Annotated in this window: 53 protein-coding genes, 6 tRNA genes and 1 rRNA gene (1 of these 60 only partly in view); 15 read left to right on the top strand and 45 right to left on the bottom strand. The window is 55.4% G+C overall.

Annotated elements, in window-relative coordinates:
• Positions 1-134, top strand: the 3' end of a protein-coding gene (gene metR, locus EQV24_RS23440; protein WP_013099245.1) for an HTH-type transcriptional regulator MetR. 820 nt of this gene lie to the left of the window's left edge; the window shows 134 of its 954 coding nt (coding positions 821-954); the start codon falls outside the window, past its left edge; the stop codon is at positions 132-134.
• Here metR and EQV24_RS23435 read toward each other — a convergent pair.
• The 3 genes from EQV24_RS23435 to pldB form a co-directional block, all read right to left on the bottom strand.
• Entirely contained in the window at positions 22-921 is a 900-nt protein-coding gene (locus EQV24_RS23435) for a carboxylate/amino acid/amine transporter (protein ID WP_013099246.1), read from the bottom strand. The two genes, metR and EQV24_RS23435, sit on opposite strands and share 113 nt — an antisense overlap.
• 82 nt (positions 922-1,003) lie before the next feature.
• Positions 1,004-1,804, bottom strand: a complete 801-nt coding sequence (gene yigL / locus EQV24_RS23430; protein WP_013099247.1) for a sugar/pyridoxal phosphate phosphatase YigL — start codon at positions 1,802-1,804, stop codon at positions 1,004-1,006.
• 25 nt (positions 1,805-1,829) lie between these two features.
• A complete protein-coding gene (gene pldB / locus EQV24_RS23425) occupies positions 1,830-2,822 on the bottom strand; it encodes a lysophospholipase L2 (RefSeq protein ID WP_013099248.1) in 993 nt (330 codons plus the stop codon).
• 111 nt (positions 2,823-2,933) lie between these two features.
• Between pldB and rhtB the strand changes: the two genes are divergently transcribed.
• Complete coding sequence (rhtB, locus tag EQV24_RS23420) at positions 2,934-3,554, top strand: homoserine/homoserine lactone efflux protein (protein ID WP_013099249.1); 621 nt, start codon at positions 2,934-2,936, stop codon at positions 3,552-3,554.
• On the opposite strand, the gene rhtC is transcribed toward rhtB, so the two are convergent.
• The 3 genes from rhtC to pldA form a co-directional block, all read right to left on the bottom strand.
• A complete protein-coding gene (gene rhtC / locus EQV24_RS23415) occupies positions 3,551-4,171 on the bottom strand; it encodes a threonine export protein RhtC (protein WP_014833703.1) in 621 nt (206 codons plus the stop codon). The two genes, rhtB and rhtC, sit on opposite strands and share 4 nt — an antisense overlap.
• Before the next feature lie 61 nt (positions 4,172-4,232).
• Positions 4,233-6,062: an ATP-dependent DNA helicase RecQ gene (gene recQ, locus EQV24_RS23410; protein WP_029883130.1), complete on the bottom strand. Its 1,830-nt coding sequence runs from the start codon at positions 6,060-6,062 to the stop codon at positions 4,233-4,235.
• 90 nt (positions 6,063-6,152) lie between these two features.
• Positions 6,153-7,022: a phospholipase A gene (gene pldA, locus EQV24_RS23405; protein WP_013099252.1), complete on the bottom strand. Its 870-nt coding sequence runs from the start codon at positions 7,020-7,022 to the stop codon at positions 6,153-6,155.
• Between the two features lie 162 nt (positions 7,023-7,184).
• On the opposite strand from pldA, the gene yigI reads away from it, so the two are divergent.
• Complete coding sequence (gene yigI / locus EQV24_RS23400) at positions 7,185-7,652, top strand: acyl-CoA thioesterase YigI (RefSeq protein WP_013099253.1); 468 nt, start codon at positions 7,185-7,187, stop codon at positions 7,650-7,652.
• A gap of 51 nt (positions 7,653-7,703) precedes the next feature.
• Positions 7,704-8,600, top strand: coding sequence for an EamA family transporter RarD (gene rarD, locus EQV24_RS23395; RefSeq protein ID WP_029883129.1), 897 nt, complete (start codon positions 7,704-7,706; stop codon positions 8,598-8,600).
• Between the two features lie 71 nt (positions 8,601-8,671).
• On the opposite strand, the gene corA is transcribed toward rarD, so the two are convergent.
• The 8 genes from corA to EQV24_RS23355 form a co-directional block, all read right to left on the bottom strand.
• The gene (corA, locus tag EQV24_RS23390; RefSeq protein ID WP_008501540.1) at positions 8,672-9,622 is read right to left on the bottom strand and encodes a magnesium/cobalt transporter CorA; all 951 of its coding nucleotides are present in this window, start codon (positions 9,620-9,622) and stop codon (positions 8,672-8,674) included.
• Between the two features lie 151 nt (positions 9,623-9,773).
• A complete protein-coding gene (gene ysgD, locus EQV24_RS23875; protein WP_212743980.1) occupies positions 9,774-9,830 on the bottom strand; it encodes a YsgD/CorL family protein in 57 nt (18 codons plus the stop codon).
• Positions 9,831-9,979: 149 nt separating this feature from the next.
• Positions 9,980-12,142 carry a DNA helicase II gene (uvrD, locus tag EQV24_RS23380; RefSeq protein WP_013099255.1) on the bottom strand — a complete coding sequence of 721 codons (2,163 nt, stop codon included), beginning with the start codon at positions 12,140-12,142 and terminating at the stop codon, positions 9,980-9,982.
• A 108-nt stretch (positions 12,143-12,250) separates the two neighbouring features.
• Positions 12,251-12,967 (bottom strand): 5-amino-6-(5-phospho-D-ribitylamino)uracil phosphatase YigB, encoded by a 717-nt coding sequence (gene yigB, locus EQV24_RS23375; RefSeq protein WP_013099256.1) that lies wholly within the window; start codon positions 12,965-12,967, stop codon positions 12,251-12,253.
• Positions 12,967-13,869 (bottom strand): tyrosine recombinase XerC, encoded by a 903-nt coding sequence (gene xerC / locus EQV24_RS23370; protein ID WP_013099257.1) that lies wholly within the window; start codon positions 13,867-13,869, stop codon positions 12,967-12,969. Before xerC ends, yigB begins: the two co-directional genes overlap by 1 nt.
• Positions 13,866-14,573 (bottom strand): DUF484 domain-containing protein, encoded by a 708-nt coding sequence (locus EQV24_RS23365; protein ID WP_013099258.1) that lies wholly within the window; start codon positions 14,571-14,573, stop codon positions 13,866-13,868. The genes xerC and EQV24_RS23365 overlap by 4 nt, the downstream gene beginning before the upstream one ends.
• Positions 14,570-15,394: a diaminopimelate epimerase gene (gene dapF, locus EQV24_RS23360; RefSeq protein WP_013099259.1), complete on the bottom strand. Its 825-nt coding sequence runs from the start codon at positions 15,392-15,394 to the stop codon at positions 14,570-14,572. The genes EQV24_RS23365 and dapF overlap by 4 nt, the downstream gene beginning before the upstream one ends.
• 35 nt (positions 15,395-15,429) lie before the next feature.
• Positions 15,430-15,633, bottom strand: coding sequence for a lipoprotein (locus EQV24_RS23355; protein ID WP_013099260.1), 204 nt, complete (start codon positions 15,631-15,633; stop codon positions 15,430-15,432).
• 135 nt (positions 15,634-15,768) lie between these two features.
• Between EQV24_RS23355 and cyaY the strand changes: the two genes are divergently transcribed.
• Positions 15,769-16,089, top strand: a complete 321-nt coding sequence (gene cyaY, locus EQV24_RS23350; RefSeq protein WP_013099261.1) for an iron donor protein CyaY — start codon at positions 15,769-15,771, stop codon at positions 16,087-16,089.
• A gap of 73 nt (positions 16,090-16,162) precedes the next feature.
• Here the strand turns inward: cyaY and cyaA are convergent, their stop codons facing one another.
• Complete coding sequence (gene cyaA / locus EQV24_RS23345) at positions 16,163-18,706, bottom strand: class I adenylate cyclase (RefSeq protein ID WP_062729356.1); 2,544 nt, start codon at positions 18,704-18,706, stop codon at positions 16,163-16,165.
• Positions 18,707-19,056: 350 nt separating this feature from the next.
• Between cyaA and hemC the strand changes: the two genes are divergently transcribed.
• From hemC to hemY, 4 genes are read left to right on the top strand one after another with little or no spacing between them, the layout of a single operon-like run.
• A complete protein-coding gene (gene hemC, locus EQV24_RS23340; RefSeq protein ID WP_032618596.1) occupies positions 19,057-19,998 on the top strand; it encodes a hydroxymethylbilane synthase in 942 nt (313 codons plus the stop codon).
• Entirely contained in the window at positions 19,995-20,735 is a 741-nt protein-coding gene (gene hemD / locus EQV24_RS23335) for a uroporphyrinogen-III synthase (RefSeq protein ID WP_130627095.1), read from the top strand. The genes hemC and hemD overlap by 4 nt, the downstream gene beginning before the upstream one ends.
• A gap of 21 nt (positions 20,736-20,756) precedes the next feature.
• Complete coding sequence (gene hemX / locus EQV24_RS23330; protein WP_044159144.1) at positions 20,757-21,953, top strand: uroporphyrinogen-III C-methyltransferase; 1,197 nt, start codon at positions 20,757-20,759, stop codon at positions 21,951-21,953.
• Positions 21,954-21,955: 2 nt separating this feature from the next.
• Positions 21,956-23,155 carry a protoheme IX biogenesis protein HemY gene (gene hemY, locus EQV24_RS23325; RefSeq protein ID WP_013099267.1) on the top strand — a complete coding sequence of 400 codons (1,200 nt, stop codon included), beginning with the start codon at positions 21,956-21,958 and terminating at the stop codon, positions 23,153-23,155.
• 538 nt (positions 23,156-23,693) lie between these two features.
• On the opposite strand, the gene EQV24_RS23320 is transcribed toward hemY, so the two are convergent.
• The 17 genes from EQV24_RS23320 to trxA all read right to left on the bottom strand — a co-directional run bounded on the left by EQV24_RS23320 (position 23,694) and on the right by trxA (position 38,844).
• A tRNA-Pro gene (locus EQV24_RS23320) sits at positions 23,694-23,770 on the bottom strand.
• A gap of 42 nt (positions 23,771-23,812) precedes the next feature.
• Positions 23,813-23,899, bottom strand: a tRNA-Leu gene (locus EQV24_RS23315).
• A gap of 20 nt (positions 23,900-23,919) precedes the next feature.
• Positions 23,920-23,995 (bottom strand) — tRNA-His (locus EQV24_RS23310).
• Positions 23,996-24,062: 67 nt separating this feature from the next.
• Positions 24,063-24,139 (bottom strand) — tRNA-Arg (locus tag EQV24_RS23305).
• Positions 24,140-24,241: 102 nt separating this feature from the next.
• Entirely contained in the window at positions 24,242-25,627 is a 1,386-nt protein-coding gene (locus EQV24_RS23300) for an amino acid permease (protein WP_013099268.1), read from the bottom strand.
• A 197-nt stretch (positions 25,628-25,824) separates the two neighbouring features.
• Positions 25,825-26,565 (bottom strand): lipopolysaccharide N-acetylmannosaminouronosyltransferase, encoded by a 741-nt coding sequence (gene wecG, locus EQV24_RS23295; RefSeq protein WP_013099269.1) that lies wholly within the window; start codon positions 26,563-26,565, stop codon positions 25,825-25,827.
• Between the two features lie 12 nt (positions 26,566-26,577).
• Positions 26,578-27,930, bottom strand: a complete 1,353-nt coding sequence (gene wzyE / locus EQV24_RS23290; RefSeq protein WP_014833719.1) for an ECA oligosaccharide polymerase — start codon at positions 27,928-27,930, stop codon at positions 26,578-26,580.
• Positions 27,927-29,006, bottom strand: a complete 1,080-nt coding sequence (locus EQV24_RS23285) for a TDP-N-acetylfucosamine:lipid II N-acetylfucosaminyltransferase (RefSeq protein ID WP_130627094.1) — start codon at positions 29,004-29,006, stop codon at positions 27,927-27,929. The genes wzyE and EQV24_RS23285 overlap by 4 nt, the downstream gene beginning before the upstream one ends.
• Positions 29,003-30,253 (bottom strand): lipid III flippase WzxE, encoded by a 1,251-nt coding sequence (gene wzxE / locus EQV24_RS23280; protein ID WP_130627093.1) that lies wholly within the window; start codon positions 30,251-30,253, stop codon positions 29,003-29,005. The genes EQV24_RS23285 and wzxE overlap by 4 nt, the downstream gene beginning before the upstream one ends.
• Before the next feature lies 1 nt (position 30,254).
• Positions 30,255-31,385: a dTDP-4-amino-4,6-dideoxygalactose transaminase gene (gene rffA / locus EQV24_RS23275; RefSeq protein ID WP_013099273.1), complete on the bottom strand. Its 1,131-nt coding sequence runs from the start codon at positions 31,383-31,385 to the stop codon at positions 30,255-30,257.
• A gap of 4 nt (positions 31,386-31,389) precedes the next feature.
• On the bottom strand, positions 31,390-32,067 hold the full coding sequence (gene rffC, locus EQV24_RS23270) for a dTDP-4-amino-4,6-dideoxy-D-galactose acyltransferase (RefSeq protein ID WP_057071198.1): 678 nt from the start codon (positions 32,065-32,067) through the stop codon (positions 31,390-31,392).
• Positions 32,064-33,326: a UDP-N-acetyl-D-mannosamine dehydrogenase gene (wecC, locus tag EQV24_RS23265; protein ID WP_013099275.1), complete on the bottom strand. Its 1,263-nt coding sequence runs from the start codon at positions 33,324-33,326 to the stop codon at positions 32,064-32,066. Before wecC ends, rffC begins: the two co-directional genes overlap by 4 nt.
• Positions 33,323-34,453 carry a UDP-N-acetylglucosamine 2-epimerase (non-hydrolyzing) gene (gene wecB / locus EQV24_RS23260; protein ID WP_038985275.1) on the bottom strand — a complete coding sequence of 377 codons (1,131 nt, stop codon included), beginning with the start codon at positions 34,451-34,453 and terminating at the stop codon, positions 33,323-33,325. The genes wecC and wecB overlap by 4 nt, the downstream gene beginning before the upstream one ends.
• 56 nt (positions 34,454-34,509) lie before the next feature.
• Positions 34,510-35,556, bottom strand: a complete 1,047-nt coding sequence (wzzE, locus tag EQV24_RS23255; RefSeq protein ID WP_038985276.1) for an ECA polysaccharide chain length modulation protein — start codon at positions 35,554-35,556, stop codon at positions 34,510-34,512.
• A gap of 12 nt (positions 35,557-35,568) precedes the next feature.
• On the bottom strand, positions 35,569-36,672 hold the full coding sequence (wecA, locus tag EQV24_RS23250) for a UDP-N-acetylglucosamine--undecaprenyl-phosphate N-acetylglucosaminephosphotransferase (RefSeq protein ID WP_013099278.1): 1,104 nt from the start codon (positions 36,670-36,672) through the stop codon (positions 35,569-35,571).
• A gap of 242 nt (positions 36,673-36,914) precedes the next feature.
• Positions 36,915-38,174, bottom strand: coding sequence for a transcription termination factor Rho (gene rho / locus EQV24_RS23245; RefSeq protein WP_001054528.1), 1,260 nt, complete (start codon positions 38,172-38,174; stop codon positions 36,915-36,917).
• A 340-nt stretch (positions 38,175-38,514) separates the two neighbouring features.
• The gene (trxA, locus tag EQV24_RS23240; protein ID WP_004386384.1) at positions 38,515-38,844 is read right to left on the bottom strand and encodes a thioredoxin TrxA; all 330 of its coding nucleotides are present in this window, start codon (positions 38,842-38,844) and stop codon (positions 38,515-38,517) included.
• A gap of 144 nt (positions 38,845-38,988) precedes the next feature.
• On the opposite strand from trxA, the gene rhlB reads away from it, so the two are divergent.
• On the top strand, positions 38,989-40,254 hold the full coding sequence (gene rhlB, locus EQV24_RS23235; RefSeq protein ID WP_013099279.1) for an ATP-dependent RNA helicase RhlB: 1,266 nt from the start codon (positions 38,989-38,991) through the stop codon (positions 40,252-40,254).
• 6 nt (positions 40,255-40,260) lie between these two features.
• Positions 40,261-41,745, top strand: coding sequence for a guanosine-5'-triphosphate,3'-diphosphate diphosphatase (gppA, locus tag EQV24_RS23230; RefSeq protein ID WP_058683745.1), 1,485 nt, complete (start codon positions 40,261-40,263; stop codon positions 41,743-41,745).
• A 51-nt stretch (positions 41,746-41,796) separates the two neighbouring features.
• On the opposite strand, the gene rep is transcribed toward gppA, so the two are convergent.
• Positions 41,797-43,821 carry a DNA helicase Rep gene (gene rep, locus EQV24_RS23225; protein WP_013099281.1) on the bottom strand — a complete coding sequence of 675 codons (2,025 nt, stop codon included), beginning with the start codon at positions 43,819-43,821 and terminating at the stop codon, positions 41,797-41,799.
• An 85-nt stretch (positions 43,822-43,906) separates the two neighbouring features.
• Here rep and ppiC point away from each other — a divergent pair, with 85 nt between their 5' ends.
• Positions 43,907-44,188, top strand: coding sequence for a peptidylprolyl isomerase PpiC (gene ppiC, locus EQV24_RS23220; protein ID WP_013099282.1), 282 nt, complete (start codon positions 43,907-43,909; stop codon positions 44,186-44,188).
• Positions 44,189-44,273: 85 nt separating this feature from the next.
• Here ppiC and ilvC read toward each other — a convergent pair whose 3' ends face one another.
• The gene (gene ilvC / locus EQV24_RS23215) at positions 44,274-45,749 is read right to left on the bottom strand and encodes a ketol-acid reductoisomerase (protein ID WP_013099283.1); all 1,476 of its coding nucleotides are present in this window, start codon (positions 45,747-45,749) and stop codon (positions 44,274-44,276) included.
• 152 nt (positions 45,750-45,901) lie between these two features.
• Here ilvC and ilvY point away from each other — a divergent pair, with 152 nt between their 5' ends.
• Positions 45,902-46,792 (top strand): HTH-type transcriptional activator IlvY, encoded by an 891-nt coding sequence (gene ilvY, locus EQV24_RS23210; RefSeq protein ID WP_013099284.1) that lies wholly within the window; start codon positions 45,902-45,904, stop codon positions 46,790-46,792.
• Positions 46,793-46,837: 45 nt separating this feature from the next.
• Here ilvY and ilvA read toward each other — a convergent pair whose 3' ends face one another.
• The 7 genes from ilvA to ilvL form a co-directional block, all read right to left on the bottom strand.
• Positions 46,838-48,382: a threonine ammonia-lyase, biosynthetic gene (ilvA, locus tag EQV24_RS23205; protein ID WP_014833732.1), complete on the bottom strand. Its 1,545-nt coding sequence runs from the start codon at positions 48,380-48,382 to the stop codon at positions 46,838-46,840.
• A 2-nt stretch (positions 48,383-48,384) separates the two neighbouring features.
• On the bottom strand, positions 48,385-50,235 hold the full coding sequence (gene ilvD, locus EQV24_RS23200) for a dihydroxy-acid dehydratase (protein WP_013099286.1): 1,851 nt from the start codon (positions 50,233-50,235) through the stop codon (positions 48,385-48,387).
• A 60-nt stretch (positions 50,236-50,295) separates the two neighbouring features.
• On the bottom strand, positions 50,296-51,225 hold the full coding sequence (gene ilvE / locus EQV24_RS23195; protein WP_013099287.1) for a branched-chain-amino-acid transaminase: 930 nt from the start codon (positions 51,223-51,225) through the stop codon (positions 50,296-50,298).
• Positions 51,226-51,243: 18 nt separating this feature from the next.
• Entirely contained in the window at positions 51,244-51,507 is a 264-nt protein-coding gene (ilvM, locus tag EQV24_RS23190) for an acetolactate synthase 2 small subunit (protein ID WP_003860184.1), read from the bottom strand.
• On the bottom strand, positions 51,504-53,150 hold the full coding sequence (gene ilvG, locus EQV24_RS23185; protein ID WP_023620832.1) for an acetolactate synthase 2 catalytic subunit: 1,647 nt from the start codon (positions 53,148-53,150) through the stop codon (positions 51,504-51,506). Before ilvG ends, ilvM begins: the two co-directional genes overlap by 4 nt.
• Positions 53,151-53,152: 2 nt before the next feature.
• Positions 53,153-53,203 carry a peptide IlvX gene (ilvX, locus tag EQV24_RS23180; protein ID WP_102046757.1) on the bottom strand — a complete coding sequence of 17 codons (51 nt, stop codon included), beginning with the start codon at positions 53,201-53,203 and terminating at the stop codon, positions 53,153-53,155.
• Positions 53,204-53,289: 86 nt separating this feature from the next.
• Positions 53,290-53,388: an ilv operon leader peptide gene (ilvL, locus tag EQV24_RS23175; RefSeq protein WP_023620831.1), complete on the bottom strand. Its 99-nt coding sequence runs from the start codon at positions 53,386-53,388 to the stop codon at positions 53,290-53,292.
• Positions 53,389-53,730: 342 nt separating this feature from the next.
• On the opposite strand from ilvL, the gene EQV24_RS23170 reads away from it, so the two are divergent.
• Complete coding sequence (locus tag EQV24_RS23170) at positions 53,731-55,251, top strand: YifB family Mg chelatase-like AAA ATPase (RefSeq protein ID WP_130627092.1); 1,521 nt, start codon at positions 53,731-53,733, stop codon at positions 55,249-55,251.
• A 32-nt stretch (positions 55,252-55,283) separates the two neighbouring features.
• On the opposite strand, the gene EQV24_RS23165 is transcribed toward EQV24_RS23170, so the two are convergent.
• On the bottom strand, positions 55,284-55,622 hold the full coding sequence (locus EQV24_RS23165) for a DUF413 domain-containing protein (protein ID WP_013099290.1): 339 nt from the start codon (positions 55,620-55,622) through the stop codon (positions 55,284-55,286).
• Between the two features lie 118 nt (positions 55,623-55,740).
• Between EQV24_RS23165 and hdfR the strand changes: the two genes are divergently transcribed.
• Positions 55,741-56,562 (top strand): HTH-type transcriptional regulator HdfR, encoded by an 822-nt coding sequence (hdfR, locus tag EQV24_RS23160; protein WP_045902213.1) that lies wholly within the window; start codon positions 55,741-55,743, stop codon positions 56,560-56,562.
• 102 nt (positions 56,563-56,664) lie between these two features.
• On the opposite strand, the gene EQV24_RS23155 is transcribed toward hdfR, so the two are convergent.
• The 3 genes from EQV24_RS23155 to rrf all read right to left on the bottom strand — a co-directional run bounded on the left by EQV24_RS23155 (position 56,665) and on the right by rrf (position 57,041).
• Positions 56,665-56,740: transfer RNA gene (locus EQV24_RS23155), tRNA-Trp, on the bottom strand.
• A gap of 53 nt (positions 56,741-56,793) precedes the next feature.
• A tRNA-Asp gene (locus tag EQV24_RS23150) sits at positions 56,794-56,870 on the bottom strand.
• A 55-nt stretch (positions 56,871-56,925) separates the two neighbouring features.
• Positions 56,926-57,041, bottom strand: a 5S ribosomal RNA gene (gene rrf / locus EQV24_RS23145).
• Between the last annotated feature and the right edge of the window lie 4 nt (positions 57,042-57,045).

Below are 57,045 nucleotides of genomic sequence, written 5' to 3'. Positions count from 1 at the left end.
GTCAGCCGATCACGGAAGCGTTTATTCGCTCAACGCGGAACCACGCGTGCGACCATCTTCCGTTTGTGCGGAGCGCGGAGCGACCCAACGGCGATGTACCCACAGCGAAGCCAGGATCACCGCTCCCCCAATAAGGAAACTCGGCCAGTGGGGCTGTTGCTGCCAGATAGCAAGGTTTACCAGTAGCCCCGCGGGCACGTGCACGTTGTTCATGATGCCCAGCGTACCGGCGTCTACCTGAGTTGCGCCATAGTTCCACATGAAGTACCCCAGCCCCGAGGCCACCACGCCCAGCCAGACCAGAATGCCCCACTGCACGGTAGTGGTAGGTAATTTTTGCGGGTTACCCAGCATAAACCAGGCTGCGACCGCGACCACCGCCGCCCCCATATAGAACCAGGCAAACGCGTTGTGCTGCGGCATCGGGCGGGTTTCCATCAGGCGCTTGTAGCCCACCATACCAATAGCGAAGCTGATGTTTGCTAACTGCACGAACATCAGGCCGGTCCAGAAGTGATCGCTCACTTTTTCGTAGCGAATAATCGCCGCGCCAATCACCGCCAGCGCCGCGCTCAACAGATAGCCCCAACGCAGACGACGCCTGCTGAGCAGGTCGTAAATCAGCGTGATATAGAGCGGCGTCAGCACCGTAAAGAGCAGGAACTCCGAGACGGACAAGTAGATATACGCCCGAAAGCTAAACAGATACATGATGCCGAGCTGCATCGCCCCCACCAGCATATACAGCAAAACGGTTTGCAGGGATTGTCCGCGCGTACGCAAAAAGGGCAGGAACACCAGCGCCGCCAGCCCCACGCGCATCAGCACCGAGAAATAGCTGTCGACCGATCCGGCAAGGTATTCGCCAATCAGGCTAAAGGAGAAGGCCCACAGGATAGTGGTGATAATGAGTAGCGCCACAATGCTTGTCTCTCAGAAAGAAGGAGAGGCATTGTAGCGAACTCTTTAGTTGACAACTGAGCAATAAACAACCAAATGAAGATTATTCAAGGAATAGCTTGCGCAGATATTTTGGTACCGCATTGTCTGCGTTGGTGCCGATCACTTCCAGCTCCGGGTGCAGGTCTTTCAGGCGCTGGTGCGCGTTCTGCATGATGCAGCCTTTACCCGCCATCGAGAGCATCTCAGCATCGTTCATGCCATCACCAAAGGCGATACAGTCTTTCAGCTCAAAGCCCATGCGTTTGGCCACCGCTTCCAGAGCGTGCCCCTTGGAAACGCCACCCGCCATCACTTCCAGGCAGGTCAGCGTGGAGAAACTTACGTTGACGCGATCGCCCCAGCGGGCGTTGATCGCCTGCTCCAGCGGCAGCAGTTCTTCGTGACTTTCGCAGGTAAAGAAGACTTTGCTGATCCCTTCCGGCTCGAGCAGACCTGGCTCATACAGGGAGTAGTTAAACACCGCTTCTTTGAAGAAGCGCATCTCTTCCGGACGGTGGCGGTTCATGAACCAGTCATCGTCGCGGTAAACGTTCGTGACGATAGCCGGATTATTGTGCACCACACCGAACAGATCGGCGGCAATATCGCGATCCAGGTTGTGGGTAAAGATCAGATTGCCATCGGTGTCGTGAACGCGCGCACCGTTGGAGGTGATCATGTACGATTTAATCTCAAGATTATCGCGGATCTGCCCCACATCCACGTGGTGGCGCCCGGTGGCAAACACAAAGTGCACGCCACGGGCAGTCAGCAGCTTTAAGGTCTCTTTCGCGTACGGCGACAGGGTGTGGTCGGGGGAAAGCAGCGTGCCATCTAAATCAGATGCAACAACCTGGTACATAGGAAAATTTAACCTCAATAGAAAATCAGTTATGCCGGTCGAAAAACTCGACGATGGCGTTAAGCGCGACTGAGCGCATAGCGTCCTTTTCAAAAAGGATCTCATGGTACGCGCCGTTGATGACCAGCGGTTTACCCCCTTCACAAGGGTGACCGGCGGCAGCGCGCAGTTCACAAAAACGGTCATGCATGCGGTTATCCACCACACGCTCTTCTTCAGCCTGAATCAGGAGTGTCGGCGTGTCATCATCACCAACACCCGCCAGAACCTGCTCCCCTGCATGTATCCCCTCCCGCACCCAGTGCCAGGTGGGGCCGCCAACGCGCAAGCGAGGCTCATCGGCATAGAAGCGCAGGTTGCGGCGATAACGCTGACGGCTATGGGTTAAGACGTTGAGGGCAAACGGCAAAGCCCGCCAGCGCCCTGTTCCGATGGCGTAGCCTTCACGAATGCGCTGATGGCCCTCAGCCCAGTCGAGAAGATGGCGCACCATCCAGTCCGGAAAACGTATCACAATGCCATACATCGGCGCGGTCAGCGCAATGGCATCGCACTGGTGATCGTAGCGCTGCAAAAAGAGCGTAGAGATCGCGCCGCCCATGGAGTGCGCAAGAATATAGCGCTTACGCCACGGGCCGGGCTGCACTTCCTGCTGCCAGAAGGCGGCAAGATCGTCGACATAATCACTGAAGTTATCTACGTGGCCACGATGGGTATCCGGCAACATTCGACCGGAAAGCCCCTGCCCGCGATGATCGATAATTAACACGTCAAAACCCAGATGGAACAGGTCGTACGCCAGCTCGGCATATTTGATGTAGCTTTCGATACGCCCGGGACAGACCACAATCACCCGGTCATTTTTTTCATCACGGAAACGAACAAAGCGCACCGGGATATTCCCGACGCCCGTAAACTCATCTTCCTCACGCTGACGCCAGAAATCGGTCAGCGGCCCCATGGAGAAAGCAGCAAATGCGTTTTCTCGTGTTTCCCAGTCCTTTTTCTGCTGCAACATCGGGTTTCCACCCCCCGTCATTCAGGGAATATCGTTTTTTTCGTAACTGGTCACAAAATGACTCAACAATAGCGTATTGTGGCATAAAAACAGACGATTCGGGAGTTTCAAATGACCTTCGAGTGGTGGTTCGCTTACCTGCTGACATCCATCATCCTCAGCCTGTCACCGGGTTCGGGGGCAATTAATACCATGACAACCTCCATTAACCACGGTTATCGCGGGGCGGCAGCATCCATTGCCGGTTTGCAAACCGGACTGGGGATTCACATTGTGCTGGTGGGCGTGGGTTTAGGGACGCTCTTCTCCCGCTCGGTGCTGGCATTTGAAGTGCTGAAATGGGCCGGTGCGGCGTATCTGATTTGGCTCGGCATTCAGCAATGGCGCGCAGCAGGCTCAATTGACCTCAACACTCTTGCCCGGACGCAAACGCGCGGTCGCCTGTTTAAGCGGGCGGTGTTTGTGAATCTGACCAACCCAAAAAGCATCGTTTTTCTGGCTGCCCTGTTCCCGCAGTTTATCGTCCCGCATCAGCCGCAGGTCATGCAGTATGTAGTCCTGGGCGTGACCACCATTGTTGTCGATATTATTGTGATGATTGGCTACGCGACGCTGGCGCAGCGGATTGCAGCATGGATTAAAGGGCCTAAGCAAATGAAGGCCCTGAACAAAGTGTTTGGTTCGCTGTTTATGCTGGTTGGCGCGCTGCTTGCGTCAGCGCGTCATGCTTAGCGAGAGATAATAAGATGAATACCAAAGCCGGCGAACAGCGCGCCGGCGAAGCCGTCAATCCATTTCGCGATGCGCTGATAACCACGGCGCATCGCCGGTAAGGCAAACAGGCTGGCAACAACGGTGAACCACGCAAACGTCTCAACCACGATCAGCAGGAAGATACCCCAGCGTGCACCCGCGCCCACGCTGTCGCCCACGAACAGGGAGAAGACGGAACCGAAATAGATAATCGCTTTCGGGTTCGCCAGGTTGGTCAGCAGCCCTTTCACAAAGCTACGGCCGCCCGTTGCCAGCTCAACTTTTGGCTCTTGCGGTTTTTTCTCTTCTTTCTTCAACGCTCCGCGCAGCATCTGGTAGCCCATCCAGCACAGGTACAGACCGCCACCAACCATGATGATGTTATGCAGCCACGCCATCTTCGCCAGGATCAGGTTCAGTCCGAGCAGTGCCACGGCCGCCCAGACCATAACCCCCATAGTAATACCCAACACGCCCATCATGGCTTCTTTGCGGGAGCGGCTGACGGCGGTTTGTGACACGAAGAAAAAGTCAGGGCCCGGGCTCATCAGCGCAACAATGTGCACCAACGCCACGGTAAGAAATAGCATTAACATAATTCGCTCGCGGGGAAATAATTCAGTGAGTCATCATCCTGGCACTTTTTTGCGCGGCTGACTACTCCTCATCATCACCATCGACATGTGAACGGATGAGCGCCATGAATTCTTTACCAAAGCGCTCCAGCTTGCGCGTGCCCACGCCGTTGACGCTCAGCATTTCGCTGGCGCTGAGCGGCATCTGCTCGGCCATCTCAATCAGCGTCGCGTCGTTGAAGACCACATATGGCGGAATGTTCTCTTCATCGGCAATCGCTTTACGCAGTTTGCGCAGTTTGGCAAACAGCTTGCGGTCGTAGTTGCCGCCGTAGGATTTCTGCATCACCCGCGGTTTCAGGGCCACTACGCGCGGCACGGCAAGCTTGAGTTCAACATCCCCACGCAGCACCGGGCGCGCGGCTTCGGTGAGCTGAAGCGCGGAGTGCTGGGCGATGTTCTGTGTGGCAAAACCGAGGTGAATCAACTGACGAATAATGCTGACCCAATGCTCGTGGCTCTGGTCTTTGCCAATACCGTAGACAGGCAGCTTATCGTGGCCCATGTCGCGGATACGCTGGTTATTGGCGCCGCGCAGCACTTCCACCACGTAGCCCATCCCGAAGCGCTGATTAACACGGTATATGGTCGAAAGCGCCTTACGCGCGTCCATCAGGCCATCGTACTGCTTTGGCGGGTCGAGACAGATATCGCAGTTGCCGCACGGCTCCTGACGCCCTTCACCAAAGTAGTTGAGCAGCACCAGACGACGGCAGGTCTGCGCTTCCGCAAACGCGCCCATGGCGTTGAGTTTGTGACGCTCGATATCCTGCAGCTGTCCCTGAGGTTTCTCTTCAAGGCAGCGGCGCAGCCACGCCATATCGGCCGGATCGTAAAACAGCATCGCTTCCGCAGGCAGACCATCACGGCCGGCGCGGCCGGTTTCCTGGTAGTAGGATTCGATATTTCGCGGAATGTCGAAGTGCACCACAAAGCGGACGTTGGGCTTGTTAATGCCCATGCCGAACGCCACCGTCGCCACCACAATCTGCAGGTCATCACGCTGGAATTTTTCCTGCACGTCGGCGCGGATGTGGTTTTCTAACCCGGCATGATAGGCCGCCGCGCTAAAGCCGCGGTTTTGCAGACGCGCAGCGGTGTCTTCCACCTTCGCGCGGCTGTTGCAGTAGATGATGCCTGACTTGCCGCGCTGCTCCTGCACATAGCGCAGAAGCTGATCCAGCGGCTTGAATTTTTCCATCAGCATATAGCGGATGTTCGGGCGGTCGAAGCTGCTGACCTGGATCAGCGGGTCGTTCAGCCCCAGCAGGCGGACGATATCCAGCCGCGTGGTGTCATCTGCCGTGGCGGTCAGCGCCATAAACGGCAGTTCAGGGAAGCGCTGACGCAGCTGACCAAGTGCCGCATATTCCGGGCGGAAATCGTGACCCCACTGCGAGATACAGTGTGCTTCATCAACGGCCAGCAGAACGGGATTCCAGTGCGCCAGATGGTCGAGGAAGTTATCCAGCATCAGACGTTCTGGTGCGATATACAGCAAGCGAACCTGTCCGGTACGGCAACCGGCCATCACCTCTTGCTGCTGCTCGCGGGTTTGCGTGGAGTTAAGACAGGCCGCCGCCACGCCGTTGGCGAGCAGCTGGTCGACCTGGTCTTTCATCAGAGAAATCAGCGGCGATACCACGACCGTCAGGCCATTAAGTACCAGCGCGGGCACCTGATAGCAGAGCGATTTACCGCCACCGGTCGGCATTACCACCAGGCAATCACGACCTTCCAGCACGGTTTCAATGATGGTTTCCTGGCCAGGACGGAACTGCTGGTAACCAAAGGTTTCATGCAAAACCTGTTTAGCCAGCGACTCCTGATTCAATACTTCCGCCTGCGCCACGTTAACCCCATATGCCAGAAATGAAACAGGCGCTATTTTCAGCGCCTGAGAGAGAAACTTCAACGTTTAACGCAAAAACATTCGAGCGTCTCAGAAAATATCGTTCAGCATCACGCCGACACCCACGCGGGTCTGATTGAAGTTGTAATCGATGAGCGACTCGCCGTAACCGCTGTAGACCTGCGTATAGATACGCACGTGTTTGGTCATCGGGTAGCTTAATCCCACTTCTGCGCCGCCGTAACCGGTGTTCCAGTTGTACTGGCCCCTGGCGCTCAGCACCGCATCACCCAGCTGATAGCCAATCCTGAGCTGATAGTAGCCCATATATTTGGTGATATCCGGGTTGTCATCGGTGCTGCCCACCACGTACCACGGCTTCACTTCCACCATCATATTACCGTTTTGCGCCATCAGGCGCGTATAGGCGCGGTTCCAGCTACGTGAGGTTGGATCGGAACGGCCGTTGGAGTCATGGTTGAAGCCCACTTCAACGTCACGCAATGTCCAGCCTGCAAACTCATAATCCGTGGCGAACCCCAGGAACAGCTGGGGCTCATAGTTGGTTTCACGGAACGGTGAAGATTCACCGCTGTTGGAAAGCTGCCACCAGGATTTCTGGGTATAAGATGCACCGAGAACCGAATTCGGCCCCAGAATGCCGCGCCAGAACGGAAACGCGAGGCTGAGCTGATATTTCACCTCATCTTTGCGCGCATTCTCAGCCCAGTCATAGGAGCGAATCGCCTCTTTGTTGAGATCGCTGGTCCAGGTATAGAGCACATAGTTGGTGTCGTACGGGTAGAGCGTGAAGGGATTATCATGCTCCTGCAGCAGGTTAGCGATAATGCTACCGCGAACTGCTGGCGTATCATGCACCTCTTTGACTGTCGCTTCCTGCGCATAGGCTGTGAGGGGCAGCGCAACCGCTGCCAGTAACCCTGCCAGATACGTCCGCATCGGTGGTGTTCTCCTGCAAAATGTTAAATGATCTGAATCGTTATATGGCGCACATTCTACAGACTTCTGCAGCAACTGCTGCATCCTCGTTTCTGAAAGTGGCATTCTTGCCTGTCCGGGCATAAAATCAACATTTTATTAACATTAAGGATGTGATGTCTCATGTCAGCCATGCTAACCGCCGAAGAAGCGTTAAAACTCGTGGGCGAGATTTTTGTTTACCATATGCCGTTTAACCGCGCGCTGGGACTGGAGCTGGAGCGTTACGAAAAAGACTTTGCCCAGCTCAGTTTTAACAACCAGCCGATGATGGTAGGCAACTGGGCACAGAGCATTTTACATGGCGGAGTGATTGCCTCCGCGCTGGACGTGGCTGCAGGGCTGGTATGTGTTGGCAGCACCCTGACGCGCCATGACACCATCAACGAAGACGAGCTGCGTCAGCGCTTATCCCGCATGGGTACCATCGATTTACGCGTCGATTATCTGCGTCCCGGGCGCGGAAACCGCTTCACCTGCAGCAGCAGCCTGCTCCGTGCGGGTAATAAGGTCGCCGTGGCGCGTGTTGAATTGCATAACGAAGAACAACTTTATATCGCCAGCGCAACCGCCACTTATATGGTGGGTTGAAGCTGAAAAATCGGGTAAAGTTAATTCACTTTTTTGTCACGGATTTTCCCGATGGATGCTAAACAGACGCGGCAGGGCGTGTTACTCGCCCTTGCCGCTTATTTTATTTGGGGTGTCGCACCCGCCTACTTTAAATTTATCGCTTACGTACCGGCTGATGAGATCCTCACTCACCGCGTCATCTGGTCCTTCTTCTTCATGATCGCGCTGATGAGCGTTAGTCGTCAGTGGTCTGGCGTCAAAACGCTGCTACAAACCCCGAAGAAGATCTTCCTGCTGGCACTCTCGGCAGTACTGATTGGCGGAAACTGGCTGCTGTTTATCTGGGCGGTGAATAATCATCATATGCTCGAAGCGAGTCTGGGCTACTTTATTAACCCGCTGGTGAATATTGTGCTGGGGATGATTTTCCTCGGCGAGCGCTTCCGCCGGATGCAGTGGCTGGCGGTGATCCTCGCCTTCTGCGGCGTGCTGGTTCAGCTGTGGACCTTCGGTTCACTGCCTGTTATTGCGCTGGGGCTGGCGTTCAGCTTTGCGTTCTACGGGCTGGTGCGTAAGAAGATTGCCGTGGAAGCGCAAACCGGCATGCTGTTTGAAACCCTGTGGCTGTTGCCGGTGGCCGCTATCTATCTCTTCGGCATTGCCGACAGCCCGACCAGCCACATGGGCAGCAACCCGTGGTCCCTGAATGTAATGCTGATGGCCGCAGGCGTGGTGACGACCATCCCACTGCTCTGCTTTACCGGTGCGGCAACGCGCCTGCGTCTGTCCACGCTGGGCTTTTTCCAGTACATCGGCCCGACGCTGATGTTCCTGCTGGCGGTGGTGTTTTACGGCGAAGTGCCGGGTGCGGATAAGATGGTGACGTTCGCGTTTATCTGGGTGGCGCTGGCGATTTTTGTCGCTGACGCGATTTATACCCAGCGCCGGGTGCGTAAAGGGCTGTGATTTTCCCCTCTCCCGGTGGGAGAGGGAATTCGATCGTAGGGCGGGTAAGCGCAGCGCCAGCCGCCAGATTTTTACAGCCAGTTGCGACGCTTGAAATAGAGATACGGCGCCAGCCCGGCGAGGATCATAAAGATAATCGCCCCCGGATAGCCGAAACTCCACTTCAGCTCTGGCATAAACTCAAAGTTCATCCCATAGCTGGATGCCACCAGCGTCGGCGGCAGGAACACCACGGATACCACCGAGAAGATCTTGATAATGCGGTTCTGCTCGATGTTGATAAAGCCCATCGCCGCCTGCATCAGGAAGTTGACCTTCTGGAACAGTGATTCGTTGTGCGGCAGCAGGGATTCGATATCGCGCAGGATCTCACGCGCCTGTTCCAGCTGGCCGCCCGGCAGACGCGCCTTGCGCACCAGGAAGTTCAGCGCGCGCTGGGTATCCATCAGACACAGACGCACCTTCCAGCCGATATCTTCCAGCTCCGCCAGCGTGGAGAGCGCTTCGTCGTATTCATCGCCCTGATGGCCTTCCATGATGACGCGGCTCAGTTTTTCCAGATCGCTGTAGATGTTTTCAATCTCATCCGCCAGTTGCTCAATTTTGGTTTCGAACAGATCGAGCAGCAATTCGTAAGCATTGCCGTCCACCATCGCCTGGCTGCGGGCGCGCATGCGATAGAGACGAAACGCCGGCAGTTCGCGCTCGCGCAGGGTAAACAAGCGACCGTCGCGAATGGTAAATGCCACGGTGGAGTTCCCCGCGTGGTCTTCGGCATCTTCAAAGAAGAAGAAGGAGTGAATGTGCAGGCCGTCTTCGTCTTCAAAAAAACGTGCGGATGCTTCGATGTCTTCCAGTTCCGGGCGAGTGGCCAGACTCTGCCCCAGCTCAGATTGTACGCGCAGGCGTTCATCGTCGTCCGGCTCGACCAGATCCACCCATACGGCATCAATGAGGGGCTGTGACTCTTCGGCTTCAAGCCGAGTCAGTCGGTTATTTTCGAGTTGAAATGCGCTCAACATGACCGGGACTCCCAATGCAAAAAATATCGGACAGTTCGGTGGGCACACAGAAACAAATTGGGTTTCAGACCATTAAACAGCCTGACTCAGCGCGACGGGAATAATGCAGGTCGCTGACAACCACTAAGGCCATCAGCAAGAGGAGATAGCCTTAGGAGTTGTTCCTGGATGACAGGGAATTGAGCCAGTATCTACTGGGTGTGTCCAAGGCGAATGTCCTCTTAGCGTAATCGTGCGCGCATGTTACGCCAGCAGCAACTGTGGCGTCAACACGCAACGAAACGCTGAAGGGCATTAATTGACCTTCAACGTATAAGGCTAGCAGATTATTACAAAATAATGATATTTTTCTGAAAGTTACACTGCTTCCAGCTTGGCATACGCGGCCACCAGCCATTTGATCCCCTGCCCCTGGAACGCCACCTGCAGGCGGCTGTGCTCGCCGCTGCCTTCCAGATTGACGATGGTGCCTTCGCCAAACTTCGAATGGCGCACGCGCTGGCCCAGCTTGTAGCCAGTGTCGGTTTCCGCAATCGGCGAGCCCATCCGCTGATGGCTGACCGGGCGGCTGATACTGGCACGCAGACGAACCTCTTCGACACACTCTTCCGGCAATTCGCCGATAAAGCGCGACGGACGGTGATAGACCTCTTTACCGTACAAACGGCGGGTTTCAGCGTAGGTCAGCGTCAGCTTCTGCATCGCTCGCGTCACGCCTACGTAAGCCAGACGGCGCTCCTCTTCCAGACGCCCGCCTTCATCCAGCGACATCTGGCTCGGGAACATGCCCTCTTCCATGCCGACGATAAACACCTGCGGGAATTCGAGGCCTTTGGCAGAGTGCAGGGTCATCAGTTGAACCGCATCCTGCCAGGTATCTGCCTGCCCTTCGCCCGCTTCCAGCGCGGCGTGAGAAAGGAACGCCTGCAGCGGCATCAGGTCTTCGTCTTCTTCGTTGTAGCTGAACTGGCGCGTTGCCGTCACCAGTTCCTCTAAGTTCTCAATACGGGTCTGGCCCTTCTCGCCTTTCTCCTGCTCGTACATGGTGCGCAGGCCGGAGTCTTTGATCACCCGGTCAGTCTGCACGTGTAGCGGCATGTCGGCGGTTTCCTGCGCCAGCGCGTCAATTAATTCCAGGAAGCGCTGCAGCGCGCTGGCGGCGCGCCCGGCGAGGGCTTTTTCCTGCAACAGCTCGCGGCACGCCTGCCAGAGCGTAAGCTGACGATCGCGCGAGGCCTGACGCACCACGTCCAGCGTCCGGTCACCAATGCCGCGGGTTGGCGTATTCACCACACGTTCAAACGCCGCATCGTCGTTTCGGTTAGCGATCAGGCGCAGATACGAGAGCGCGTCTTTGATCTCCTGACGTTCGAAGAAGCGCATGCCGCCGTAGATACGGTACGGCATGCTCACCTGCAGCAGCGCCTCTTCCAGCACGCGCGACTGGGCGTTGCTGCGGTAGAGAATGGCACACTGTTCCAGCGCGCCACCGTTGTCCTGCCAGGTTTTGATGCGGTTCACCACGAAACGTGCTTCGTCGAGCTCGTTGAAGGCGCAGTAAATGGAAATCGGCTCACCGTCGACCCCGTCGGTCCATAACTTTTTACCCAGGCGCCCGTTGTTGTTTTCAATCAGGGCGTTGGCCGCGCTGAGGATATTGCTGGTCGAGCGGTAGTTCTGCTCCAGACGGATGGTTTCGGCGCCGGGGAAGTCGTTGAGGAAGCGCTGAATGTTTTCCACCTGCGCGCCACGCCAGCCGTAGATGGACTGGTCGTCATCGCCTACGATCATCACCTTGCCGGTATCCCCGGCCAGCAGGCGGATCCAGGCGTACTGGATGTTGTTGGTATCCTGGAATTCGTCCACCAGGATATTGGTGAAGCGTTCACGGTAATGCTGCAGGATATGCGGTTTGTTCAGCCACAGCTCGTGGGCGCGCAGCAACAGTTCGGCAAAGTCCACCAGCCCGGCGCGGTCACACGCTTCCTGGTAGGCCTTGTAAACGTTCTGCCAGGTCTGCTCCACCGGATTGCCAAAGCTCTGAATATGGTGCGGGCGCAACCCTTCGTCTTTCTGGCCGTTGATGTACCACATCGCCTGACGCGGCGGCCACTGTTTCTCGTCGAGGTTCATCGCCTTAATCAGGCGTTTCAGCAGACGGAGCTGGTCTTCGCTGTCGAGGATCTGGAAATCCTGCGGCAGATTGGCGTCCATATGGTGCGCACGCAGCAGACGGTGCGCCAGACCGTGGAAGGTGCCGACCCACATGCCGCCCTGGCTGGTGCCCATCAGCTGGGCAATACGGTGGCGCATCTCCGCCGCCGCCTTGTTGGTGAACGTGACCGCCATGATGGAGTACGGAGAGCAGTTTTCCACGCTCTGCAGCCAGGCGATACGGTGAACCAGCACGCGCGTCTTACCACTGCCCGCCCCAGCCAGCACCAGCAGGTTGGTACGCGAGGCGGCAACCGCGTCACGCTGTTTGTCATTAAGGCTGTCGAGCAGGTAAGAAACGTCCATTGGCACCGTCACATAGTATTCAGGAACACAGCAAAGCGCCCGGTGGCGCTTTGCTTACCGGGCCTACAACTGCAAAAACCCTGGTAATTTATACAATATTACTGGTGATTATATCAGCGTCGTGAGGGATGCCAACCGTGAAATTTCCAGGTGCGGCAGAAGACGGCTGTCCGGGGCGATCATCAGGTCCGTCTTTTCTGGCTTGATCCAGCAGGCCTGCATACCGCAGCGGATGGCACCCGCTACGTCTGTGGTCAGGTCATCACCCACATGCAACATTTCGCCGAGCGGCAGGTTCAGCTTCTCCGCCGCCAGATGATACATATCGTTAAACGGCTTCGAGCGCCCGTGCGGACCCGCCCGCAGCACAAATTCGAAGTAATCCCCCAGACCAAACAGCTCCGGCTGCGCATTGCCATTGGTGATGGCGACCAGCGGCCATTTTTCTGCCAGTTTTGCCAGCGTGTCGTGCGTTTCCTGCGGCACGTCGATACGGCTGCGCCATTTGGCGAAGTTTTCCATTGCGGCTTCAGCCCCGACGGCCGCATCCTGTGCGCTCAGCCCAGCGTTGAGCATCGCCTGCTCCACCGCACGGCGACGCCATTCGGTTACATCGTGATAAATATCCGGCTCGGTCTCACGCAGGGACTGACGCAGCAGCTGAAAGTCCTTGTTCTGCATCGTCTTTAGCGCCGGATGGTAGTTCTGAACAAAAGCCAGTGACTCCTGCTCAGTTCGCAGGATCACTTCACGGTTGTCATAAAGGGTGTCATCAAGATCAAAAGTCAGGGCTGAGATGTGACCCAGTGGGCGGTAAAAACGCATTATTTCCCCCGTTTGGCGCGTGGATGCGCCGCGTCATACACCGACGCAAGGTGTTGAAAGTCTAAGTGGGTATAGATTTGGGTGGTGGAGAGATTCGCGTGGCCGAGCAGTTCCTGCACGCCACGCAGATCGCCACTCGATTCCAGCATATGGGTAGCAAAGGAGTGGCGCAGCTTATGTGGATGGACGTGGCTGTTGAGCCCCTGCTTAATGCCCCACTCTGCAAAGCGTTTCTGCACGTTACGCGCCGAGATCCGCTTGCCGAGTTTCGACAGGAACAGCGCATCCTCCTCGGCGCCAAACAGCCCGCGCAGATCCAGCCAGTGCTCAATCCACGAGACGGCATTACGGCCAATCGGCAGGCGGCGCTCTTTGCTGCCCTTACCCATCACCCACACTTCGCCGGACTCCAGATCGAGATGTTTTAAATCGAGATTAACCAGTTCGGAAAGACGCAGACCCGCACCGTACATGACCTCCAGCATCGCGCGATCGCGCACGGCCAGCGGGTCGTTGAGGTCAATATCCAGCAGGCGGTTTACATCGTCGACGTCGATATTTTTCGGCAGGTGACGCGGGGCTTTCGGCGTGGCGATGCCTTTCGCCGGGTTGGCTTTTAAGCCGCCCTGGCTCACCAGCCAGTCGAAGAAACTGCGCAGCGCAGAAAGCCTGAGTGCCAGACTCGCCGGGCTTAGGTTTTTTTTACGGCTGCGCACAACAAACCCACGGACGGTCGCAGCGTCACATTGTTGCCAGCTTTTCAGGCCGATCTCATCGGCAATCTGCATGATGGCATCAAGCTGACGCTGATAGTTCAGCAGCGTAATGGGGCTTAGCTGACGTTCAACGCCCAGGTAGCGCAGAAAGCGCGAGACGTCAGTCGCGAGCAGGGCGTCCGTCATACACGTTCAATCCAGCGCTCCAGCAGCTCAGGCAGCATCAGGGCGATCTCCTGCAGCAGCTGCGTGCCTTGTCCCTGCTCGTAATGATGCGCGTCGCGGCTGGTAAATAACATCACCCCCAGATCGCCATCACGCCCCATCATCGACATCGCCACCGAGCCTATCGCTTTCGCCTCCGGCAGTACCACCAGCAGTTCCGGCCCGTTAAGCGGCCCAAGATAGTGATGTTCGTGGCCCAGACGCTGAATACGCAGGGGTTCAAACGCCTGGCGACTCAACGCCAGATGGGTAAAACCGGACGGCGCGCCAATGCGCCAGCGGTCAGGGAAAAGACGAATCGTTGCGCCAGCCAGCCCCAGTTCACGCGCCCAACGGTGGAAGCGGCTGAGAAATTCTTCGAGGCTGTGCGCCGAGGCCAGACGCGCCTGCAGATGCAGAAGACGATAGAACAGGCTTTCGTTCGTGTTGGCCTGCTCCATCAGCAACGTCATGTTCTCTTCAAGCTGATTGATGTGGTTGCGCGAGCGTGCCATGTGCCATTCGACCAGCGACACGGTCCCGCGAACCGGATGCGGCACACGCATCGCTTCGACGACGCGTGCATTGCGAATAAAAAACTCAGGATTGCGCAGCAGATAATCAACAACAGCCCTGTCGTCCAGTTCCGTCACCGTTTCCTGCAGTTCTTCCCCTGGTTGTTTCATAGATGGATAAACCCGTCATAGACATGTGCCGCCGGGCCAGTCATATACAGTGGATGACCCGGTCCTTTCCAGGCGATATCAAGACGACCGCCTGGTAACTCCACGCGAACCTCTTCGGCCAGTAACCCCTGAGAGATGCCGACGGCCACCGCAGCACAGGCACCGCTTCCGCAAGCCTGCGTTTCGCCCGCGCCGCGCTCGTACACGCGCAGACGGATATGCTCACGCTTCACCACCTGCATAAAACCGATATTCGCCCGTTCCGGGAAACGTTCATGGCTTTCCAGCACCGGACCCAGGGTTTCAACCGCGGCCGTTTCCACGTTATCGACCTGAATCACACAGTGTGGGTTGCCCATCGAGACGACGCCACACAATACTGTCTGCTCGGCCGCACGCATAATATAGGTCTTTTCCGCTTTGTTTGCGCGAAACGGCACCGCAGAAGGCTCGAAGTTTGGTTCGCCCATGTTCACGCGCACCAGCTCGTCATCGGTAACGCTGAGCACCATGCGGCCATTCGCCGTGCTGACTCGGATATCGCGTTTGTTGGTCAACCCTTTCAGGCGGACAAAGCGGGCAAAACAGCGCGCGCCGTTGCCGCATTGATTCACCTCGCTGCCATCCGCATTGAAAATACGGTAGTGGAAATCGAGGTCGGGATCGTACGGCGGTTCAACCACCAGCAGCTGATCGAACCCCACGCCCAGGTGTCGATCCGCCAGGCGGCGGATCAGTTCCGGGGAGAAAAAGACATTCTGCGTTACCGCGTCGACGACCATAAAATCGTTACCAAGGCCATGCATTTTAGAGAACTGCATCATTTGCTCCATTGCGCGGGTACAGAACGTGATCGTCAGAGATTAACCTGAGTCGGGCCACCGTTGTTGCCACGATCGTTAGTGTCTGGCGTAGATGACTCAATGCCGCTGTTCACAGGTTTCGTCGGCGGCGGCGCGGTTTTATCCGCTGGCGGGAAGTACAGCGGCCCCTTCAGCCCACAGCCAGTCAGACTAAACAGCGTGATGAGAACGGCAAGCGTTCGGAAAGCGTTTTTCATTATAAAGTTGCCCGTAAGTTCAAATCTGTTTCTATCATCGCAGGAGAAGACACAAAAGCAAGAGTTTGCCGCTTTCCTGCAACGGGAATTATTTAGGGTTATACTGCCGGCATCACGAAAAACAGGAACAAAACCATGAACGACAGTGAATTCCATCGCCTTGCCGACACCCTGTGGATGACCATTGAAGAGCGCCTGGACGACTGGGAAGGCGACAGCGATATCGATTGTGAAATCAACGGCGGTATCCTGACCCTCAGTTTCGAAAACGGCAGCAAAATTATTATTAACCGCCAGGAGCCGCTTCACCAGGTATGGCTGGCGGCCAGACAGGGTGGCTACCATTTCGATCTGAAAGGGGATGAATGGGTTTGTGACCGTAGCGGCGAAACCTTCTGGGATCTGCTGGAGCAGGCTGCAACCGCGCAGGCGGGTGAAGACGTGAGTTTCAGGTAGTGTTGTTGCCCGGTGGCGGCTACGCCTTACCGGGCCTACAACGGCTCGGAACGTAGCCACCCGGCGAAAAGCATCACGAGAAATACTGCTGCAACAGCGGTGCGGTATCCTGATTCGCAGGCACGGCAGGCGTGACGGCCTGAGTACGGAACGGAATCACCTGCGCACGGCCATCGACATTAACAATCTGGTAGAACTGCGGCAGATTGAAGTTGATGAAGCTGGAGCCGTAGGTGAAGCGGTCGTGTGATGAGGAGTAGAAGCGGCTAACGTCACGCACCAGCTCCTCTTTACTGCCTTCGCAGTGGTGATACACCTCTGCGCGGTTGGTCTCATCAAGAATATAGATGTTGAAACCAGCATCGTCTCCCGACTCTTCAAAGAAGAACTGGATAATCCCTTCACTGGCAAATCCATCCACCACCTGCGGCAACTTGACGTGGTTGGTCTCCACCTGAACCGACAGACCATGCAGTTTGTTGTGGGAAATCGCGCCGTAAAACTCAATGGCGTTCTCCAGCTTCTGCACCGACACGTTCAGGCGTTCGAAGAACAGACCCCAGGTTTGCCCTGAAACACGCAGCGCTTTAAAGCGACCCGTTTCCTGACGGGTACTGGAAAGACGCAGCTCAATACACTCTGAAACTAACTGCTGCACGCGGGTACGAATCAAACCACGCAGGTGCTGGCTGTAGCAGAACACTTCCACGCTGTCCGGCGGCGCGGCATCCTGGTGCATCTTACCGAGAATGGTTTTCAACGCTTCGATCATCGCCTGCTCGCCGTTGAAGTGCAGCGTACGCACTTCGTTCCACGAGTTGCGGTACAGCAGATCCACGCTGCCGACCAGGCAGTTTTGCTGCTCGCCAAAGCTGAAGACGTCCAGCTTGCGGAAATCAAAATGCACGACCTGATTGCGGAAGGCCGCCGTCGGGTCATATTCCAGGTTGACGATAATCGCCAGATGGCGAATTTCACACGGGCTGTATAGCGCTTTTGGCGTGGGTGCCGGCAGACGCAGCGGGAAGTGATGGGAGACATCCGCCACCATCTCCTGCAGTTTGGCTAAATCGACCACCTCGTTGCCTTTGATAAACAGGCGGGTGCGAGAGGTCAGCAGGCCGTTAAACCAGGCCCAGGCCACCAGCTTATTCAGGTAACGGTTATACTCCAGCGGCTGATGGCTAACGATCGAATCCATGCTTGGGGCACGGTTATACAGATACCACCCGGTGCGGTTCGCGCGGCCCGGCGGCACATAGATAAAGGTCAGGTTTGGCTCTGACAGATCGGGCGAAATTTGCGGGTTAACCAGGGTAACTTTGCCCGGCAGCGCTTCAAATGCGGCATACAGTTTGCGGGTCAGTACCCCGATGTCCTGCGGGCTGGCGGACACGCTGAGGTTGTTACGGCGCGCAAAGCGGATCAGGTTACGGTAGCTTTGCATCATCGCATCAAGCAGTTCGTTGTGCGCTTCACGCACCTGATCGATTTTCCAGTTGGCGCGATTGTCGAGCATGGAGAGACGCTCTTCGCCCCATCCCCACTCTTTGACGAGCTGAGAGACCACTTCACGACGCCAGCCCACGCAGGCGCGTTCGCGGCTCAATTTCTCACAAACTTTGAGATAGAAACATCGACGCACCAGGTCGAGACGCGTGGTGTCATCAATGGCTTTCAGGTACTCGGTAACGCGTTCCAGCATCATGCAGTAGGCGTCAAGCCCAAAGGAGACAATCTCCCCGTCGTGCAGACGCTGCTTGATATCTTTCGCCAGCAGGCGTGGGGTTGGGTATTCCCAGGAATAGGCTTCGAGCAACAACGTTTTCAGCACCGCTTTGTATGGTGAGTCGATGCTCTTATAAAGCTGCCAGAGGCTCGCGCCAAAGTACTCTTCGGCTGACAGGGAGCTCAGGCCGCCCAAATCCAGCCATTCGTTTGGCGTCAGTACGCCCTGCGCGTAGAGCGACATCACGTAATCATCGTAATGCTCTTCTTCTTCGCACGGGACCATATTCCACAGAATACGCTTCCCGGCCAGACGCACTGCCGTACGGTAAAATTCGTCCAGCAATAAAATGTGCTGCGTGGAGCCACAGTCCTCACCACCCAGACTGCCGCTTTCGTTATGGCGGAAACGGTTTTCATCAATCAGGAAGAAGCTCACTTCCACGCCAAGCGATGCCGCCCAGCTTTCCAGCAGGCTACATTTACGCTGCAGCAACTGACGCTCTTCGTTATCGAGCCAGGATTGATGACAGACCCAGATGTCCAGGTCAGACGAACAGCTTTGCCCTACCGAAGAGGTGCTCCCCATGGAGTAAACGCCGGTGATAGGCAGTTCACCTTTCGGGGATTCCTGCGGCGGCATGCCACGGTAGAGTTCAAGTTCGTTGAGATAATGCTGTTGGGTTTCATCAGGCGTGAAAAGGCAAATGCCCTTGGGAACGTTACCGTCAAGGTAACCCGGCATCAGCGGATGGTGATAGTGCAATAATGTCGGCAGCAGACTGTATACCTGCTGGAAAGCAGGGCCCATGGCAGCAAGCGCGCGATCCACACGCAGTTGATTGATGGCATCCAGTCTCTGTTTCAGAGTCTCAATATAGAGGTACAAGACGTATCGCCTGATGTTTCCGGGTGTCGCAAGCTATTCAAAAACCAAAATAACAGCGAGCCCGCAGTATTTCAAAAAGATAACCGTTACCCTTTTTCGCCCTTATCATTATGCTGGTACCGACGAAAAAATGGTCTAAAACGTGATCAATTTAACACCTTGCCGATTGACCGTAAAGAAAGTTGCGCTACATACAAAGTGTAGCACCGTTCTGTACGTGTAAATTCCTTAATACGGCTGTGGCTGACGAGAACTCCCGCCCTGTCCCTCTCTTCTTCATCACCGTAAAACTGCCATCCCAGAGTCAACAATGTTAGGATGGTTAGCGATTGATAATGACGGTAACAAGCATGTTAGACAATGTTTTGAGAATTGCCACACGCCAAAGCCCTCTTGCGCTCTGGCAGGCACATTATGTTAAGCAGCGCCTGGAAGCCTGCCACAGCGGCTTGCGCGTCGAGCTGGTGCCCATGGTCACGCGCGGCGATGTGATCCTTGATACGCCGCTGGCGAAAGTGGGCGGCAAAGGCTTGTTTGTCAAAGAACTGGAACTGGCATTGCTTGAGAACCGCGCCGATATCGCCGTGCATTCGATGAAAGACGTGCCCGTCGAGTTCCCGGAAGGGCTGGGACTGGTGACCATTTGCGAGCGCGAGGATCCGCGCGATGCGTTTGTCTCTAACCAGTTTGACTCGCTTGATGCGTTGCCCAAAGGCAGCGTGGTTGGCACGTCCAGTTTACGCCGCCAGTGTCAGTTGGCTGAACGCCGTCCGGATCTGATCATACGCTCGCTGCGCGGTAACGTCGGCACGCGTCTGGGCAAGCTGGATAACGGCGATTACGATGCCATTATCCTCGCGGTAGCAGGACTTAAGCGTCTGGGGCTGGAGTCACGCATTCGCGTCGCGTTGCCACCGGAGCTCTCTTTGCCGGCCGTGGGACAGGGCGCTGTAGGTATTGAGTGCCGTCTGGATGACAGGCGTACCCGTGAACTGCTTGCGCCGCTGAATCATGACGAGACGGCCATTCGCGTCAAAGCCGAGCGTGCGATGAATACCCGCCTTGAAGGGGGGTGCCAGGTGCCGATTGGCAGCTATGCTGAATTAATTAACGGTGAACTGTGGCTGCGTGCGCTGGTTGGCGCGCCGGACGGTTCGCAGATGGTACGCGGTGAGCGCCGCGGTAAACCGCAAGATGCTGAGCAGCTTGGCGTTTCGCTGGCGGAAGAGTTACTGGATAACGGTGCCCGCGAGATTCTGGCTGACGTTTACGATGGAGAGCCCCCTGCATGAGTATTCTCGTCACCCGCCCTTCTCCCGCAGGAGAGCAGTTAGTGAGCCGTCTGCGCGCACTGGGGCAGGTGGCCTGGAGTTTTCCGCTTATTGAATTCTCCCCGGGTCGGGAGCTGTCCGCGCTCGCCGACCATATGGATATCCATCAGGAAGGCGACCTGCTGTTTGCCTTGTCGCAACATGCCGTGGAATTTGCCCATGCGCAGCTACAGCAGCAGGGACTGAACTGGCCTACCGCGCCACGCTATTTTGCGATTGGCCGTTCTACCGCCCTGGCGCTGCATACCGTAAGTGGAGCAGATGTGCGTTACCCGTTAGATCGGGAAACCAGCGAAGTCTTGCTACAATTACCTGAATTACAAACCCTAATCGGAAAACGTGCGCTGATTTTACGCGGTAACGGCGGACGCGAACTGTTAGGCGAAACGCTGCGTGAACGCGGAGCTGACGTCACGTTTTGCGAATGTTATCAACGCTGTGCAAAACATTACGATGGTGCACAAGAGGCGATGCGCTGGCATACGCGCGGCATTACAACGCTGGTGGTGACCAGCGGCGAAATGCTGCAGCAACTCTGGTCGCTGGTGCCGCTTTGGTATCGTGAAAACTGGTTACTCCACTGTCGGCTTTTGGTCGTCAGTGAGCGTCTGGCGAACCTCGCCCGGGAACTGGGCTGGCAAGATATTCGGATCGCTGATAACGCCGACAACGATGCGCTGCTGCGCGCATTACAATAACTCTCATAATGGGATGCCATAATGACGGAACACGACAAATCCTCCGCCGTGGTTGAAGAGACCAGGGAGACTGTGGACATGACGCCACAGTCAGAAACGACTGAGAAAACCGTTGAGAAGAAAAACGGCAGCAACAAGACCAGCCTTGCGCTGAGCGCGATTGCCATCGCCATTGCGCTGGCAGCAGGCGTCAGCCTCTACGGTCTGGTGAAACAGCAAAGCACCAATCAGACGGCAACCAGCGACGCGCTGGTTAATCAGCTCGCTGCGCTGCAAAAAGCGCAGGAGACACAAAAAACCGAGCTGGAAGGCGTCATCAAACAGCAGGCCGCCGCGCTTGCCGATGCGAACAGCAAACAGGAAGAGCTAACCAAACAGCTGGACGAAGTGCAGCAAAAAGTGGCCTCCATTTCCGGTACCGATGCCAAAACATGGCTGCTTTCTCAGGCCGATTTTCTGGTGAAACTGGCCGGGCGTAAGCTCTGGAGCGATCAGGATGTCACCACCGCCGCCGCTCTGCTGAAAAGCGCAGATGCGAGCCTGGCGGACATGAACGATCCAAGCCTCATCACTGCACGTCGCGCCATTACCGAAGACATCGCCAGCCTCTCCGCCGTTTCTCAGGTGGATTATGACGGCATCATCCTCAAGGTAAATCAGCTCTCGAACCAGATTGATAACCTGCAGCTGGCAGATAACAACGACGACGATTCTCCCATGGATTCCGACGGCACCGAACTGTCCAGCTCCCTGAGCGAGTGGCGTGTAAACCTGCAAAAAAGCTGGCAGAACTTTATGGACAGCTTCATCACCATTCGTCGCCGTGATGAAACCGCCGTGCCGCTGTTAGCGCCGAACCAGGATATCTACCTGCGTGAGAACATTCGTTCCCGTCTGCTGGTCGCGGCCCAGGCCGTGCCACGTCATCAGGAAGAGACCTACAAACAGGCGCTGGATAACGTCTCCACATGGGTACGTGCTTACTACGATACCGATGATGCCACCACCACGGCGTTCCTCGATGACATCGACAAACTGAGTCAGCAGAACATCACCATGAACGTGCCGGATAAACTGGCCAGCCAGCCGATTCTGGAAAAGCTGATGCAAACGCGCGTACGTAACCTGCTGGCACAGCCGGGCGTTCCGGCTGAGCAGACGGGTGAACCTGCACCAGCCGCCGCGCCCGCGCCTGAAAGCGCCCCACAAGGAGAGTAACGATGCTTAAAGTACTCTTACTCTTTATCCTGCTGATCGCCGGGATCGTCCTTGGGCCGATGCTTGCCGGTCACCAGGGATACGTGTTGATCCAGACCGACAATTACAACATCGAAACCAGCGTAACGGGTCTGGTGATCATTCTGATCCTGGGCGTTGTGGTGCTGCTGGCGCTGGAGTGGATCCTGCGCCGTATTTTCCGCACCGGTGCCCATACCCGTGGCTGGTTCGTTGGCCGCAAGCGCCGTCGCGCCCGTAAGCAGACCGAGCAGGCGCTGATTAAGCTCGCCGAGGGCGACTATCAGCAGGTGGAAAAGCTGATGTCCAAAAACGCCGATCACGCCGAACAACCCGTCGTGAACTATCTGTTGGCTGCTGAAGCAGCTCAACAGCGTGGTGACGAGGCCCGTGCAAATCAGCATCTGGAGCGCGCATCGGAGATGGCGTCCGACAACCAGATCCCGGTTGAGATCACTCGCGTTCGCCTGCAGCTGGCACGTAATGAAAACCATGCGGCTCGCCACGGCGTTGACCGTCTGCTGGAAATCACTCCTCGCCACCCTGAAGTGCTGCGCCTTGCCGAGCAGGCCTATATCCGTACCGGTGCCTGGGGTTCACTGCTGGACATTATTCCTTCGATGGCGAAAGCCGACGTGGGTGATGATGAACATCGTGACGAACTCCAGCGCATGGCGTGGATTGGTTTGATGGATCAGGCGCGTGCCGATCTGGGCAGCGATGGTCTGAAAACCTGGTGGAAGAATCAGAGCCGCAAAACACGTCAGCAGGTTCCTCTGCAGGTGGCAATGGCGGAACACCTGATTGAATGTGACGATCATGACACGGCTCAGGAGATCCTCCTCGACGGTCTGAAGCGCCAGTACGACGATCGTCTGGTCATGGTGATCCCGCGTCTGAAAACCAACAACCCTGAGCAAATCGAAAAAGTGCTGCGTCAACAGATCAAAACCGTTGGCGATCGTCCGCTGCTCTGGAGCACGCTGGGCCAGTCGCTGATGAAACACGGTGAATGGCAGGAGGCGAGCCTCGCCTTCCGTGCGGCGTTAAAACAGCGCCCGGACGCGTTTGACTATGCGTGGCTTGCCGATACGCTCGACAAGCAGCATAAACCGGAAGAAGCTGCCGCCATGCGGCGCGACGGGCTTCTGCTAACGCTACAGAACAACGGAACGCAGCAGTAATTATCAAGGAGGCCAGACGGCCTCCTTTTTTAGGCATAAAAAAACGCCTGCTATAAGAGCAGGCGTTAAAACAGGTCTGTAAGACAACATATTTGGTGCTTCACTCAACGTTATGCCCATGGTGTCTGATGAGGCCGAAGCGACATCTGTCAGTGGACGATAAGCACCGTAAATGGCTCTGCATCATTCCTGAGTTTATGAGGCACGAAGGCGAACATAAGAGATGGAATGAGCATCTACACGTATATTATTGCACGTTACATGCCAACGTTACACGAAGAAATTTTACATCGCGCAACATTTTAAGATAAAAGGAATTTCTGCTGCTAAGACCCGTCTGACGCACCATAAGATATCGGTAAAAGCGCAGAAGTGTCGTCAGAAAGAGACGGTTAAGACGCTGATGAAATATTATTTTAGTTTTCAATTAATTAAGTGTCGCTGGTTCGCGACAACAGGAAACGCGTATGTCGGGGAATGGATACAGAGGTGAAAAGCCGCAGAAAACAAAAAACCCCGCCGAAGCGGGGTTCAAAATTGGTCGGCGAGAGAGGATTCGAACCTCCGACCCACTGGTCCCAAACCAGTTGCGCTACCAAGCTGCGCTACTCGCCGATGTACTGCTTTTTGAATTTTTAGTTCAATTCATTAAAGTCGTGGTGCGAGGGGGGGGACTTGAACCCCCACGTCCGTAAGAACACTAACACCTGAAGCTAGCGCGTCTACCAATTCCGCCACCTTCGCAATTCACAACTCTTCAATAATGGGGTGGCTAATGGGATTCGAACCCACGACAACTGGAATCACAATCCAGGGCTCTACCAACTGAGCTATAGCCACCACTGTATTCTTTCACGCGGTACTGACTACTTCTCAGACCACCGCAGCTCTAGCGCCGGGACTAAAATGGCGCGCCCGACAGGATTCGAACCTGAGACCTCTGCCTCCGGAGGGCAGCGCTCTATCCAGCTGAGCTACGGGCGCTTAGCGCCGTTGCGGGGCTGGATATTACGTACCTCCGACCCCGCTGTCTAGTGCTTTTTTGAAAAAAATGCGCGTTTGGTTATGGTTTGCACATTTTGCCGCTTATTCCTCCACTTTCTGCGTGGTGACGCGGCGCCCCAGCCCAAATAGCTTATAGGCTGCAGTGACTGCCGCCAGGAAGATCATCCCGACAAACAGCGACATGCGGGTATCATCATTAAAGTACATCCCGATTAATACGCAAATCAGGAACGCCATCGTCAAATAGTTCGCATACGGGAACAGAATCGAGCGGAACGGATGGCTGGCAATCGCCTGTTTATGCGCATGGCGGAAACGCAGCTGGCTGATCAGAATAACGAACCACGGCACCATCCCCGGCAGCACGCTGGCGCTGTAGACATAAACAAATACGCGCTGCGGATTTGGAATAATGTAGTTCAGGCATGAGCCAATCAGCAGGATGGCAATCGACACCGCCACACCCGCAACAGGCACACCCGCGCGGGACACTTTACTCATTGCCGCAGGCAATTGGTTATTCTTCGAAAGCGCATAGAGCATACGACCGCAGCTGTACATTCCGCTGTTACAGCCAGACAACGCCGCCGTCAGGACGACAAAGTTGATGATACCTGCCGCCGCCGTAATACCAATCTTCGCGAATGTTAAGACAAACGGGCTGCCTGTCGTGCCGATCTCATTCCACGGGAAGATGGTCACGATAACGAAGATCGCCCCCACATAGAAAATCAGGATACGCCACAGCACCTTACCCACTGCACTACGCAGCGTGACCTGCGGGTTCTTCGCTTCACCGGCTGTAATACCGATAAGCTCAACGCCCTGATAGGACGCGACAACGATACACAGCGCCGTCAGGAAGCCTTTCCAGCCACCAGCGAAGAAGCCGCCGTGTTCGGTCAGGTTACCGAAGCCAATCGCGTGACCACCGTTGCCAAAGCCGAAGAAGATGACGCCGAGTCCAACCACAATCATCACGATGATGGTGGTGACTTTAATCATCGCAAACCAGAACTCGATTTCACCATAAAGGCGAACGGCTGCCAGGTTTGCCATTGCCACCAGCCCCACAGCAATCAGCGCCGGTATCCACTGGACCATATCCGGGAACCAGAACTGCACATACACCCCGATTGCGGTAATCTCCGAGATACCCACCGCCATCCACATAAACCAGTATGACCAGGCCGTCAGATAGCCGAAGAACGGGCTCATGTAGCGGTGCGCATAGACGGCGAAAGAGCCGGTCACTGGCTCCAGGAAGAGCATTTCGCCCATTGAACGCATGATGAAGAAAACGAACAGGCCAGCAATAATATATGCCAGCAGAACGGATGGCCCAGCCCATTTGAGCGTGCTTGCAGAGCCCATAAACAGGCCCACACCAATAGTGCCGCCCAGCGCTATCAGTTCAATATGACGAGCTTCCAGCCCACGCTGTAGCTCCGGTTTTTTCTCTGCCATAGATCCTCGGTTGTGTTTGCTGTTTCCCGGCTTAATACCAGGTATTGTTTTTTAGGGGTACTAAAATACGGAGCGAATGGTTTCTTAAATTCTGCAAAATGGCAAACAATGCATTAAAAAAATAAATGCATTGCACAGTTTCGCAGCAGTTTTGCAGGGGAGTTGCAGCGCGAACAGCATATCGCGCTACATTTTGATTACATTTTTCCGGTGTAGTGCCAGGCGAGATAACGCAGCAGACGGAGCTGGCGTTTAATACGTGTTGGTTGCGACAGCAGGCGGTACAGCCACTCCAGTCCCAGGTTTTGCCATACCTTCGGCGCACGTTTTACATGGCCAGTGAAGACGTCATAGGTCCCGCCGACGCCCATATAGAGGGCATCCGGGCAAACCAGACGGCAATCACGCATCAAAATTTCCTGGCGCGGTGAGCCCATCGCCACGGTGACAATTTTCGCCCCGCTGTCGCGCACGCGGTCAAACAGCGCCTGCCGGTCCTCGGGTTTAAAATAGCCGTCCTGGCTACCCACAATATTAACATTCCACTGACGCCGCAGCTTCTGCTCGGTCTGTGCCAGGACCTCAGGCTTACCGCCAATAAGAAATACGGGCGTGCCTTCTGCCCCTGCACGTGCCATCAGCTGTTCCCAGAGATCGGCCCCCGCGACGCGTGAAACATTAGCACCAGGAAACTTTTTGCGGATCGAGCGTACCACGCTGATACCGTCCGCGTATTTAAACTCGGCGGCCTCGATCAGACTTCTGACTTCAGCGTTATCTTCTACCGCCAGCATCTTCTCCGCATTGATGGCGACCAGCGTACCGGATTTCATCTGGCCACCCGCAAAGAGAAAATCCAGCGCGTGTTGCATATCGCGCCAGCCAATAAGCTGCAGGCCACGCAGCGCGTAGCGCGGTGCAGAGGTTGTGTCGGTCATGACTATCCTTACTCAGACTTGCGACAGCGTTCTGCTGCCCTGTGGCTCGCGCTTATGCACAAGCCCTGCACTGTCAAACAGCCAGTACAGCAGTTTGGCCAGCAGCAGGCAGACGCCGAAAACGACCATGAAGAAAACCACGCGCGAGACGAAGGAATCCAGCCCCTCGCGCGCCAGAACGATCATATTGAAAATGGCACCAAAGCAGAAACTGTGCAAAATGGCGGCCTTGTAGCGGTTAGTCTCTTCGTTGCCGAGCACATAGAGCCAGTCAAACCATTTGATAATCAGCCCTACCACAACCGCGCCCGGCAGAATAAACCAGCTTCCGCCCATTACCACCAGCGAACCAATCAGCGTAGGGGAAATGGCCAGACCTGAATGGTTGTTCAGCACTTCCCAGGTGAAGTAGTTCGCTGTGTTGAGCACGGCACCCGGGCGGTCAGGCCACAGCCACGACGGGATAAACACATAGAAGTCACGCACAATGGGCGCCAGCCCCTGGAAATCGATCTTGTCGTAGTTTTGCAGCAGTAAAGCGAGGTTTTCCCACGGCGAGAAGGTGTCGCGCGTGAGATACAGGAAGGTGTAAAACGCTTCGTCACCGGCCACGTTCAGTCCATAGCGCTTAAGGGCCAGCCAGAACATCCCCACAATGCCAAACACGCCCGCTGCCGCCAGCATCCACAGGGAGATCCACCCGCGAATGATGCCGATAAACAGGAAAATCGCAAAGGCGATAATAATGTTGGCGCGCGTCCCACCCACAATCATGTAGGTCAGGAAACCAAAGGCGACCGTGCTCACCAGGAAGAAGAGCCAGGCCTTACTGTCCTGGCGCAGGAAAAAGATCACCAGCATTGCCGGGATGAAGAAATAGAAGAAGCGCTTAAGCGCCACGCCCGAAACTTCGGCAGAAAAAATCTGACTGTAGGAGTGCAGCTTAAACAGCAAAAAGCCGTTATGCATGAAGAAGATCCCCACGCTGACCAGCGCGATGGTCATCAGCATTACCCACGTCAGATGGGTCTCTACCCTGTTCATGGTGAACAGCGGACGACGCGGCGCACTCGCTTTCACCGCACGCAGACGCGTTTTATAGGTGACGTAGTACACCGCATAGAAGCAGGTCGCCGACAAGAGTGCCTGGAGCAGGATTTCCGGCGGCGCGACACTCACGTCAAAACGGAAAACCAGAATACTGGTCAGCGGAAAACCGAAGAAGAAGGTCAGAAGAAACAGTAACGAGAAGAAGACGTTAAAGTTAAAACGCACGCGGCGGAACTCAAACCAGGTCAGAGTGGCGATAAATAGCGTGCTCAGAAGCCATACCACTAACAAGCCGCTGAATTGCAACTGGCTCATGCGTTGTCTCCTGAAGCGATACGCAGCGCACGGTGCCACGGCGTAAGGTAGTTCGGACTAAAGAAATCGATGGTACTTTTATCCACCAGCGCCAGTTGACGCTGAGCTTCGCGTACCACCTCCACGTTCAGGGTATCCGTGGTGAACAGCACCGGAATGTGTTGTTCAGCCATATCCTGCCAGAACGGATTATCGCGATTAAGCACACAGGGAACGCCTGCCTGAATCAGCAGGCACAGCGTGCCAATTCCCTGCTGGCGGGCAAAGATGAAATAGCCGAGATCGCACTGGCGAAGCAGCGCAAGATATTCATCAAATTCCAGCTTATCGCGCAGGATGTTCACATTCTCCGGGCTAAACAATCCCAGAGCCTGCTGACGAACGTCGTTGATGTAAGCATCATTGTTGGCCGGATAGCCCATCGGCACAACGACATTCACCGTGTCACCAAACTGCTGATGTACCACCTTCAGCGCAGCAATATGCTCGTTGCTGCGATCGCCAGAGTTACCCACCAGGATCGTCAGCTTACCCTCACGCGGCGTATCGTTTGCCATGTTATTCAGCGCCGGGTTCATGCGTGTCGGGAAATAGAGCAACTCACCGCGAACGTTGGGGTGCTGTTTCGCGAAGTAATTGAGATCGCCACGGGTGGCGAAAACACAGCCAACCCGCCCCTGCGCCATACGCCGTAGCGGGTAGAAGAGCCGGAACTTCCAGCCGCGGGAGACTTCATAGAGATCGGCTCCCCAGATATGCCAGCTGCACTGGGAAGGTTTAATCCCGCCGCTCAGGAGAGCCAGCCACAGACCGGTATTAAATTGTCCATGGAAGAAGAAGCGCTGCTCACGATCCGCTTTCGCTTTCGCGACAACTGCCTTCGCCAGGGCGGCTTTATCCGGCCAGAAGGTAAGCGTCAGCGCCGGACACATCTCGCTCAGCCCCCTGTCCTGGCCTGCAACCATAAACTCGCGTGCATCGGGATTGCCCGGGGCCAGCTCATCGTTGAAGAACCGCAAAACGGTCTGGTTATGGTGTGGGATATCCGATCCCAGTATGTGAATCAGTGCAGTCATGCGCGTTTACGCCAAAGTAAAAATACGCCGCAACAGGCAGCGAAATAAACGATATAGGTTGCCATATAGGCCTGAGCCGCCCCCAGTGCACCGTGTGCCGGGATCAGCCAGTGTGAGAACGCCGTCAGGAGCGTAAACTGGCTTATCTCTGCCAGGATATACAAACGCAGCGAGGCTTTCGCAATCACCAGATACCCGAATACGTAAGCGCCTACTTTCAGTACATCCCCCACCAGCTGCCAGGCAAACAGATCGCGCATGGCGATGAATTTCGCCGAAAAGAGCAGCCAGATGGCGACATCGCGCAATAACCACACGGTAAAACTGGCCGCCGCCACGGCGGGAAGTACAAAACGCAGCGAGCGGGTAATCTCGCGGGTAATATCCTGTCGGGAGCTCAGACGCGATAAGGTTGGCAGCAACCAGACGCTAAAGGAAGCCGTTATAAATTGGAGGTAGGCGTCAGAAATGCTACTTACGCCCTGCCAAATTCCCACCTCATCCCAGCTGTAATGCGCCGCCAGCAGGTTTCGCATCATCACGTAAGCCACCGGCAGCGTAACAGAGGTAATGAGCGCCATCAGGGTAAATTTACCCAGTTGACCCGCAAGCACCTTGTCCCACTGCGGTTTCAGGTAGCTTAAGGGGATAACGCCACGACGCATGAGCATAAACGCCGCCGGAACGACCACTAACGCAGGTACCAGCGCCAGACCCAGTAGCGCGCCTTCATACCCGCCCAGGCGATAGCAGAAGTAATAGGCGATAACACCTATAACGCTGCCCAGGATCAGCGCAAGCGCGTTCCCGGCAGCATCACGAAACCCTTTCATCAGCGCCAGTAGCAGGTTAGCCCACGCGATCCCCATCTGAACCAGAGCGACCAGACGCACCAGCCCTTCATAATGCGTGTGTCCAAACAGCCCCTGACTAATGGGGGCCGCCGCCAGCAGAAACACCGCGGCCAGCAGAGTAGAGAAACCTAACACCATCGCCGACGATGTGCCGACGACTTTGCACAGCTGCGCTGCGTCATCCTGATGCTGTGCAACGTATTTCGTAACGCCGTTGAAGATCCCGGCGCCAGCCAATACCCCAAGGACGGTGACAAGCTGGCGGAAATTACCCGCCAGACCCACCCCAGAAGGGCCGAATGAGACGGCCAGCAGCTTGACGACCAGCAGCCCGGCGCCAATTTTGACAAGCGTGGACGCGGCGGTCCACACCGATGCTTTTGCCAGAGACATATCAGCCGAAATAGCTCAGAAGGGTATTAATCACCGTACGCTGGTTAACCGGCGCAAGGTTGTAGAACAGTGGCAAGCGAAGCAAACGCTCACTTTCTTTCGTGGTATAGCGGTCTTCACCCGCGAATGTCCCGAACGCTTCACCGGCCGGGCTGGAGTGCAGCGGAATGTAGTGGAACACCGCCATAATCTCAGCCTCTTTCAGCCAGGCAATCAGCTTGCTGCGATCGTCGTTATCGCGCAGTTTGATATAGAACATATGGGCATTGTGGACGCAGTCTGCCGGAATGGTCGGCAGCGCAATACGCCCGACTTTTGCCAGCGGTGCCAGCGCGTCGTAATAGGTCTGCCACAGGGACAAACGCTGCAGGTTAATGCGCTCTGCCGCCTCCAGCTGTGCCCACAGATACGCCGCCTGCAGATCCGCCATCAGATAGCTTGAGCCAATATCGCGCCAGGTATACTTATCAACCTGGCCACGGAAGAACTGGCTGCGGTTGGTGCCTTTTTCGCGGATCACTTCCGCACGCTCAACCAGCGCGCGGTCGTTAATCAGCGTCGCGCCACCTTCACCACCTGCGGTGTAGTTTTTGGTTTCGTGGAAGCTAAAGCAGCCGATGTGGCCGATGGTGCCGAGCGCGCGTCCTTTGTAGGTGGACATCACGCCCTGAGCGGCATCTTCCACCACAAACAGGTTATGCTTTTTCGCGATCGCCATAATGGTGTCCATTTCACAGGCCACGCCCGCGTAATGGACCGGAACAATCGCCCGCGTTTTATCAGTGATCGCCGCTTCAATCAGCGTTTCATCGATATTCATGGTGTCCGGACGAATATCCACAAAGACGATTTTCGCCCCGCGTAACACAAACGCGTTTGCCGTGGAGACGAAGGTGTAGCTCGGCATAATGACTTCATCACCGGGCTGAATATCCAGCAACAGCGCAGCCATTTCCAGCGACGCCGTACAGGAAGGGGTCAGCAGCACTTTAGCGCTGTGAAAACGCTGTTCCATCCACTGCTGGCAGCGACGGGTAAACCCACCATCACCGCAGAGTTTGCCGCTGCCCATAGCAGACTGCATATAGTCGAGTTCGGTTCCCACGACGGGTGGTGCGTTAAATGGAATCATCTTGTCACCTGTATAACCAGTAGGCGGTGGCGTCGATGTTGGCACCACTCGCAATATAACGTTTAAGCGCAGCGGTGTTGCCCATCTGGGTTGCCACCCGCAGCGTCGAGACCTGTTGCTGCTGCGCCCAGTGTAGCGCCGCCTGCATGAGTTTCTCGCCCATACCCCGGCCGGCTAATAAGCCGATACGCGCCTCGCGCTCGTTGAGCTTGCGAAGCGAAACAAAACCCTGGATCTGGCCGTCCGCCGCGCGGAACACCAGACAAACATGATCGAACGTCCCTTTTACCGCATTCTCAATCCACTGGGCATAGAAACGTCCGCTGTCCTCAGGTGCATACCAGGGGGCACGAAAGCGGCTGCGGGCAAACGCCTGCGCCGCCATTTCGCGCAGCACCGGGATATCCTGCTTAGCGGCAACCTCCGCACCTGGCGCCTCATGCCGGGTTAGCGTAATGGCAAGATCGACTTCGCCTTCCACCAGCTGAAAACCGTGTTGCTGAAGCGCATCAAGCAGGTCGGCGCGGTCCGCCGGGATCTTCGCCTGTACCCGCTGCCAGACGCGAAAGTCGGCGTCGGTCAGTGCCGGTGCAGTTTCGCGCAGACGCAGAATGGCTGAAGGCAGGCCAAAAAAATGGCTCTCCCACTCAAGGGACTCAAGCGTCCCGTTCAGGTTGCTCAACGCCAGACACCTTTGGTATCAACAATGTAACGCTGCTGTACGGCATCAGCGGGGGTCGCTTTAAACTCTTTATGATCCACCAGCAGCACCAGTACGTCCGCCGTGGCCAGCGCGTCATCCAGCGCGGTAAGCGTGCAGTTCCCCGCCAGTTTTGCCGGCAGTTCATGAATATTCGGCTCGACTACCAGCGTTTCGCCCGTGTGCCATTGGGCAATCATCTCAGCAATTTCCATCGCCGGGCTTTCGCGCAGATCGTCGATGTTAGGTTTGAATGCCAGGCCAAAACAGGCAATTTTCAGTTCGCTGGCCCGTTTGCCACTCTCAGCCAGACAATCTGCCACCGTGGTTTTAACCTGGTTGAGAACCCAGTGTGGCTTGCTGTCGTTAACTTCGCGCGCGGTGCGGATCAGGCGTGCCTGATCGGGGTTTTGCGCCACGATAAACCATGGATCGACGGCGATACAGTGACCGCCCACGCCCGGGCCTGGCTGCAGAATGTTAACGCGCGGATGACGATTCGCCAGGCTGATTAATTCCCAGACGTTAATCCCCTGATCGGCACAAATGAGCGACAGTTCGTTGGCAAAAGCGATGTTCACGTCGCGGAAGCTGTTTTCCGTCAGTTTGCACATTTCTGCGGTACGGGAGTTCGTCACCACGCATTCGCCTTCGAGGAAAATCTTGTACAGCGCGCTGGCACGAGCGGAACAAACAGGCGTCATCCCGCCAATCACGCGGTCGTTTTTAATCAGTTCGACCATCACCTGCCCCGGCAGCACGCGCTCCGGACAGTAGGCAATATTGATATCGGCCTGCTCTCCCGCCTGCTGCGGGAAGCTTAAATCCGGCCGGGCTTCTGCCAGCCACTGTGCCATCTGCTCGGTTGCGCCAACCGGAGAAGTGGACTCCAGGATCACCAGCGCCCCTTTCTTGAGCACAGGTGCAATAGATTTCGCAGCGGCCTCGACGTAGACCATGTCGGGTTCATGGTCGCCTTTGAATGGCGTCGGCACAGCAATGAGATAAGCATCGGCTTCAACCGGCGTGGTACTGGCGCGCAGGTATCCCCCATCAACGGCCTCTTTGACCACGCGGTCGAGATCGGGCTCCACAATATGGATTTCGCCACGGTTAATGGTTTCCACCGCGCGCGCATTGATGTCCACGCCTACAACCTGTTTTTGACGAGAGGCAAATGCTGCCGCAGTAGGCAAGCCAATATAGCCAAGACCAATGACAGAGATGGTAGTAAAACTCATAGCGATACCCGATTGTGTTTAAGTGCATGCAAAATACGGCCACAAGCCAGCCCATCACCGTACGGGTTATGGGCCCGGCTCATCGCCTGATACGCTTCTTCGTCGTGCAGCAGGTGTGTCACTTCATCGACGATACGCTGCTTATCCGTGCCGACCAGACGCACCGTGCCCGCTTTTACCGCCTCCGGGCGCTCGGTGGTTTCACGCATTACCAGCACCGGCTTGCCGAGTGAAGGTGCTTCTTCCTGAATACCGCCTGAATCAGTGAGGATCAGCCAGGCATGATTCATAAGCCAGACAAACGGCATGTAGTCCTGCGGCTCAATCAGAAGGACATTTTCAACATGTCCCAGAATGCGGTTGACCGGCTCGCTGACGTTAGGGTTGAGATGCACCGGATAGACAATCTGCACATCTTCGTTTTGCGCGGCGATTTCAGCCAACGCATGACAGATTTGCTCGAAACCCCGGCCAAAGCTTTCACGACGGTGGCCGGTCACCAGAATGGTTTTTTTGCCGTTGTTCAGGAACGGGTAACGCGCAGCGAGTTCTGCCTGAAGTTCATTGTTAGCCAGCACACGGTCACGCACCCAAATCAGGGCATCAATAACCGTATTGCCGGTCACAAAGATTTTATTGTCGGCGATATTTTCACACAGCAAGTTCTGGCGCGAATTTTCGGTGGGTGCAAAGTGGTACATCGCCAGATGCCCGGTAAGCGTGCGGTTGGCTTCTTCCGGCCACGGCGAGTAAAGATTGCCGGTGCGTAGGCCCGCTTCAACGTGGCCGACAGGAATACGTTGATAAAACGCAGCCATGCTGGCCGCCACAGTAGTGGTGGTGTCGCCATGCACCAACACAACATCCGGCTTAAAGGATTCCAGAATGGGCTTAAGCTCTTGCAAGATACGGCAGGTAATCTCCGTTAATCCCTGCCCCGGCTTCATAATATTCAGATCGTAGTCCGGGACGATGGAAAAGAGCGTTAAAACCTGATCGAGCATCTCCCGGTGTTGCGCCGTAACGCACACTTTCGCTTCAATATCAGGATCGCTGGCCAGCGCATGCACCAGAGGCGCCATCTTGATGGCCTCCGGCCTGGTACCAAATACGGTAAGTACTTTCACATCGATTCTCTTCGATTAGGCGATGAAGGCCGTGGCCTTCATCGTCAATGGCGTTCTTAATTTGTGCGACGACGTGTTAACGCCACGCCAGCGCCCGTCAGTGCGCCTACAATCCCCCACATGATCATCAGGAATGCACGACGTGGGCTATCGCGTTTTACAGGTTCTTCAGGCGTTCGCAAATAACGATAGGTCTGAAAACGCGGGTCCAGCGTTGGACCTACATTCAGGGTGTTGAGCATGGCGCGGTTTTGATCGTAGTCGAGGTCAAAATCAGGGCCAACGGCCTGCAGGTTTTCCAGACGAGCCTGCAGCATCGGACGACCAAGCAGGAACATTTCAGAATCAGGCAGTTCATCCGCCGGAACGTCCGTTTCGCTGCGAGAAATATTGTGCTGTTCCGCAATTTTGAGTGCCTGTTCAATGTTATGAACACGGCGGGAGAATATGGCTTTAGCCACCTCTTCCTGACGTTTTACCTGCGCTTTCATCTGGATGGTACGGGCCGCCCAGGCGCCTTTTAGTTCTTCATTAAGATGACTTGCGGCGCGCTGGCTGGCAAAAGCGACATACTGGCGCAACAGGTTATTGGCATCCGGCGCCGTCTCTGCAATCAGTTTGACGCTGTCATTAACATTACGCAGCGCATCGCCCGGCATAAACTGAATGTTGTTAATCAGGTCATCCAGCAGCGCGGCATCGGCTTTGCTGTTGCCCACCATGCGTTGCTTGTAATAATCCGTCTGGCTCCAGAAATCACGACGCGTGTCCCAGGAGGCCAGTTGCATGACAAACTCTTTATACGCCTCATCCATGACGGAAGCCTGATCGGGCGTCGCCAGATTTGCCTTGATATCCAGGTTGCGCAGGAACTGCTGCTGGGAATAGTATCCCCCCAACATGTTAACAGTGGGTTTGTCAGTTATCGCCGTTGCACTCCATTCCTGTTTTGCAAAAAAGGTATACGCGAGTGCAACTAATGCGAAGCCCAGTGCAATGCCTGCAATCCACAGTTTTCCGGCCCATAAAGTGCGAAACAAGCCACGTATATCCAGCTCATTCTCGGTCATCTCTGATTTTGCTCCCACCAACGGTTGAGTCATCACAATCCCAGTTTATTTAGTTAAAGTTGGATTATTACCACTATTTCGGCGCATCCTGCGTTTTACACGCTTAATGAAACGAGCGACTTTCCATGCGCGTTTAATGCAATAGCCATACAGAGAAAACGCTAGCAAGAACAGTACCAACATAACCCACTCAGGTACAAACTGTGCGTATTCAGCTGCCACACCAATTCCCGCCAGAATAGCAGCAGCCAGTGTAATAAGCACAAATGCCTGACGGGAAGTGAACCCGGCTCGCATGATTAAATGATGAATATGCTGGCGGTCAGCGGAGAACGGACTCATCCCTTTACGCAATCGGCGATACATAATCGCAACCATATCCATCAATGGGATGGCAATGATCCATAACGCGGTTACCGGGCTAATGGGATGGACTTTACCTTGTGTGGTTTCCAGCAAGATCCAGATGATTGTAAAGCCGATCAGAGTGCTACCGGCATCACCCATAAACACTTTATATCGGCGGCCTAACGCTCCCAGATTTAATAAGATATAAGGAAGGATGGCCGCGATCATGGCAAAACACCACATGGCCAGGCTGTATTGACCGTCAAACCATAAAATGAAACCGATAGCAGCAAATGAGACGCAGGACAATCCACCGAGCAAGCCATCTATGCCGTCCACCATGTTGAATGCGTTTATTGCAACCCATACAGCAAATAGTGTCAGGAAATAGCCAAACGGGCCCAGTAACATCTCCCACGACCCAAAAATATAGCCGAGGCTGCTTAGATGAAGCTTTGCGAACACCATCATAGCAATACCGACCGCGGCCTGAACGATAGCGCGAATTTTGACACTGATGTCGTAACGATCGTCGAGCGCCCCAACCAAAACCAACACCGTCGCACACATCAGGTACAACTTAACATGCGGAACATAGTAGTCAGCAATGGTGAAGGTGAAGCAAAGGCCAGCAAAAACAGAGATTCCCCCTACAAGAGGGATCATCCCCTGATGGCGCTTCCGGAAGTTGGGTTTATCCACTAACCCCAGATATTTCGCCACCTTACGTGCAAAAAACAGAAAGCAGGTGGTGAATAAAAAAATACTGGTAAGTTCAGTAAACGTATCAAGTAGGTCCACAATGGATGTTCTCAACAAATGTTAGTCGCGGAAGTATAACCATGAAGGCGCAAAGCCTGAAGGCATAAAGCAAACCTCTAACAACCCTATTTGTTTATTATTCAGACAATTAATGTTTTTACTGTGCCAATAGTCTTAATTGTCGCACCGACCGGTCAAAATTGGGAGTGTGTGGTAATAGCGTATAGTCCATGAAAGAAAAACGCCACGTAAAAACGTGGCGTTCACTGGCTTTATTTGCGTTACGAGCGCTTCATCATGTCGAAGAAATCGTCGTTGGTTTTGGTCATCGCCAGTTTGTTAATGAGGAATTCCATTGCGTCGATTTCACCCATTGGGTGGATAATTTTGCGCAGGATCCACATTTTCTGCAGCTCTTCCTGAGTGGTGAGCAGCTCTTCCTTACGGGTACCGGAACGGTTGTAGTCGATAGCCGGGAAGACACGTTTTTCTGCAATCTTACGAGAGAGGTGCAGTTCCATGTTACCTGTCCCTTTAAACTCTTCGTAGATCACTTCGTCCATTTTGGAGCCAGTATCGATCAGCGCCGTCGCGATGATGGTCAGGCTACCGCCCTCTTCCACATTACGTGCAGCACCGAAGAAGCGCTTCGGACGATGCAGGGCGTTGGCATCCACACCACCGGTCAGTACTTTACCGGAAGCCGGAACCACGGTGTTGTAGGCACGCGCCAGACGGGTGATGGAGTCGAGCAGAATGATAACGTCTTTCTTGTGCTCAACCAGGCGTTTCGCCTTCTCAATAACCATTTCCGCAACCTGAACGTGACGGGATGCCGGTTCGTCAAAGGTCGACGCCACAACTTCACCTTTCACCAGACGCTGCATCTCGGTCACTTCTTCCGGACGTTCGTCAATCAGCAGTACCATCAGCACACAGTCAGGGTGGTTATAGGCAATGCTCTGCGCGATGTTCTGCAGCAGCATGGTTTTACCCGCTTTTGGCGGTGCCACAATCAGACCACGTTGACCACGACCAATTGGCGAAGCCAGATCCAGCACGCGCGCGGTTAAGTCTTCGGTAGAACCGTTACCACGCTCCATACGCAGACGAGAGTTCGCATGCAGCGGCGTTAAGTTCTCGAAGAGGATCTTATTACGCGAGTTTTCCGGTTTGTCGTAGTTAACTTCGTTAACTTTCAACAGCGCAAAGTAGCGTTCACCCTCTTTTGGAGGACGAATCTTACCTGAAATGGTGTCACCAGTGCGGAGGTTGAAACGGCGGATTTGGCTGGGGGATACGTAGATGTCGTCAGGGCCGGCGAGGTAGGAGCTGTCTGCAGAGCGGAGGAAACCAAATCCGTCTTGCAATATCTCCAGCACACCGTCGCCAAAGATATCTTCGCCACTCTTAGCGTGCTGCTTCAGGATGGCGAAAATGATGTCCTGCTTGCGCATACGAGCCTGGTTTTCCAGTCCCATATTTTCGCCGAGAGTGATCAGCTCAGAAACCGGCGTATTCTTTAATTCGGTAAGATTCATAATGGTGTGGGTTCTTAAACTCGGGGTGATTCTCGAACTTAATGTTGTGAATGGTATGGCAGGGTCATCCATGCCTGTTTAGCGGCCATCAACTCATGTCTGTTCGCTGTCTGGTCACAGGGAAAGAACGCAGATCTGAAACGACAAGACGGATTGAGTGACAAGCCCGGAATTTAGCCACTTCACGCACTGTTTATGTTAACAACGGGAAGTTTCGGGTAAAACAAGATTCAAACAACAAGATATGTTTAAAACGAAGTCATAGCTAACTTAGCACGACTTAAGCCGGGCGTCCAGAGTTGCACATCATTTTGGCCTCTGGACGCGCAGCGGAGAAACCTTACGCCAGGTTAGCGTCGAGGAACTCTTTCAGTTGACCTTTGGACAGTGCGCCCACTTTGGTCGCCGCCACTTCGCCGTTTTTAAACAGCAGCAGGGTCGGGATGCCACGGATGCCGTATTTTGGCGCGGTACCCGGGTTCTGGTCGATGTTCAGCTTGGCAACGGTCAGTTTGCCCTGATATTCGTCAGCGATCTCATCCAGAATCGGGGCGATCATTTTGCAAGGACCACACCATTCAGCCCAGAAATCGACGAGGGTCAGCCCGTCAGCCTTAAGTACGTCCGTGTCAAAACTGTCGTCAGTCAGGTGAATAATTTTATCGCTCATATATAACTCCACAGGAATAAGCCTGGTGCGTTGGTTTCGCCTTCATCAACGACGTGTTGATGTCGCATTAACCAACTAAAGGTTGACTTTATTTCACCGGATACGCTTTCGTAAAGCAATAGTAAGCTGATATTCTACCACACTATGAGCAAAACACATTTAACAGAACAGAAGTTTTCCGACTTCGCCCTGCACCCAAAAGTGATTGAAGCCCTTGAAAATAAAGGGTTTCATAACTGCACGCCCATTCAGGCTCTCGCCCTGCCGCTGACGCTGGCCGGTCGTGACGTAGCAGGGCAGGCGCAAACCGGTACTGGCAAAACGATGGCGTTTTTAACGTCAACGTTTCACTATTTACTTTCTCATCCAGCGATTGCAGACCGCAAAGTTAACCAGCCGCGCGCGCTTATCATGGCTCCGACGCGAGAACTGGCGGTACAGATCCACGCAGACGCTGAACCTCTGACGCAGGCGACCGGCCTGAAGATTGGCCTGGCTTACGGCGGCGATGGCTACGATAAGCAGCTGAAAGTGCTGGAAAGCGGCGTGGATATCCTGATCGGTACCACTGGCCGTCTTATCGATTATGCAAAACAGAATCACATTAACCTCGGCGCAATCCAGGTTGTGGTGCTGGATGAAGCCGACCGCATGTACGATCTGGGCTTTATCAAAGACATCCGCTGGCTGTTCCGTCGCATGCCCCCAGCGAACCAGCGTCTGAACATGCTGTTCTCCGCTACCCTTTCTTATCGCGTACGCGAGCTGGCGTTCGAGCAGATGAACAACGCCGAATATGTGGAAGTGGAGCCGGAGCAGAAAACAGGTCACCGCATTAAAGAAGAGCTCTTCTATCCTTCCAATGAAGAGAAAATGCGCCTGCTGCAAACGCTGATCGAAGAAGAGTGGCCAGATCGCGCCATTATCTTCGCGAACACCAAACACCGCTGTGAAGATATCTGGGGCCATCTGGCTGCGGATGGTCACCGTGTGGGTCTGCTGACCGGCGATGTGGCACAGAAAAAACGCCTGCGTATTCTCGACGAATTTACCCGTGGCGATCTCGATATTCTGGTCGCAACCGACGTGGCCGCGCGTGGTCTGCACATTCCCGCCGTCACGCACGTCTTCAACTATGACCTGCCGGATGACTGCGAAGACTACGTACACCGCATTGGTCGTACCGGTCGCGCAGGTGCAAGCGGTCACTCCATTAGCCTTGCGTGTGAAGAATATGCGCTGAATCTCCCGGCGATTGAGGCCTACATTGGTCACTCTATTCCACAGAGTAAATACAATCCGGATGCGCTGTTAAGCGAACTGCCGCCGCCTAAGCGCCTTACCCGCGCCCGCTCCGGCAATGGCCCGCGTCGTTCTGGCGCACCGCGTAATCGTCGTCGTTCAGGTTAAGAAAATATGCTCAGCTCCACCTCGCTTTATGCGGCAATTGATCTCGGTTCGAATAGTTTTCATATGCTGGTTGTGCGCGAGGTGGCGGGAAGCATACAAACGCTGACGCGCATTAAGCGCAAGGTCCGCCTCGCGGCGGGCCTGAGCAGCGATAATTATCTCTCTCCCGAAGCCATGGAACGTGGCTGGCAGTGTCTGCGTCTCTTTGCCGAACGCCTGCAGGATATCCCCCATTCGCAAATTACCGTTGTCGCCACCGCGACGCTGCGCCTGGCAGTAAACGCCGTGGATTTTATTGCCAAAGCGCAGGAAATTCTCGGGTGCCCGGTTCAGGTTATCAGCGGTGAAGAAGAAGCACGTCTGATCTATCAGGGTGTTGCGCACACGACGGGCGGCGACGATCGCCGTCTGGTCGTCGATATCGGGGGTGCCAGCACCGAGCTCGTCACCGGCACGGGCGCGCAGGCGACTTCGCTGTTCAGCCTGTCGATGGGCTGTGTGACCTGGCTTGAGCGCTACTTTGCCGATCGAAATCTAGGTAAAGAGAACTTCGACGAAGCGGAAAATGCCGCCCGCGAGGTGTTACGTCCGGTAATGGACGAACTGCGCTATCACGGCTGGAAAGTCTGCGTGGGTGCGTCAGGTACCGTGCAGGCGTTGCAGGAAATCATGATGGCCCAGGGGATGGACGAGCGGATCACGCTTACCAAGCTCCAGCAGTTAAAACAGCGCGCGATTCAATGTGGTCGCCTGGAAGAGCTGGAAATAGAAGGCCTGACGCTGGAACGCGCGCTGGTCTTCCCGAGCGGCCTGGCCATTTTGATCGCCATTTTTACCGAGCTGAACATCCAGTGTATGACGCTGGCCGGTGGTGCGCTGCGTGAAGGTCTGGTCTACGGAATGCTGCATCTTTCGGTTGATCAGGACATCCGCACCCGAACCCTGCGTAACGTACAGCGTCGCTTTATTGTCGATACCGATCAAGCGCAACGGGTAGGTCAGCTGGCATCACTGTTTGCCGATCAGGTAAAAAAAAGCTGGGATATTGACCCGTTGAGCCGCGATCTGCTGCTAAGTGCCTGCGCGCTGCATGAAATTGGGCTGAGCGTCGAGTATAAGCAGGCGCCGCTGCACGCAGCCTGGCTGGTGCGTAATCTCGATCTGCCGGGCTACACGCCGGCACAAAAGAAGCTGCTGGCAACGTTACTGTTGAACCAGACCAACGCCGTTGACCTCTCCTCGTTACATCAGCAAAACGCCGTGCCGCCGCGCGTGGCCGAGCATCTGTGCCGCCTGCTGCGTCTGGCAATTCTGTTTGCCAGCCGACGTCGCGATGATTTGCTGCCCAATATTCATCTGGTGGCGGATGACGAAAGACTGTCTCTGACGCTGCCGGAAAACTGGATTGATAATCACCCGCTTGGGGCAGAGATGATTGAGCAGGAGTGCCAGTGGCAGAGCTATGTCCACTGGGCACTTGAAGTGAAGTAACACGCTGTGCATTGCCGGGCGGCGGCTTCGCCTGACCCGGCCTGCAAATTCTTATCCCTTCTCTTTGGCTTTAGCCAGCATGGCGCGAATGTTGGCGACGTTAGCCTGACCTTTGTGCATTCGTTCTTCAGCGGTAATCACCTTGCGCTCCTGCTCCCAGATCAGGTCATCCTGCGGCAACTCCAGCAGGAAACGGCTCGGCTCAGGGCGAACCAGCTCGCCATACTGACGGCGCTCTTTACACAGCGTGAACGTTAGTTCTTTCTGTGCGCGGGTAATGCCCACGTAGGCCAGACGACGCTCTTCATCGACGTTATCTTCATCAATGCTGCTCTGGTGCGGCAGTAAGCCCTCTTCCATGCCGACCAGGTAAACATACGGAAACTCCAGCCCTTTAGACGCATGTAGCGTCATCAGCTGAACCTGATCGGCTTCCTCTTCGCTCTCACCGCGCTCCATCATGTCGCGTAGCGTAAAGCGGGTAACGACCTGGGTCAGGGTCATCGGCTCGTCGATTTCTGAGCCTTCCAGCATTTCCGTCATCCAGCTGAATAGCTGGTTAACGTTTTTCATGCGCATCTCTGCCGCCTTCGGGCTGGCAGAGGTTTCATACAGCCAGGACTCGTAGTCGATGCCGTGGATCAGATCGCGAACGGCGGCAACCGGTTCGCGCTCCGCCAGACGCTGGACTTCGCCAAGCCAGTGGGTAAAACGGGTTAAGGAATCATAACCGCGCCCGGTTAACGTCTGGCTCAGTCCCATATCGAAGCTGGCGGTAAACAGGCTTTTGTTGCGCGTCATCGCCCATTCACCGAGCTTTTGCAGCGTCGCCGGACCGATTTCACGTTTCGGCGTGTTCACGATACGCAGAAAGGCGCTGTCGTCATCCGGGTTGGTGAGTACACGCAGATAGGCCAGCAGATCTTTGATTTCAGGGCGCGAGAAGAAGGAGGTTCCGCCGGAAATTTTGTAGGGGATGCGGTTCTGCATCAGCATCTTTTCAAAGACGCGCGACTGGTGGTTGCCGCGATACAGGATCGCGTAATCTTTATATTCCGTTTTATTGACGAAGTGGTGCGCAATCAGCTCGCCCGTCACGCGCTCCGCTTCATGCTCTTCATTATTGGCACTGAGCACTTTGAGCTCCGTGCCATAGCCAAGTTCCGAGAAAAGGCGTTTTTCGAAGACGTGCGGGTTATTGGCAATCAGGATATTTGCCGCTTTCAGGATGCGCCCGGATGAGCGGTAGTTCTGTTCCAGCTTGATCACCTGCAGCGCCGGAAAATCTTTGCTCAGCAGCACCAGGTTTTGTGGGCGCGCACCGCGCCAGGAGTAGATTGACTGGTCGTCATCGCCTACCACGGTGAAACGCGCGCGCTGTCCCACCAACAGCTTCACCAGCTCATACTGGCTGGTGTTGGTGTCCTGGTATTCATCCACCAGCAGATAGCGGATTTTGTTCTGCCAGCGTTCACGCACCTCTTCATTACGCTGCAACAGCAGCGTGGGCAGCAGGATCAGATCGTCAAAATCCAGCACGTTACACGCTTTCATATGTGCATCGTACAGACCGTAGCAGTGAGCGAAGATCCGATCCCGCTCACCTTTGGCGCTTGCCGCCGCCTGAGCGGGGGTCATCAGATCGTTTTTCCAGTTGGAGATCGTCGAGATCAGCTGCTGCAACAGCACTTTGTCATCTTCAATCAGCCCCTCGGTAAGCTCTTTAAGCAATGCCACCTGATCGGTGTCGTCGAAGAGCGAGAAGTTAGACTTCATCCCCAGCGCCGCGTATTCACGTTTGATGATATCCAGCCCCAGCGTGTGGAACGTGGAGATCATCAGGCCTCGCGCCTCTTTACGCCCCAGCGTCTGGCCGACACGCTCTTTCATTTCGCGCGCCGCTTTGTTGGTAAAGGTCACCGCAGCGATATGCCGGGCCTGATAGCCGCAGCCGCGGATCAGGTGGGCGATTTTGTTCGTGATCACACGCGTTTTGCCGGAGCCAGCCCCCGCCAGCACCAGACACGGTCCGGTGACAAATTCGACAGCTTGTTGTTGTCCGGGGTTTAAACGCATAAATGATCACTCAATGAAAGTCAGGAGGGGAGAATAACAGCGTGGTAGTATAGCGAGCCTAATCCATACCACTCAAGGCACGATCATGGCAAAAACAGCAGCAGCACTGCATATCCTTGTTAAAGAAGAGAAACTGGCTCTGGATCTTCTGGAGCAGCTCAAAAACGGCGCCGACTTCGGCAAGCTGGCGAAGAAGCACTCCATTTGCCCATCAGGCAAACGCGGCGGTGACTTAGGTGAATTCCGTCAGGGTCAGATGGTTCCGGCGTTCGACAAAGTGGTCTTCTCCTGCCCGGTACTGGAGCCGACTGGCCCACTGCATACGCAGTTCGGTTATCACGTGATCAAGGTCTTGTATCGCAAATAAAAAGCCGGGTGGCGGCTGCGCCTTACCCGGCCTACGTCTTAGCGTTTTGTAGGTCGGGTAAGCGAAGTGCCACCCGACAAGGTTGTTAACCCGCTACCGCGATACGTTTCATATCGGTCATGTAGCCACGCAGTTTGTGACCTACTTTCTCGATCTGGTGGCTGCGAATCGCTTCGTTCACATCACGCAGTTGCGCGTTATCTACCGCACCTTCCGCAATGGCTTTGCCCAGATCGCCCGGCTGCAGGGTGGTCATGAACTCTTTCAGCAGCGGTACGCATGCATAAGAGAACAGGTAGTTGCCGTACTCAGCGGTATCGGAGATAACCACGTTCATTTCGTACAGACGCTTACGGGCAATGGTGTTCGCGATCAGCGGCAGCTCGTGCAGTGATTCGTAGTACGCAGACTCTTCGATGATGCCGGAATCCACCATGGTTTCGAACGCCAGCTCAACACCTGCTTTCACCATCGCGATCATCAGTACGCCTTTGTCGAAGTACTCTTGCTCGCCGATTTTACCTTCATACTGTGGCGCAGTTTCGAACGCGGTCTTACCGGTCTCTTCACGCCAGGTCAGCAGTTTCTTATCATCATTCGCCCAGTCAGCCATCATGCCGGAAGAGAACTCGCCGGAGATGATGTCGTCCATATGTTTCTGGAACAGCGGCGCCATGATGGTTTTCAGCTGTTCGGACAGCGCGAAAGCACGCAGTTTCGCCGGGTTGGACAGACGATCCATCATCAGCGTGATACCGCCCTGCTTCAGCGCTTCGGTGATGGTTTCCCAGCCGAACTGGATCAGTTTTTCTGCGTATGCCGGGTCGGTACCCTCTTCCACCAGCTTATCGAAGCACAGCAGTGAACCGGCCTGCAGCATGCCGCACAGAATGGTCTGCTCGCCCATCAGGTCAGATTTCACTTCAGCCACGAAGGAAGATTCCAGAACGCCCGCACGGTGGCCACCGGTAGCCGCTGCCCATGCTTTCGCGATCGCCATCCCTTCGCCTTTCGGATCGTTTTCCGGGTGAACCGCGATCAGCGTCGGCACGCCGAAGCCACGCTTGTACTCTTCACGGACTTCTGTACCCGGACACTTCGGAGCCACCATCACTACGGTGATGTCTTTACGGATCTGCTCGCCCACTTCAACGATGTTGAAGCCGTGAGAGTAACCCAGCGCCGCGCCGTCTTTCATCAGCGGCTGAACGGAGCGCACAACATCAGAGTGCTGTTTGTCTGGCGTCAGGTTAACAACCAGATCCGCCTGCGGGATCAGCTCTTCGTAGGTACCCACTTTGAAGCCGTTTTCGGTCGCTTTACGCCAGGAAGCGCGTTTTTCAGCAATTGCTTCTTTGCGCAGGGCGTAAGAGATATCCAGCCCGGAGTCACGCATGTTCAGGCCCTGGTTCAGACCCTGCGCGCCACAGCCGACGATGACCACTTTTTTACCCTGAAGGTAGCTCGCGCCATCAGCAAATTCATCGCGCGCCATGAAGCGGCATTTGCCCAGCTGCGCCAGCTGCTGGCGCAAGTTCAGTGTATTAAAGTAGTTAGCCATGGGTGATACCTCGTGATGTTGTGTGTCTTATTGTTCGGTTCGCGTTTCAGCGAGAATGTACCCACATTACAACAGGAAATTCATTGCGGAAATTGATATATTCACAACGTCACGTTGCAATATCTGCAATGTAAAAAGGGGGAGTGGAATCCGTGGATTTACGCGATCTGAAAATGTTCCTGCATCTGGCGGAAAGCCGCCATTTTGGCCGTAGCGCCCGGGCTATGCACGTCAGCCCGTCCACGCTTTCGCGCCAGATCCAGCGCCTTGAAGAGGATCTCGGCCAGCCGCTGTTTGTGCGTGATAATCGCACCGTTACCCTCACGGAAGCGGGCGAAGAGCTGCGGGTCTTTGCTCAGCAGACGTTGCTGCAGTATCAGCAGCTACGACACGCCATCGATCAGAAAGGGCCGTCTTTATCCGGCGAGCTGCATATTTTCTGTTCCGTAACGGCCGCCTATAGCCATCTTCCCCCTATCCTTGACCGTTTCCGCGCGGAGCATCCCTCGGTTGAAATTAAGCTCACCACCGGCGATGCCGCCGATGCCATGGAAAAAGTCGTCACAGGCGAAGCCGATCTGGCCATTGCCGGGAAGCCCGAAACCCTGCCGGGCGCGGTGGCGTTCTCCATGCTGGAGAATCTGGCGGTGGTGCTGATCGCCCCGGCGCTACCCTGCCCGGTGCGTAATCAGGTGTCGGTGGAAAAGCCAGACTGGTCATCGGTGCCGTTTATCATGGCCGATCAGGGTCCGGTGCGACGCCGTATCGAACTCTGGTTCCGTCGTCAGAAAATCAGTAATCCGTCGATTTACGCGACGGTGGGTGGACACGAGGCGATGGTCTCGATGGTGGCGCTTGGCTGCGGCGTGGCGCTGCTGCCGGAAGTGGTGCTGGAAAACAGCCCGGAACCGGTGCGCAATCGCGTGATGATTCTGGAGCGCAGCGACGAAAAGACACCGTTCGAGCTTGGCGTGTGTGCACAAAAAAAGCGGCTGCATGAGCCGCTTATTGATGCGTTCTGGAAGATATTGCCGAACCATTAAAGTCGGGTGGCGCTACGCTTACCCGACCTATACGCAGATCTCCCCTTAGCCCGCGAGGAAGAAGCGGAACGCCGGGTTGTGGGTTTCATCATGGCACTCATAGCCCAGCTCATTCAGACGCGTTTCGAAATCCGGCTCGTGCTCGGCCAGTTCAAACGCGGCCAGCACGCGGCCATAGTCGGTGCCGTGGCTGCGGTAGTGGAATAGCGAGATGTTCCAGTGCGTGCCCAGCGTATGCAGGAACTTCAGCAACGCGCCCGGGGATTCCGGGAACTCAAAGCTGTAGAGACGTTCCTTAAGCGGCTTCGACGGACGACCGCCGACCATATAACGTACGTGCAGTTTCGCCATCTCATCGTCAGAGAGATCGACCACGCTGTAGCCGCCTTCGTGCAGCAGGTTGAGGATCTCTTTGCGCTCTTCCAGACCGCGGCTTAAACGCACGCCGACAAAAATACAGGCGTCTTTCGCATCGGCAAAACGGTAGTTGAACTCCGTTACCGAACGGCCACCAAGCAGCTGACAGAACTTCAGGAAGCTGCCCTTCTCTTCCGGAATGGTCACCGCCAGCAGGGCCTCACGTTGCTCGCCCAGCTCGCAACGTTCAGAAACGTAACGCAGACCGTGGAAGTTGACGTTAGCACCCGAGAGCACGTGCGCCAGGCGCTCGCCGCGAATGTTGTGCTGGGCAATGTATTTTTTCATTCCAGCCAATGCCAGCGCGCCGGACGGTTCCGCCACCGCACGCACATCCTCGAAGAGATCTTTCATCGCCGCACAGATCGCATCGCTGTCGACGGTGACGATGTCGTCAAGATACTCCTGGCACAGACGGAAGGTTTCGTCGCCAATACGTTTCACCGCCACGCCTTCGGCAAATAGCCCAACGCGCGGAAGATCGACCGGATGACCCGCATCCAGCGCGGCCTTCAGGCAGGCTGAATCTTCCGCTTCCACGGCAATCACTTTGATCTGCGGCATCAGCTGTTTGATCAGCACCGCCACGCCTGCAGCTAAGCCACCGCCGCCCACCGGAACGAAAACACGGTCAAGATGGGCATCCTGCTGCAGCAGTTCCAGCGCCAGGGTACCTTGTCCTGCAATCACCATCGGATGGTCGAACGGCGGTACCCAGGTAAAGCCCTGCTGCTGCGCCAGCTCGATCGCTTTGGCTTTTGCTTCGTCAAAGTTAGCGCCGTGGAGCAGCACTTCGCCGCCGAAGCCACGCACCGCATCCACTTTGATATCTGCCGTGGCAACCGGCATCACGATCAGCGCTTTCAACCCCAAACGGGCAGACGAGAACGCCACACCCTGCGCGTGGTTGCCCGCCGACGCGGTAATCACGCCGCGTGCTTTTTGCTCGTCGGTCAACCCAGCCATCATCGCGTAGGCCCCGCGCAGCTTGAAGCTGTGCACCGGCTGACGGTCTTCGCGCTTCACCAGAATCACGTTGTCGAGGCGCGAAGAGAGTTTTTCCATTTTCTGCAGCGGGGTGACCTGCACCGCTTCATAGACCGGCGCGCGTAGCACTGCCCGGAGATATTCCGCCCCCTCAGGGGCGGCGGATAAGGGTTGTGACTCGGCCATCATTAGCCCCCAAGTTTCGATTTATCGCGTACCGCGCCTTTGTCTGCACTTGTCGCAAGGCTCGCGTAAGCGCGCAGGGCGAAGGAGACTTCACGCTGGCGGTCCTTCGGCGTCCAGGCTTTATCGCCGCGCGCTTCCTGTGCTTCACGACGAGCCGCGATCTCCTGATCGCTCAGCTTGAGCTGGATCCCGCGATTCGGAATGTCGATTTCAATCAGGTCACCGTCTTCGATGATCGCAATGTTGCCGCCACTCGCTGCTTCCGGTGATACGTGGCCGATGGAGAGACCAGACGTACCGCCCGAGAAACGTCCGTCGGTGATCAACGCACAGGCTTTACCGAGGCCCATCGATTTCAGGAAGGTGGTTGGGTAGAGCATCTCCTGCATGCCTGGACCGCCTTTCGGCCCTTCGTAACGGATGACCACCACGTCGCCTTCCACAACTTTGCCGCCCAGGATGGCGTCTACCGCCTCGTCCTGGCTTTCGTACACTTTGGCCGGGCCGGTGAATTTCAGGATGCTGTCATCCACGCCCGCGGTTTTTACGATACAGCCGTTTTCCGCAAAGTTGCCGTACAGCACGGCCAGACCGCCGTCTTTACTGTAGGCGTGCTCCAGCGAACGAATGCAGCCTTCGGCGCGGTCATCATCCAGGGTATCCCAGCGACAATCCTGAGAGAAGGCCTGCGTGGTACGAATACCGGCCGGACCCGCGCGGAACATGTTTTTCACCGCCTCATCCTGAGTCAGCATCACGTCATATTTATCCAGCGTCTGCGGCAACGTCAGACCGAGAACGTTCTTCACATCGCGGTTCAGCAGCCCGGCGCGATCCAGCTCGCCAAGAATACCGATGACGCCACCCGCACGGTGTACGTCTTCCATGTGGTATTTCTGGGTGCTTGGCGCGACTTTACACAGTTGCGGCACTTTGCGGGACAGCTTATCGATATCGCTCATGGTGAAGTCGATTTCCGCTTCCTGCGCCGCAGCCAGCAGGTGCAAAACGGTGTTAGTAGAACCGCCCATGGCGATATCCAGCGTCATGGCATTTTCGAACGCCGCCTTGCTGGCGATGTTGCGCGGCAGCGCGCTGGCATCGTCCTGCTCGTAGTAACGTTTGGTCAGTTCAACAATGCGCTTACCGGCGTTGAGGAACAGCGCTTTACGGTCAGCGTGCGTCGCCAGCAGCGAACCGTTGCCCGGCTGAGAGAGGCCCAGTGCTTCGGTCAGACAGTTCATGGAGTTGGCGGTGAACATCCCGGAACAGGAGCCGCAGGTTGGGCACGCGGAGCGTTCCACCTGGTTGCTCTGTTCGTCAGACACTTTTGGATCCGCGCCCTGGATCATCGCATCGACCAGGTCGAGCTTGATGATTTTGTCAGAAAGCTTGGTCTTGCCCGCTTCCATAGGACCACCGGAGACGAAAATTACCGGAATATTCAAACGCAGGGAAGCCATCAGCATCCCCGGGGTGATTTTGTCGCAGTTGGAAATACAGACCATGGCGTCCGCACAGTGCGCGTTAACCATGTATTCCACCGAGTCGGCAATCAGCTCGCGCGACGGCAGTGAATAGAGCATGCCCCCGTGCCCCATCGCGATACCGTCATCCACCGCAATGGTGTTGAACTCTTTCGCCACACCGCCCGCAGCTTCAATTTGCTCAGCAACCAGTTTGCCGAGATCGCGCAGGTGCACATGGCCCGGCACAAACTGGGTGAAGGAGTTCACCACGGCGATGATAGGTTTACCGAAATCAGCGTCGGTCATCCCGGTGGCGCGCCACAGTGCGCGGGCACCCGCCATGTTACGGCCGTGGGTGGTGGTGGCGGAACGATACTTAGGCATGCTTTATTTACTCCCGTCTGACTATTAAATGGGACGGTGCGTGCCGCCCCATATTTATGCTTATTGATTAACCTGATCCAACCAGCCGTATTTATCTTCTGTTTCGCCGGTGAAGAGGCCGAAGAAGGCTTGCTGAATACGTTTGGTAACCGGGCCACAGCGGCCTGCGCCCACCTGAATACCGTCTACACTGCGAACCGGCGTGATCTCAGCCGCCGTACCGGACATAAAGACTTCATCGGCCAGATACAGGGATTCGCGGGACAGAACCTGTTCACGCACTTCGATACCCAGATCTTTCGCCAGCTTAATGATGGCGTCACGGGTAATACCCGGCAGGGCTGAAGAGGTAAACGGCGGGGTGAACAGGATACCGTCTTTCACTTCAAACAGGTTTTCACCTGCGCCTTCAGAGATATAACCGTTCACATCCAGCGCGATGCCTTCCTGATAGCCGTGGCGGCGCGCTTCGCTGCCGACCAGCAGTGAGGAGAGGTAGTTACCGCCCGCCTTGGCCGCAGTTGGGATGGTATTAGGCGCCACGCGGTTCCAGGACGAGACCATTGCGTCGATCCCCTGCTCCAGCGCTTCTGCACCCAGGTACGCCCCCCACGGGAACGCAGCAATGATCACGTCAGTGGTGTAACCGGCCGGCGGGTTTACGCCCATGCCCACGTCACCCACGAAGACCAGCGGACGAATATAGGCGCTGGTCAGGTTGTTCTTACGAATCACCTCGCGGCAGGCTTCCATCAGCTCATCAACACTCTGAGAAACCGGGAAACGATAAATTTTGGCTGAGTCATGCAGACGCTGCATATGTTCACGATGACGGAACACCACTGGCCCTTTGTGAGAGTCGTAGCAACGGATGCCTTCAAACACAGACGTACCGTAGTGCAGCGCATGGGACATCACGTGAACCTTCGCGTCCTCCCAACGAACCATCTCACCATTGAACCAAATGTAATCAGCTTTTTTTGTCGTCATTTTCTCTTCCTGTCACGCTCAGGCGCGGATTTGTTGTGATGTGGTTGTGCTCTGGCAGATGGCAACGTGGGCAACATCCACCAGCTTTGATAATTGACTAAACAGTAAGTCGACCGGGCGCGGGCTGGCAACGGTTAATTCGATACTGATATTTTGGGCGTCAGTGGCCGTCTCCATATTCATAGAGCAAATCTGAAAGCCACGATGACGGACCACGCGCAAAACGCGCTCTAATGTCTCTGGATTGAAGCGAGCCTGAACGGCGACCTGATGTTGCATCATGATAATTTCTCCAGCATTTGTGAGTTACTGGCACCTGGCGGTACCAACGGCCAGACGTTCTCAAGCTCGTCGATTGAGACATGAAGCAGGTAAGGCCCTTCGCTTGACAGCATGGTGTCGAGTGCCGCTTCAACCTGGTCTTTACGGGTGATGTGCTGTCCAGGAATGCCAAAGGCGCTGGCCAGAGTGAGGAAATCGGGGTTATCAGTCAGGGTGGTTTCGCTGTAGCGCTCCTCGAAGAACAGCTGCTGCCACTGGCGCACCATCCCTAAACGCTGGTTATCGAGCAACACGATCTTCAGCGGCAATTGTTTACGCTTAACGGTGCCCAACTCCTGAACGTTCATCATGAAGGAGCCGTCACCGGAGATACAGATGACCGTATCGTTTGGACGGGCAACCTGAGCACCCACCGCGGCAGGCAGGCCGAAGCCCATCGTGCCTAATCCGCTGGAGGTGATGAAGTTTTCCGGGCGGGTGTAGGTCATGTGCTGCGCAGACCACATCTGGTGCTGGCCGACATCGGTCGTCACTACGCTGTCTGCCGGTTTACGGTCAGACAACTGCTTCAACAGCAGCGGCGCATAGATGGCCTCACCCGGATGGTCGTAACGCCAGGCGTGCTCGGCACGCATTTCAGCCGTGTGCTGGCGCCACTCGCCGATATTCAAAGGCTGCTGTAACGCCGGCAGCAGCGTGTTGAGATCGCCCTGCAGCGCAACATGCGCCTGACGCAGCTTGTTCATTTCCGCCGGGTCGATATCCATATGGATAACTTTGGCGTTTGGCGCGAAGGTATTCAGCTTGCCGGTCACGCGATCGTCAAAACGGGCACCGACGGCAATCAGCAAATCACACTCCTGCACCGCCAGGTTTGCCGCTTTGGTGCCGTGCATCCCCAGCATGCCCAGGTAGTATGGGTAGTCAGCATCCACTGCGCCCAACCCTTTCAGCGTGCAGGTGGCAGGCATTTGCGTTACCGCGATAAATTCGCGCAGGGCCGGAACTGCCTGTGCCATGCCAACGCCGCCGCCGACGTACAGCATCGGCTGGGCTGCCTGCGCCAGCATCCGACGCGCCTCTTCGACTTCCGCATGTGGGAACGCGTCGTCACTTTCAACGGTGGAGAAGTGCGGTTCCAGCTCGCCGAGTGCGACCTGAATATCTTTCGGGATATCCACCAGAACCGGGCCAGGACGGCCAGAGCTGGCAATACGGAACGCTTCCGCCATCACGCCTGGCAGTTCTTCGAGGGACTGCACGAGGAAGCTGTGTTTGGTGCAGGCCAGCGACAAGCCGAGCACATCGACTTCCTGGAAGGCATCGGTACCGATGAAGGGTGAGGCCACCTGGCCGGTGATCGCCACCACGGGAACGGAATCGAGCAGCGCGTCAGCCAGACCGGTGATCAGGTTTGTGGCGCCCGGTCCAGACGTTGCCATGCAGACGCCCGTTTTACCGGTGGCACGTGCATAGCCAATGGCCGCCATGGCTGCGCCCTGCTCGTGTCGGCACAAGAGGTGTTCCACGCCGCCGTCATACAGTGCATCGTAAATCGGCATAATTGCGCCTCCCGGATAACCAAAGACGGTTTCGACTCCCTGTGCGCGCAACGCATGTACTACCCACTGTGCCCCATTCATAGTTAGTTCCCCGTCATAAATCGGGAGAAACAGAATTTTGTGCTATTTGTCATTCTCTGCTCCTCGTTTAAGTTTTTTAGTCATAAAAAAACCCCCGGACCTTTCGGTGCGGGGGTCTTAGTTCGTTAAGGCTTGATTTCTAAGCCTTTCCTCGTCCAAGTGCAGCCCCGCACGGTGGGATAATAATCACCACCACGCTAATCACGACCAGGCTAATCACTAGTAGAAGGGCTGTCATTTTCAGTTCTTTGTGCATCTTGTTCGAAGGAATGCCTAAAGAGTTATCACAGTTATCAAATCAAACACAAGATTTATTTATGACGGATTTGATTAGCAGGCAAATCATATTCCTGAAAAGCTTTGTTTTATATAGGGAAATTAGATAGTGAATATTTTTCATTTTTTTGGGGTGTTTTAGCGCTCTGCAACGTTCCGTCCTTCTCTTTGCGAGAGGGCTTCCGAATGAGTGAAAATAGTTACACTATGTCGCTAAAAAGCAGGAATGAGCGTCGTAAATCAGCCAACTGACGCTCAACAGGCAAAATCAATACTGACATAGTGACTCACTGAGGAGGTGCTTATGTCACTGTCAGTTGTTTACACGCGCGCGGCGATCGGAGTAAAGGCACCGCTTATTTCTGTGGAGGTTCATCTGAGTAATGGGCTCCCTGGGCTAACGCTTGTCGGCCTGCCAGAAACCACTGTCAAAGAAGCCAGAGATCGGGTTCGCAGCGCAATTATCAATAGCGGTTATACCTTTCCCGCAAAGAAGATCACGATCAACCTTGCTCCCGCAGATCTGCCCAAGGAGGGCGGACGATACGATTTACCTATCGCTATTGCGCTTCTCGCAGCCTCTGAGCAGCTCAACACAGCGAGGCTAGGCTCGTACGAGTTCATTGGCGAACTGGCGCTTACAGGCGCGTTAAGAGGCGTTCCTGGCGCCATCTCTGGTGCGCTGGAAGCCATTCATGCCGGTCGACAAATTATAGTAGCCAATGAAAATGCCTCAGAAGTGAGCCTGATTGCCGAGAAAGGGTGCCTGGTCGCGGGGCATTTACAGGAAGTCTGCGCGCACCTTGAAGGCCGACATACGCTCTCCGAGCCAAAGGAAACCGGAGATATCCTGCCTGAAAGCCCGGACGACCTCAGCGATATTATCGGGCAGGAGCAGGGGAAGCGGGCACTGGAGATCACCGCAGCCGGAGGACATAACCTGTTGCTGATTGGCCCGCCGGGAACAGGGAAAACCATGCTGGCGAGCAGGCTGAATGGGTTATTGCCGCCACTCAATAATCATGAGGCACTTGAAAGCGCAGCGATATTCAGTCTGGTGAGCTCTGCATCATTGCAAAAACAGTGGCGACGACGCCCTTTTCGCTCTCCCCATCACAGCGCCTCCCTGACGGCCATGGTCGGAGGGGGCTCCATTCCGGGGCCGGGAGAGATCTCGCTGGCACACAATGGCATCCTGTTCCTTGATGAACTGCCTGAGTTTGAACGCCGCGTACTGGATGCCCTGCGGGAACCTATCGAATCTGGCGAGATCCATATCTCCCGCACGCGCGCCAAAATAAGCTACCCGGCACAGTTCCAGCTGGTTGCTGCCATGAACCCCAGCCCATCAGGCCATTATCAGGGGAATCATAATCGCTGCACGCCTGAGCAGACGCTGCGCTATCTGGGGAAGCTGTCAGGCCCTTTCCTCGATCGTTTTGATTTATCCCTGGAGATCCCCTTACCGCCCCCTGGTTTGCTCAGCCAGACAACGATACGCGGTGAGAGCACAGCGCAGGTTCGCGAACGGGTTATCACCTCACAGGCCCGACAGTACGCTCGTCAACATAAGCTAAATGCGCGTCTGGATAATGCTGAGATTCGGCAGTTTTGCCATCTTAAGGCTGAGGATGCCTGCTGGCTTGAAGAGACATTGACGCGATTTGGGCTCTCGATCCGTGCATGGCAGCGCCTGCTGAAAGTGGCTCGCACCATTGCCGATGTGGAAGGAGAGCCAGAAATTGAAAGACACCATCTTCAGGAAGCGCTGAGCTATCGCGCCATAGATCGGTTGTTGCTGCACCTGCAAAAATTACTGGCATAAAAAAAGGAGCCGAAGCTCCTTTTCTCATCATCTTAGTCGTCAGACTCGGTGTAGTCTTCAGCACCTTCCATCTGCGGCTTACCGCCAGACAGCGTATGGAAACGCTTTGGACGCTTGATGCGTGCCATGTACTTGATCCATACACGTTCTGCTTCAGACTGCGGCTCACGCTCACCGCGACAAACAGCAACAAACTGTTTTTCGTCTTCAGTCGCAGGCTCACGTTTACCCAGATCCAGCTCGTTAAAGGCATAACCATGACGCTCAAGCAATTGCGCCTCTTTGATGGTGAAATCGCCGTGACGAGAGAACCCGCGTGGATAATTTTTATTGTCGAAAAAACGATTAGTCGTCGTAAAGCTTTCCGCCATCCTACACGCTCCTAATTCTTTGGCCGAGCTATTTATGGCGCGGAGTATTAGTTACGCTTGACAGAGTGTAAAACAAAACATTTAAATCATAACGACAAATAATTTTGTGGAGAAAGATGTGGATACGGAATTGCTAAAAACTTTCCTTGAAGTGAGCAGGACACGCCACTTCGGGCGAGCAGCTGAAGCCCTCTATCTGACGCAGTCAGCGGTCAGTTTTCGTATTCGACAGCTGGAAAATCAATTGGGTGTGAATCTATTTACCCGTCACCGCAACAATATCCGCTTAACGCCGGCCGGTGAGAAACTGCTCCCGTATGCAGAAACGTTGATGAATACCTGGCAGGCGGCCCGTAAAGAGGTGGCTCATACGTCCAGGCACAATGAGTTCTCGATCGGGGCCAGCGCCTCCCTGTGGGAATGTATGCTCAGTCAGTGGCTTTCGCGGTTATACCATTCGCATGGGCATTTGCAATTCGAGGCCAGAATTGCGCAACGCCAGTCGCTGGTTAAGCAACTTCACGAGCGCCAGCTTGATCTGCTGATCACCACTGAAGCCCCCAAGATGGACGAATTTAGCAGCCAGATTGTTGGGCAGTTTGGTCTGGCTCTGTATGCGTCTGAGCCTGCGATGATGAAGTCCGATCTAACCTATCTGCGGCTTGAATGGGGCCCCGATTTTCAACAGCATGAAACCGGTTTGATCGCCCCTGACGATGTTCCACAGCTAACAACCAGCTCAGCGGAGATCGCCTGCCAACAGCTTTCCTTGCTAAAGGGCTGCACGTGGTTACCCGTTTGCTGGGCAGACAGTAAACCGGGACTCCATACCGTACTGGATTCCACTACGCTTTCCAGGCCGCTGTATGCAATCTGGTTGCAGAACAGCGATAAGCAATCGCAGATAAAAGATCTATTAAAAATCAATGTTATGGAATGATTTACCAGCCAGCATAATGGCTGGCTGCAGTTTTTGATTAGGAAGGGATTTTGGCCGTGTTGAAGGCAAAAAAAATCCTTTGCCGAAGCAAAGGATTCTATATGGCAGGGGCGGAGAGACTCGAACTCGCGACACCCGGTTTTGGAGACCGGTGCTCTACCAACTGAGCTACGCCCCTAAAGTTTTTTGCCATTAAGCCTGCCGATAAGGCAGGCTTAATGTCTTAATAAGTGGCGGAACGGACGGGACTCGAACCCGCGACCCCCTGCGTGACAGGCAGGTATTCTAACCGACTGAACTACCGCTCCACCGAAGACTGCTGTAACCACCGGATTGATGCACCGGCTTACTACTTAATTTGATGCCTGGCAGTTCCCTACTCTCACATGGGGAGACCCCACACTACCATCGGCGCTACGGCGTTTCACTTCTGAGTTCGGCATGGGGTCAGGTGGGACCACCGCGCTAAAGCCGCCAGGCAAA

It is taken from the genome of Enterobacter sp. A8, from assembly GCF_004296595.1.
GTDB lineage: Bacteria > Pseudomonadota > Gammaproteobacteria > Enterobacterales > Enterobacteriaceae > Enterobacter > Enterobacter cloacae.
The sequence above is the reverse complement of the archived record's forward strand: the minus strand, read 5'-3'. Positions and strand labels throughout refer to the sequence as shown.

What these genes read in the sequence shown, in the direction of transcription:
- pldA (WP_013099252.1), bottom strand. Translation starts at nt 7,022, where the DNA reads ATGCGGACGTATCTGGCAGGGTTACTGGCAGCGGTTGCGCTGCCCCTC.
- xerC (WP_013099257.1), bottom strand. Translation starts at nt 13,869, where the DNA reads ATGACGGACGCCCTGCTCGCGACTGACGTCTCGCGCTTTCTGCGCTAC.
- EQV24_RS23285 (WP_130627094.1), bottom strand. Translation starts at nt 29,006, where the DNA reads ATGACTGCACTGATTCACATACTGGGATCGGATATCCCACACCATAAC.
- corA (WP_008501540.1), bottom strand. Translation starts at nt 9,622, where the DNA reads ATGTTGAGCGCATTTCAACTCGAAAATAACCGACTGACTCGGCTTGAA.
- wecC (WP_013099275.1), bottom strand. Translation starts at nt 33,326, where the DNA reads ATGAGTTTTACTACCATCTCTGTCATTGGTCTTGGCTATATTGGCTTG.
- EQV24_RS23365 (WP_013099258.1), bottom strand. Translation starts at nt 14,573, where the DNA reads ATGAAACAACCAGGGGAAGAACTGCAGGAAACGGTGACGGAACTGGAC.
- rarD (WP_029883129.1), top strand. Translation starts at nt 7,704, where the DNA reads ATGGATGCTAAACAGACGCGGCAGGGCGTGTTACTCGCCCTTGCCGCT.
- EQV24_RS23170 (WP_130627092.1), top strand. Translation starts at nt 53,731, where the DNA reads ATGTCACTGTCAGTTGTTTACACGCGCGCGGCGATCGGAGTAAAGGCA.
- EQV24_RS23300 (WP_013099268.1), bottom strand. Translation starts at nt 25,627, where the DNA reads ATGGCAGAGAAAAAACCGGAGCTACAGCGTGGGCTGGAAGCTCGTCAT.
- wzzE (WP_038985276.1), bottom strand. Translation starts at nt 35,556, where the DNA reads ATGACTCAACCGTTGGTGGGAGCAAAATCAGAGATGACCGAGAATGAG.
- hemC (WP_032618596.1), top strand. Translation starts at nt 19,057, where the DNA reads ATGTTAGACAATGTTTTGAGAATTGCCACACGCCAAAGCCCTCTTGCG.
- ilvA (WP_014833732.1), bottom strand. Translation starts at nt 48,382, where the DNA reads ATGGCCGAGTCACAACCCTTATCCGCCGCCCCTGAGGGGGCGGAATAT.
- rho (WP_001054528.1), bottom strand. Translation starts at nt 38,174, where the DNA reads ATGAATCTTACCGAATTAAAGAATACGCCGGTTTCTGAGCTGATCACT.
- dapF (WP_013099259.1), bottom strand. Translation starts at nt 15,394, where the DNA reads ATGCAGTTCTCTAAAATGCATGGCCTTGGTAACGATTTTATGGTCGTC.
- rffA (WP_013099273.1), bottom strand. Translation starts at nt 31,385, where the DNA reads ATGATTCCATTTAACGCACCACCCGTCGTGGGAACCGAACTCGACTAT.
- ilvG (WP_023620832.1), bottom strand. Translation starts at nt 53,150, where the DNA reads ATGAATGGGGCACAGTGGGTAGTACATGCGTTGCGCGCACAGGGAGTC.
- rhtB (WP_013099249.1), top strand. Translation starts at nt 2,934, where the DNA reads ATGACCTTCGAGTGGTGGTTCGCTTACCTGCTGACATCCATCATCCTC.
- ilvD (WP_013099286.1), bottom strand. Translation starts at nt 50,235, where the DNA reads ATGCCTAAGTATCGTTCCGCCACCACCACCCACGGCCGTAACATGGCG.
- cyaY (WP_013099261.1), top strand. Translation starts at nt 15,769, where the DNA reads ATGAACGACAGTGAATTCCATCGCCTTGCCGACACCCTGTGGATGACC.
- ilvC (WP_013099283.1), bottom strand. Translation starts at nt 45,749, where the DNA reads ATGGCTAACTACTTTAATACACTGAACTTGCGCCAGCAGCTGGCGCAG.
- EQV24_RS23165 (WP_013099290.1), bottom strand. Translation starts at nt 55,622, where the DNA reads ATGGCGGAAAGCTTTACGACGACTAATCGTTTTTTCGACAATAAAAAT.
- wzxE (WP_130627093.1), bottom strand. Translation starts at nt 30,253, where the DNA reads ATGTCTCTGGCAAAAGCATCGGTGTGGACCGCCGCGTCCACGCTTGTC.
- rhtC (WP_014833703.1), bottom strand. Translation starts at nt 4,171, where the DNA reads ATGTTAATGCTATTTCTTACCGTGGCGTTGGTGCACATTGTTGCGCTG.
- yigL (WP_013099247.1), bottom strand. Translation starts at nt 1,804, where the DNA reads ATGTACCAGGTTGTTGCATCTGATTTAGATGGCACGCTGCTTTCCCCC.
- rep (WP_013099281.1), bottom strand. Translation starts at nt 43,821, where the DNA reads ATGCGTTTAAACCCCGGACAACAACAAGCTGTCGAATTTGTCACCGGA.
- EQV24_RS23355 (WP_013099260.1), bottom strand. Translation starts at nt 15,633, where the DNA reads ATGAAAAACGCTTTCCGAACGCTTGCCGTTCTCATCACGCTGTTTAGT.
- hemX (WP_044159144.1), top strand. Translation starts at nt 20,757, where the DNA reads ATGACGGAACACGACAAATCCTCCGCCGTGGTTGAAGAGACCAGGGAG.
- rhlB (WP_013099279.1), top strand. Translation starts at nt 38,989, where the DNA reads ATGAGCAAAACACATTTAACAGAACAGAAGTTTTCCGACTTCGCCCTG.
- wecG (WP_013099269.1), bottom strand. Translation starts at nt 26,565, where the DNA reads ATGACCGACACAACCTCTGCACCGCGCTACGCGCTGCGTGGCCTGCAG.
- yigB (WP_013099256.1), bottom strand. Translation starts at nt 12,967, where the DNA reads ATGCGTTTTTACCGCCCACTGGGTCACATCTCAGCCCTGACTTTTGAT.
- hemD (WP_130627095.1), top strand. Translation starts at nt 19,995, where the DNA reads ATGAGTATTCTCGTCACCCGCCCTTCTCCCGCAGGAGAGCAGTTAGTG.
- gppA (WP_058683745.1), top strand. Translation starts at nt 40,261, where the DNA reads ATGCTCAGCTCCACCTCGCTTTATGCGGCAATTGATCTCGGTTCGAAT.
- wzyE (WP_014833719.1), bottom strand. Translation starts at nt 27,930, where the DNA reads ATGAGCCAGTTGCAATTCAGCGGCTTGTTAGTGGTATGGCTTCTGAGC.
- trxA (WP_004386384.1), bottom strand. Translation starts at nt 38,844, where the DNA reads ATGAGCGATAAAATTATTCACCTGACTGACGACAGTTTTGACACGGAC.
- ilvM (WP_003860184.1), bottom strand. Translation starts at nt 51,507, where the DNA reads ATGATGCAACATCAGGTCGCCGTTCAGGCTCGCTTCAATCCAGAGACA.
- yigI (WP_013099253.1), top strand. Translation starts at nt 7,185, where the DNA reads ATGTCAGCCATGCTAACCGCCGAAGAAGCGTTAAAACTCGTGGGCGAG.
- ppiC (WP_013099282.1), top strand. Translation starts at nt 43,907, where the DNA reads ATGGCAAAAACAGCAGCAGCACTGCATATCCTTGTTAAAGAAGAGAAA.
- ilvE (WP_013099287.1), bottom strand. Translation starts at nt 51,225, where the DNA reads ATGACGACAAAAAAAGCTGATTACATTTGGTTCAATGGTGAGATGGTT.
- uvrD (WP_013099255.1), bottom strand. Translation starts at nt 12,142, where the DNA reads ATGGACGTTTCTTACCTGCTCGACAGCCTTAATGACAAACAGCGTGAC.
- ilvL (WP_023620831.1), bottom strand. Translation starts at nt 53,388, where the DNA reads ATGACAGCCCTTCTACTAGTGATTAGCCTGGTCGTGATTAGCGTGGTG.
- pldB (WP_013099248.1), bottom strand. Translation starts at nt 2,822, where the DNA reads ATGTTGCAGCAGAAAAAGGACTGGGAAACACGAGAAAACGCATTTGCT.
- hemY (WP_013099267.1), top strand. Translation starts at nt 21,956, where the DNA reads ATGCTTAAAGTACTCTTACTCTTTATCCTGCTGATCGCCGGGATCGTC.